Here is a 56514-nt window from a genome sequence, read left to right as displayed (position 1 = left end):
CGTCGAACGGCGAGTGCGGCGGGGCTCGCTTCGAGCTGACCCTGCCCTGCGCGGCACCTGTCCGCGGTTCTTAACCAAATCGGGCTCGATCTTCATCATTTCCTCATCCAGGCTCACGATCGTGGGCGGAGTGAGGACCACTTCGCCTCGGCCGGCGCGGATCAGCCCCATCGCGTGGACCGCGATCGGACTGTGGACGGCCGCGTTGGCCCTGGTGGGTGGGCTGACCGTCGGGTTCGCGCACCGCGTCGACCCGTTCCGCGACCCCGTCAGCGACTACGCGCTGCACCGCTGGGGCAGAGGCGTGTTCACGATCGCGGTGCTGCTCGTGCTCGCCGGCGGGATCGCCCTCGTCGTGGCAGCGCACCTGGCGGGGTTGCCGCGCGACCGTGCCGTGTCCGTCCTCTTCGGACTGTGGGTGGCCGGGCTGTTCCTCGTCCTGCTGTTCCAGGAAAACCCCAGCACCACCGTCGTCACGGTGCACGGCGAAATCCACCGCTTCGGCGGCGCCGTGCTGTTCGCGTGCCTTCCGCTGGCCTGCCGTGCGCTGGTACGGCTCCTGCGCGCCGACCCCCGTTGGTCCCGTCACGCACCGCGGATCCGCTCGTGCGGCCGGCTGGCCTTCGCCACCGCAGCGGCGTTCGGGATCGCGCAGTTCGTCTCCGAGCTGCCCCAGGGACTGCTCGAACGAGTCGCGCTCGCCGCCGAGCTCGGCACCCTGGTGACCATCGCGCTCGTGGTGCGGACGGCGGCCCGATGACCCTCCTCGCCGTCGCCTTCGCACTGCTCGGTGCCTGCTTCTTCGCGGGATCCGTTGCCCTGCAGCACAACGCCGTCCAGACCCGGAGCAGCGTCACGGGCCGGGTCAAGCTCGCGCGGCTGGCCCGGTCACGAACGTGGCAGGCGGGGGTCCTCCTCGGCGTCACCGGCACCGCCCTGCACCTGACCGCGTTGTCGCTCGCGCCCCTGGCCGTCGTCCAGCCGCTCGGGGTGCTCAGCCTCGTGCTGACCGTGCTTGCCGGCCGAGGCGCGGCGACCTCACGCCGGATCCGCGTCGCCGCCGCGGTCGTCTGCGTCGCTGTCGCCGGATTCGTGCTCACCTCGGCGTCCGCGCCGACCCCACACGCGCACATCACCACGAGCGCGGTCGTGCTCGCGGTGCTGGCCGGTCCGGTGGTGGCCGCGGCGGGGCTCGCTTGCCGGGGCCGTGCGCGCTGCCTCGGGCGCGCTGCCGCCGCAGCCGTGCTGTTCGGCCTCGGCGCCGCGGTGATGCGGGCGGCCGCGCTCAGCCTGCCCCACCTGCCGACCGCGGCCGGATTCGCGCTCGCGGGCGGAGCGCTGATCGGCGGTGGTGGCTGGCTGCTCCAGCAAGCCCACGCCGCCGGGCCCACCGCCGTCGTGGTCGCCGCCACGACAGTGCTCGACCCGCTCACCGCCGTCGTCGCTGACCAGGTGCTCTACGGCGAAGCACCTCACCTCTTGCCGGCACTCGCCGCAGCACGCCTCGTCCTGGCGCTGGCCGCCGTGCTCGGCGTGCTCGTGCTGGCGGGCTCCCTCAGCGGTCCCTCCGAACACGACAAGGAACCCCCCATGCCCGACTCGCGCCCCACCTCCGGCCTCCGGATCCTGCTCGGCGCCGACACGTTCCCGCCCGATATCAACGGAGCCGCCCACTTCACCGCCCGGCTCGCCCACGGCTTGGCCGACTTCGGACACGACGTGCACGTGCTGCGACCCCGGCCCCGCGGCGACGACACGGACCACGGCCGCCTCACCATCCACGACGCCCGCGCCTTCGGGACGCCCTTCCACCCGACGTTCCGGATCAGCACGCCCGGCGGCGCCCGCCAGGCCGCGGAGGACGTGCTGGACCGGGTCCGGCCCGACGTCGTGCACGTCCAATCCCACTTCTCCGTCGGGCGCGCCCTGCTCGCAGCCGCGCGAGGCCGGGGCATCCCGACCGTCGCGACCAACCACTTCATGCCCGAGAACCTCCTCGGCTACGTCCGGCTGCCTCAGTCCCTCCGGCGCGCGCTGATCCGCGTCGGCTGGCGCGACCTGGTTCGCGTGTACCGCACGGTCGGGACCGTCACGACGCCGACACCGCGGGCCGCCGAACTGCTGGCGCGCAACGGACTCGAACGTCCCGTCCGCGTCATCTCGTGCGGGATCGACCTTGCCCACTACGCCGAGCGCGCCACACCTGCCACGGGTGACGTCGCCGCCCTGTTCGTCGGCCGCCTCGACGCGGAGAAGAACGTCGACGAACTCGTCCGCGCCGTCGCCCGCCTGCCGCGCCTCCGGGCCGAAATCGTCGGCGACGGCTCATGCCGCCCCGCGCTCATGAGCCTCGCCGCCGAGCTCGGCGTGGCTGACCGCGTCTGCTTCCACGGCTTCGTCCCGGACGCCGACCTGGTCCGCATCTACGCCTGCTGCCAGATCTTCTGCATGCCCGGCACCGCCGAACTGCAGAGCATCGCCACCATGGAAGCGATGGCCGCAGGCCTGCCCGTCGTCGCGGCCGACGCGATGGCGCTGCCGCACCTCGTCCACCCCGGCGTCAACGGCCACCTCTACCCGCCGGGCGACATCGACGCGCTTGCCATCCGGCTGGACGAGCTGGCCCGCGACCCCGGCGCCCGCGCGTCGATGGGCGCGGCCGGCCGAGCGCTGGTGGCCCGCCACGACCTCGCCGACACACTCGAGAGCTTCGTTTCCGTGTACCGCCACGCATGCGGTGCGGCGCAACCGGCGGAGATCGAGGGGCGCCAACCGTCTGTTGCGCAAAGCTCGTGACCGGGCACAGTGGATGCTCCCGTGGATCATCGAATTCGGCCAGAGCACAGCAAAATCGCGGCCAAATCGGCGGACACCGGCTGCGGGACGGGGCACTCTCGAACCATGGCTGCTCCGGCTTCGGCCACGACTGACCCGAGACGTCAGCCGGCTGCGTGCTTTTTGTCCTTTGTGGACGGACGTGCGAGCAGGAGTGTGATGACCACGATGGACACCAGTGGGGCGGCTCCGGCGACCGCGAGGGCCATGATCACCGGTAGTCCGGCGTGGGGAGCCGGACCGCCGGGAGGCGCGGGCGGCGGAGTGAAGCGCAGGCGTGAGTCCAGATGGTGCCAGCGGGTCACTTCCAAGTGGATGATGCGCCAGCTGCCGGCCCAGGCGGCCAGGCCTGTCGCGAGCAGCCACCACAGGCCCCGGCGGTTCCGGCGGGTCACGACGTCACCAGGTGCGTTCGAGAAGCGCCGTCCGGAGTGCCGGCGCGGAGATACCGAGGGCGGTCAGGATCGGCGGCACCATCCCGCCGGACGTGCCGACCACGACAGCGCCGAGGTGACTGGCCCCGGCGGGGGACACGCCACGGCGCCCGGCCTCGGTGACCGCGGCCCGCAGACAGGACCGGGCCCGACCGGTGATCGGCAGGTGTCCTGGTAGCCGCGGACGCCGGGTCCGCGGCCAGGGTGGCGGGATGGGGCCGAAATTGGTCTCGAGCGCTTCCCGCACCGCGTCCAGGTCGATGCCGATCGCGGCGAGCGCCTCGGCGTCCACGTTGTCGAACGCCCGGCGTGGCCTGGCCAGGAGCCGGTCGGTCTGGGTGGCGACGCCGTCGGGAGTCAAGCCGTACTCCCGGGCCACCTCGCCTACTCGGGTGGGTGCGTCCGCGACCGCGAAGAGCAGGTGCTCGGAGCCGATCCCGGGGTGTCCGAGCGTGCGGGCGCGTTCCTGTGCCATTCGTACGAGAGCGCGGGCGTCCTCAGCGAACTGCCGGTTCCTCATTTCGGCCCCCGGATTCTGCGGCCGTGCTTGCGGTGCACCGTCTGCTTGCTCACGCCGAGCCGGGCCGCGATGTCCTGCCACGACCACCCCGACAGGCGCGCCCGGTCCACCTGCAGTGTCTCCAGTTCCTCCGCCAGCGCCCGCAGCGCCGCCACCGCCCGCAATCCGACGTCGGGGTCGGAACTGGCCGCGCTCTCGGCGATCTCCGCTCGTGTCTTCATCTCGTCAACATAAGCTGACGATGCCGAGGTGTCAACATAAGCTGACGATTGCGATGGGTTCTTTGCTCGATCGCCGGGCGGGGCCGGCCGGAAGAACGGATCCGGCCGGCCCCGGGGTCAGGCGCCGAGTCGGGCAGGGACAAACGTGCCGACTTGCCGCCCGCGATCTGGTTGAACAGCAACGGTTTGTCGCCGATCACGGTCCGGATTTCCGTGATGGCGCCGGCGGAGCGGACACCGTCGATGAGGACCACATCCGCGTCGGTCCTCCTGCGAAGACGCGCCCCCTCACTGCCAGAATGGTCCACACATACGCCCTGGCCTGCCGTTATCGAGAAAACCCTGGATGGCTCTTGCGGTTGACTGCAGCCGAGCGCAGTTCAGCGCTGATCCGGCAGACGCCACAGGATGGCAGTTCACAAAGCCTTGCTTCGGCCAGTTCGCAGGTCATCCGGGCCGCGTCCACCGTGACGGCTTCCAAGACCGTGGAGGCAGGAGTGCCAACGCGGCGGGGAGTAGCACTCCGCGGACGAGGGTAGCGTCGACAAGCACTGCGACGGCCATGCTCAAGCCCAGCATTTTGTACTCGATCGCGTTGAGCATGACGAAGACGCCGAAGACCGCGGTCATGATCACGGCCGCGCTCGTCACGACGCCGGCGCTGCGCCCGATCCCGCTCACGATCGCTTCGCGCAGGTCCATTCCGCTCTCGCGCCGTTCGCGGACCCGGCTCAGGATGAAGACGTGGTAGTCCATGCTCAGCCCGAACAGCATGACGAAGAGGAACATCGGCAGCCACGAGACCACACCGCCGTAACTGGTGAAACCGAAGACGGACGAGAGGTGACCGTCCTGGAAGATCCAGGTCAGTGCGCCGTAGGCGGCGCCGATGGACAGCAGGTTGAGCACGATCGAGATGATCGGGATCGCGATCGAGCGGAAGGACACGGCCAGCAGGACGAATGCCATCAGGAGCACGGCGGCGAAGACGATCGGAATCCGCCCGGACAGCACGGCCGTGAAGTCGTAGGCGATCGCCGTTTTGCCGGTGACGGCATACTGGATGCCACTCACCTTCCCGAAGGTGGCCGGCAGAATGTCGGTCCTCAGGTCCTCCAGCGCTCGATAGGATTCTGGGTCGGTCACGGAACCGGCCAGTGGCACCCGGACCACCAGGGCGCGGCCCACCGTGACGGTGGTGATTGGCTGGGAAAGCAAGCCGCCGCTCGTGGTTACGCGCCGGCCAAGGCCTGCCAGCGCTTGCGCAACTCCGGCTTTGTCGACGACGCCGCCGTCGTCGTCCCAGACAACGATCTTCGCGGGCGCGATCACGCCGGGAAACGCTTCGTTGACCCGGATCGCCGCGTCCATCGCGGGAACACTGCGGGGCACGCTGTGCAGGGCACCGGCGTCTTCCAACCGCATGTCAGACGCGGGCAGCGCGGCAATGATGAGCACCAGTGCGGCTGCGCCGCCCCAGGCCAGTGGGCGCCGGACCACGGTGCGGACCACCACCGACCAGGCCCGGGATTCGGCTGCGGCCGTTCGCCGGCGGCCGATCCACGGCAGGCGTCCGCGGTCGATTCTCGGACCCAGCAGCGAAATGAGCGCCGGCAGGAACGTCACCGCGCCGGCCATCGCGGCGGCCACCACGACGGCGGTACCCAGACCGGCACCCCGCAGGTTGTCCAGGCCGGTGAACAGCATGGCGGACAAACAGAGGATCACCGTCACCCCGGAAACAACGATGACGCGTCCGGACGTTCGGGCGGTGATCCTCAGTGCCTCGTCGTCAGTGTGTCCGGCAGCGCGTTCCTCGCGGACCCGACGGAGCGAGAAGAGGGTGTAATCGACTCCCACCGCCATCCCGATGAGCAGCACGATCGCGTTCACCGCGCTGTTGACGGGCACCGCCTTGTCGATCACCCCGAGCAGCCCGAACGCACCCGCCACGGCGGTCATGGCCAGCAGCACGGGCAGGACGGCGGCGACCAGCGCGCCGAACACGATCAGCAGAATCGCCAGGGTGAGCACCAACGAGATGAGCCCGGCGCGCTCGACGTCGTGGCCGAGGGAGTCGTTGACCACGTCGTTCAGGCTCACGTCACCTGCCTGGGCGAGCCGCGCCTGCGGATGGCGTGCGGCCACCTGCCCGACGGCCTCGGTGGCAGCCCGGTAATGAGCCGAGACCTGGTCGTCGGGGCCTGCGAGCACGAAGGTGACGAGGCCGGACCGGCCGTCGCCGGAAATCCGGCTCGAATCATCCAGCGGCGAAAGGACTTCGGCCACCGCTCCCGGTACGGCTCGAAGTGTCGCGACCAGATCACCGGTCGCGGCGCGGACTGCCGGGTTGGCCGAGAACGGCGCTCGTCCGTCGCTTTCTGGCTGCACCAGCACGTTCTCCCGCACGGGCTCGTGCTTTCCTTGCGCATCGAGGGCGACTTCGGCGCGACCCGACTCGCCCGGGTCCACGGCGCGTGCGCCCTCACCCGGGGCAACGGCGCTGATGAGCAGGGCAAGTGCGACCAGTGCGAGCCAACCGATGATCGCCGGCGCGCGGTGCTGCACGGACCACGCGGAGATCCGTTCGGCGAGTGTTTCTCTGCGTTGCTGTTGAGATGGTGACGGCGCGCCGGTGCGGCTGCTGTCGGTAGGCAGCATGAAATACTGTCCTTTCGTGAGGACGGTTCCGTTGAGTGCTCGCCCGCGGGCGAGTTCGGTGCGTCTTCGCTCACCTGGGCCGTCGAGTGGCAGCTCGGCGGCCCAGGACTTCTTGTGACTACTCGACCTGCTGCAGGATCCGTTCGACGGAGTTCATCTGGGTCCTCATCTCGGTGAGCTGTCGTTCGATGTTCCGCAGCGAGGCGAGGCCTTCCTCGGCGAGCTTGCGGTAGTCGTCATCGCGAACGCGCCGCGCCTTCTCCCGCCGGACCGCTCCGATCTGCGTGGCCGTGACCACGATGATCACGATGACCAGCGCGAACATCCCGATCACGCCGGCCAGTTCCTGCAAGTTGCGATCCATCACCGGGTTCCTTCCGATTCGCCGGGCGTGGTCAGCGTGCGGACCGCGACCACCACGGCTTCAGGTGTCAGGTCCAGCACGAATGGCCGCACCTCGTAGAACTTCATTGCTTTCCCGTCTTCCGAGAGCTCCATCCGCGCCGACACCAGGTTGGCCGCTTCCAGCTTCCGCAGGTGAACCTGCAGCAGCGCGCGACTGATGCCCAGCTCGCGCGCCAGCCTGCTGACGTAGTTGCGCTCACGGCTCAGTGCCGCGATCACCCGCAACCGGTGAGGGTTGGCCAGCGTCGCGAGGATCTGCACGAGCTCGTCCCCGGTCGGCACAGAGCTGCTCATAGTGAAACCCTGCACATGCAAAGAGAAGTTAGCAGGAGCTAGCGAAGATTGCTAGTACCGGTCTTGATCTCCCCGGCGGTCGTTTGGAAATCCGCACAAGAAGCTCGCCCCATTTCCTGTAACACAAGCGAATGACCTGGTCGTTCGACACTCCGCATACTCCGTCCGTTCAACCGTGAGTGGTTCGCCGGTGTCGAAAGGTCCAGAGAGTGAAGATCACAGACGTACGTCTGGTTGCCCTGAGCGCGCCTCTGCCGGAGCCGATTCCGTGGCTGGGAGGTGTGTTCCACGGGTTCGACCACGCCATCGTCGAGGTCGAGACCGAAGACGGCTTGGTCGGCCTCGGTGAGGTGACGCAGGCGACGGCCGCCGTGACGGCCGTGAGCAGCATCGTCGAAACGATGCGGCCGCTGGTGGTCGGCAAACGACTGAGCAGCGCGGCCGCGCTGCGGGACCTGCTTGTGCGGAGCACGAGGTTCTGGGCGCGCGGCGGCCTGCCGGTGGGCGTCATCTCCGCGCTCGAGGTGGCGGCGTGGGACCTGCTCGCGCAGGAGCAGCACGTGCCTTTGTGGCGACTGCTCGGAGGCCTGGCCCACGAGCGGGTTCGCGCCTACGCGAGCACCGGGCTGGGCCCGACCGTCGCCGCCGTCGTCGAGCAGGTGCGTGCTCAGCAGGAGGCCGGGTTCGACCTGGTCAAGGTCAGGGCGCGACCGACTGTGCCGGAGACCCTCGAGCTGCTCGATCGGGTCGCGGACGTTCTCCTGCCCGGAACGCGGTTCGCGCTCGACGGTGCGCAGGGCACAGTCGCGACGCCGTGGACGTTCCAGGAAGCGGTCCAGATCGGACGCCGTCTGTCGGCGTTGGACGCCGAGTGGTTCGAAGAGCCCCGTCCGGCCGATGACCACGCCGGTTATGCCGAGCTGCGCCGCAAAGTCGACGTTCCCCTCGCCGGCGTCGAGACGTATACCTCCCGAGCCGACTTCCGGGCGCTGGCCAACAGCCGCGGAGTGGACGTTCTGCAACCCGACGCGACGATTGTCGGCGGGATCGGTGAGCTCAACGCGGTCGTGACGCTGGCCGAGTCGCACGGCCTCCGAGTCGTACCGCACACCTGGGGATCAGCGATCGCGATCATGGCGAACTATCACGCGGCGTTCGCCAATCCGAGCATCGAGCTCGTGGAGTTCTGCACCTACGACAACCCGCTGATGACCAGGCTGCTCGACGGCGTTCTGCAGATCGAGGGGGGTTCCGTCGCGCCTCCGCGAGCACCGGGGCTCGGGGTGGGCCTGCCGGCCGAGATCAGGGCGGAGTTCGCGAACGTGCGGCCGGGAACCGGGATTTCGGTCGCGGTCTGACGACCGCCGGGACCCGATCAGCTCAAGGGGGGCTTCGATCCCGCGCGCACCACCGGCGCAGAACAGAGCCAGGAGAACAAGATGGGCGAAACAACCAAAGAATCCGGAGCCGGCCTGAAGCGCCGGCTCAACTCTCGGCAAGTCAGCATGATCTCGCTCGGCGGCGTGATCGGGGCCGGACTTTTCGTCGGGTCCGGGAGCGCCATCAAGACGGCCGGCCCCGGCGTTCTGGTCGCGTACGCCGCTGTCGGACTGCTGGTCGTGCTGATCATGCGCATGCTGACCGAAATGGCGGTCCACTCGCCGGACACGGGGTCCTTCTCGGCCTACGCCACTCGTGAATTCGGTGCGTGGGCGGGGATCGCGGTCGGGTACGTCTACGCCTACATCTGGATCGTGACCGCCGGCTTCGAGGCGACCGCGGCGGCGTCCATCCTCAGCAATCTGGTGCCGGCCGTTCCACCGTGGTTGTTCGCTCTGGTTTTCGTGGTGGCGATGACCGGCGTCAACCTCGTGGCGGTCGGCCTGTTCGGCGAGCTCGAGTTCTGGTTCGCTCTGGTCAAAGTGGTGACCATCGTCGCCTTCCTCGCCATCGGCGTGCTCGCCGTCTTCGGGATCCTGCCGGGGACATCCTCGCCCGGGTTGGAGAACCTGACCGGACACGGCGGATTCTTCCCCAGCGGGATCGGCAGCGTCGTCGTCGCCGCGCTCGTCGTGATGTTCTCCTACTTCGGCACGGAGGTCGTCACGGTCGCCGCCGGCGAAACGAAGAACGCCGCCTACACGCTGCGGAAAGCGATGCGCTCGGTCGTGCTGCGGATCCTGATTTTCTACATCGGATCGATCGCGATCATCGTGACCCTGTTGCCTTCCGACTCCCCGGCCGTCGCATCGGCGCCGTTCGTCGCGGTGCTGGAACACCTGCGGATACCCGGCGCGTCCGCGGTCATGGAGATCGCCATCATCACCGCCGTGCTCTCGAACCTCAACTCGGGCATCTACGCGAGTTCGCGAATGGTGTTCGGACTGGCGACGCACCAGCAGGCGCCGCGCGGCCTGATGCGGACCACGAAGCGCGGCGTACCGCATTTGGCGATCCTCACCGCGTCCTGCGGTGGTTTTGTCACCGTGGCGGCCGACTACTTCCTGCCGACCGAGACGGTTTTCACTTTCCTGCTGAGCTCGATCGGCGGGATGGCGCTCGTCGTCTATCTGGCGATCGCCCTGACGCAGATCAAGGCGCGTTTCCGCATGACCGCGTCGCAAACGGAAGCGCTCCAGGTCCGGATGTGGGGACACCCGGTGCTCGGCATCGTCGTGGTCGCCGCGTTGTTTGCCGTGCTGGTGGGCTTCCTGTTCGATCCCGGCAACCGCGGGTCGACGGTGATGAGCATCGGAGTGACGGTCCTCGCGTGCGCACTGGGCGCGGTGCACCAGTTGCGTCGCCGGAACTCGGTCCGATCCGCTCAGCCGGCTGTCCTCGACGAGCTCGAGGCGACACGGGACTGATGACGGGGCGCCGGAGCGAGCCCGGCGCCCCGCCGTTCCAGCACCGCGAGCTGGAGGTGCAGAACCAGCCGGTTGTCCGGATTGTCCAGGTCGACGTCGAGCATCTTCCGGATCACGCCGAGGCGGTATCGAATGGTGTTGGGATGTACCCCGAGCCCGCGCGCAGTCGCTTTGACGTCGCCGAAGTGCTCGAGATAACGGCGAAGAGTCAGGACGTAAGCGGTGCCGTGCTCCGCGTCGTGGCGCAACAGTGGCAGGGCACCGCCTGAACCCCAGGTGTCGTCCTCGGGGCGTGCGGCGAGAGTTCGCAGACACAGCGCTCCCCACACATGGCGCACCTCGTAGAGCCGTGGAAGTCGCGGCGCCTCCTCCAACACGGCACGCGCGCGTTCGAACAGTGCCCCGAGTTCTGCGGCCGGGCCTTCGACCACGGTTGCCGTCGCGCCGGTGTTGGTGATGGATGAACCTGTCCGGTCGCGGAGCTTGTCGTCGGCGCGATCGATGACCGCGAGGACGTCGTCGAGCACGACGACGATGCGGGAATCCCGGTCGGTCTCAAGCCGGGCGCGGAGCCGATCGAGCTCGTCCGGGCCGTCGGCGGGAGTGGGAAAGCGGGCAGCGAACACGACGACTTGCGAAGCCGGTGCCAACCCGATCCGGTTGAGAGTCGTGGCGTCGGGGTGCTCGAGCGCCGAACGCACCAGCGCGGTACGCCGCGCCGACTCCGCGCGCCGGCCGGTCCCGAGCAGGGACACTGCTCGCCCCATCTCGGCGGTCGCTCGGCGGATCGACTCCGCGAGCGCCTGGACCTCGTCCTCTGTCAGCTCCGGCCAGGGCAACGCAGCCCAGATGTAACCGCTCACCGCTCGATCTCCGGGAAGCTCGGCCACGAGCCGATCCCGCGCCCCGGGCATGGTGAACCGGATGGGCGTGCCTCCGGCCATCGCCCGCGGTTGCACTCCGTGCCGCCGGAGCAGAACCGACGTCGGCCACACCGACCGCTTCGCCAGGATCGCGTCGCGCCGCCAGTCGTCGATCTGCTCACCGCTTGCCGAATGCGCAAGCACGTGGCCCGCGATGTCTTCGACCAGGATGTTCGCGCCGACCTCACCCGCCAGGTCGTCCACGAGCTCCGACAACGAAGCACCAGCCGCTGCCGGACCGGCATTCGTCCCCACGGTGCTGGAGATCGCGGAAAGGAAATCCAGCCACGGGAGTTTCCGCTCGGCGACCAGCACAGCGGGGCCTTCGTCCGTTTGCCAGGCACGGTCGAGCTCGGTGCTCGCCTTGAGCACGAGCGCCGCGACGCCCGCACTGAGCAGTCGGATCCCCTCCGGTCCGGGCGGCTCGGACCCGTCCACACCGGTGAGGACCACGATGTGTCCGCTGCCGGCGCCGGCGCTCTGGACCGAGTCCGTGGGATCCGATACCACCACCGCGCGAACCCCACGTTCGAGCTGCCGTGCTGTCGCGCCCGGCGCCGAACACAGGCCGGTCAACCCGTCGACAACGCAGCCCAAGGGGATGTCTGTTGGGTGGATGTCCACAGCGGAGCCTCGCCTTCGCCGTCAGCTCGCCTCGCGGCGGCGGTATCCGCTGAGGGTAACCGGCGGCTCGAGCCCGGTCATCCTCCTGCGCACGCTCGGTTGTCCGGTCGATCAGGGAGAAGTGCTGCCACCGCCGTCAATTGCGGCGGTGACGCAACGAAGCGTGGCCGCACGGATGGCGCGGCTTCGTTCGCCCGACGGGAGAGCGCGTGCGATCGTGACGGCGCCGACGACCGAGGCGACCAGTGCCCACGCGCGTTCTGTCTGCTCGTCCGGGGAGCCGGGCATGGCCGGAGTGAGCAACTCGACCAGGGCCGCCATCCGACGCTCGTACGTCTCCCGAACCGCCTCACTCGCGCGCGCGACGTCTCCGCTGAGCGCCGGCATGAGACACCCGTCCGCGATTGCCGCGCAGTGCTCGTCGCTCAGGTAGAACTGGAGGAACTCCACGAGACGACGCCGGCGCTCGTCCGGGTCGGGGGCGTCGATCACGGTGAACTCGACGCCGAGCTGCTCCTCCACCACCTGCTGGAGGAACGCCTCCTTGCTGCCGAAGTTGGAGTAGATCGCCCCCGAGGTCACGTCGGCCGCTGCCGCGAGGCCGTCGACACCGACTCCGTGGAAGCCTTTCTCCTTCAGCGGGCGAGCGGCCGCGGTCAGGATCGCGGCGCGTGCCGTCTCCTTGTGGTCTTTCGGGTAACGCACGTCGAGTCCTCGTCTTCCCACTTGCCTTCACGCTGCCACCACCATACGATAGCGATCGTTATATAGCGACCGTTATTCCATGACGGGTCACTGCCCCGAACAACGAGAGGTACGAGGACCACCCATGTCTACAAGCCACAACGAGGCCCCCACCCGCACGGTGGACGTCGACGGAACGCCCTTCGCCTATCGGGAAATCGGCGCCGGATCGGGTGTTCCGGTCGTCCTGCTGCACCACTTCACGGCCAACCTCGACGACTGGGATCCCACCGTGGTCGACGGCCTGGCCGCCGAGCGCCATGTCATCCTGGTGGACCTGCGCGGAGTGGGCGCTTCGGGCGGCACCACGCCCGACAGCGTCGAGGCCATGGCCGCTGACGCCGTTGCCTTCGTGCAGGCGCTTGGCCTGACCAGCGTTGACCTGCTGGGCTTCTCTCTGGGTGGCATGGTCGCGCAGGCCTTCGTTCAGCAGGAGCCGGCTCTGGTCCGCCGCCTGATCCTGGCCGGCACGTCGCCGGCGGGCGATGCGGGACCGGCCAACGCGTTCGGCGTGCTGCAGACTTCGGTCGAAAAGGCCACCGCCACGGGCAGGCACCCGAAGCACGTCCTGTTCTTCTCGCAGACCGACGCCAGCCAGGCCGCGGCCGACGCGTTCCTCGCTCGGCTCGACGAGCGCACCACCGACCGGGACGCCGCGGTCACCAACGAGACCATCGGGGCCCAGGCCACCGCACTGGCCAAATGGGAGCAGAGCAGTTCGCCGACCGGCCTCGCGAACGTCTCGCAGCCCGCTCTGGTGATCAACGGTGACGACGACATCATGATTCCGACCATCAGCTCGGTCAACCTCGCGCACGTGCTGCCCCATGCCCAGCTGGGCATCTACCCGGACGCCGGTCACGGCGCGCTCTTCCAGTACCCCCAGCTGTTCGTCCAGCAGGTCCTGGACTTTCTCCGCGACTGACCGCCGCGGCGACGAGATCCGAGCACCGGGTCGCGTGACCGCGGCCCGGTGCTCCCCATGTCCGCAGCAGGCTTGCATTTTTCCTGCTCCGACCAAGCCGGAAAAGGGAACCATCATCGTGACGGATTACGACTACATCGTTGTGGGTGCGGGAACGGCCGGCTCCGTGCTGGCCGCGCGCCTGTCGGAGGACCGAACGTGCGCGTGCTCCTGGTGGAAGCAGGTTCCCGGCACGCGCCCGACCTCTCGGCCGTCCCTCCCGCGTGGCCCATGCTTTTCGGCACTGACGCGGACTGGGCGGACACGACCGAACCGCAGGGCGCGAACGGGATTTCGCTGCCGTTTCCGCACGGACGGGTGCTGGGCGGTTCCTCGTCGATCAACGCGATGTTCTTCGTGCGTGGCCACCACACGAGCTACGACGACTGGGCGCGAACCGGCGCGCGCGGCTGGGGTTTCCAGGATCTCCTCCCGTACTTCCGGCGCAGCGAAAACGTGCCGGGCCGGGACCCCTCTCTGCGCGGAACCGACGGTCCTCTGACTCCGGGGCCGGCCGAACCCCTCCACCCGATCATGGAGGCCGGCCTGGCAGCCGCGGCCGAAGTGGGACACCCACTGGCCACCGACGTCAGCGGTGGCGCGGAAGAAGGGTTTGGCCGCGCCGACCTCAACATCGTCAACGGGAGGCGGCAGAGCGCCGCGGACGCCTACCTGCTGCCCGCACTGGACCGGCCGAACCTGACCATCCTCACCGACACCCTTGTGCACCGGGTGATCGTCCGAAATGGCCGCGCGATGGGCGTCGAGTACCGCGCCGGGAACGACGTGGTCATCGCGTCGAGTGCGGGGGAGGTCGTCCTGAGTTCCGGCACGATCGGGTCCGCACAGCTCCTGCTGCTCTCGGGGATCGGACCCAAGTCCCACCTGACCGAGATGGGCATCGAACCGGTGCGCGAGCTTCCGGGTGTCGGGCTGAACCTGCACGACCATTCTCTGTCGCAGGTCACCTACCGGCCGACGCAGCCGTTGCCCCCGATGGAACACAACCACAGCGGGGTGATCGGTCTGCTGCGCAGCAGGTCCGGGCTCGAGGGGCCCGACCTGCAGTTCCTGTTCTCCGACATTCCCCTCTACGGGCCTGCCTTGCCCGGCCCGGACGGGCTGTACTCGGTCGTGTTCTCGGCGATGCTCCCGCGCAGCCGTGGAACGCTGCGACTGCGGTCCGGCGACCCGGCGGACCGGCCCCGGATCGATCCGCGGTACTACACGGACGACCACGACGTCGACGTCATGGTCGCCGGATTGCGTCTGGCGCGGGAAATGGGACGCGCGAACGCTTTCAAGGACTGGCGCGGCGAAGAAGTGTTCCCTGGGCCCGGACGTGAACAGCGACGAGGAAATCCGCAACTACATCCGGCTCAGCTTGCTGACCTACTTCCACCCGGTCGGTACCTGCCGCATCGGAGACGACGACACCGCGGTCGTGGACACGCAACTGCGCGTTCACCGGATCGAAGGTCTTCGCGTGGCCGATGCGTCGGTCATGCCCTCGGTTCCTTCGGCCAACACCAACGCCACGGTCTATGCCATCGCGGAACGCGCGGCGGATCTGCTGCGGGAGAATCGCTCCTGACAAGATCACGCTGTGGAGTAACTGCGTCGAGCTGAAAGGTCAGTATGAGCGAACGCGTTGATGCACTCGAACGGACGACACCGATGGACGAGCGGACTTCCCTGCCTCCGCTGTCACTGCTCGAACTGGCGCTCGTCGAAGAGGGCGCCACGACCGCCGAGGCACTGGCGGCTACCGTCGCGTCCGCACGGCGCGCGGAGGAGCTTGGTTTCCGACGGGTGTGGGTCGCAGAGCACCACGGTTACCGTTCGGTGGGAAGCGTCGCACCAGCCGTACTGACAGCTCGACTGGCGGCCGAGACGATGCGAGTCCGGGTCGGCTCCGGTGGAGTACTGCTGACGAATCACTCCGCACTTGCGGTGGCCGAGCAGTTCACCACCCTGGCCGCGCTGTATCAGGACCGTATCGATCTCGGCATCGGCCGGGGACCCGGCACGACCGATCCCCGGGTGGTTGGCGCGCTGCGGCGATCCGGCGAGTCCTACCGCGACCAGTTGACCGAACTGCTGTCGTACCTGGCCGGCACGAGCGCCCTCCGCGTGGTACCCGGCCTGACCGCCGTCCCGGCGCCGTGGTTGCTGGCATCGAGCGCGGAGAGCGCGGCGCTGGCCGGGGAGCTGGGCTTGCCACTCGCTTTCGCCTATCACATTCGCCCGGACAACGCGATCGAGGCGGTCACCCGCTATCGGGAGGCCTTCCGGCCGTCGCAGTGGTGCGCCGACCCGTACGTCCTGGCGAGTGTCGAGACGTGCTGTGCACCCAGCGATGCCGAAGCCGCAGAGCTCGGGCTTCCGGCCCGGCACACGATGGCGTTGGCACTGCAAGGCCAAGGGCCTGATGCGAGATTGCTGAGTCCGGCCCAGGCGTCCGAAGAGGTTTTGCCGGCCGCTCTCGGTGAACGGCTTGACCGGATGCGCGCCGCGCAGGCTCACGGATCGCCGGAGACCGTGCGCCGCCGGCTGCGAGCGGTCGCGGAACTGACCGGCGCGGACGAACTGATGTTGTCCACACCGATCTACGACCCGGTATTGCGGGCGAGGTCCCTCGAACTCGTCTGCTCGTAGTCCCGGGATCCGCAACAGACCCGTCCCCGTCTTGCGGTGTCCCGCACCAAGGAGAACGGCATGTCTTTCAACGATTCTCGTTCCGTTGAGTCATCTGTGCACGCGGTGCAACGGTTCGCTGTGCCCGTCAACGCGGCGTTCGCGGAGTTCGTCCAGCGCTACGAAGCCGCTGTGCCGGCGTTGGACCTGCCCACGTTCGCGCAAACTCGCGGAACTGCTCGAGCATCTGGGTCTGCCGGTACCAGCCGAGTTGTGATGGCCAATCCGCGGAGTCGCTTTGCCGGACCGCAATCCGTCCGAGGATCCCGGTAGGCGCCGGCGTCACTGGCGTCGGTTGCGCGGGGAACTCTCGGGCTGCCGCGGGTCGCTTGGGGCTGATCGAAGGCGGCCCGCAGTTGCTCCGGATTGAGGAGCTCGTTCACTGGCCGTCCTCTGCGGTGCTCGTCACGCCCGCTACCTGGATGGGGGAGACCGGGTTCGGTTATCGCGGAGATGGGCGAGACCCAAATTTCCAAGAGTTCCGAGGCAGTCACCGCTCTGCCTTCCTGATGTCCCCGCTGGGAAACCCGCGCTCCCGCTGTGCGGGCGCCGTGGAGCAGGTTCCCGCGGGCTTCGAGGTCATCGGGATCGGCGAGGACCGCGGCCAGCGCCCGGATCCCTTCTTCGGCGGCCGGCGACGAGATCGGGTTGCGCCGTGGCGCGGCGAAGGCCTCGACGCAGTGCGCCATCACGTTGAGCCCGCTCGCGGCGGACAGGTCCACGGGCAGCGTGCAAGTGAGCTCCGGGTCGTAGATGACCGTCCGCGGCAGCATCCGCGGATCGGTCCCCGTCGTTTTGCGGGCCGCGTCGGTGAGCCCCCACACCGGAGTGACTTCCGAGCCCACGTACTTCGTCGGGATCGCGATGATCGGCGGGCCGGTGCTCAGCGCGACGGCCTTCGCCGTGGCGGTCGTCGAGCAGCTGCCGACGCTCAGCAGCGAATCCGCGCCGGCCGAGCGCGCCAGCTCGCGGGCCTCATCCGCGACCGGGACCGGAACACCGGCTTTCCTGGCACCTGGCGCTGGCCGCTCGACTGCGGGCTGTCGCCGAGCGGCCAGCGCGACACCCGGCGCGATTGCGGCCTGGACGCTGCGCAACCCGGCCGTCAGCGGGGCACCGGTTTCGGTGAGCACTGGTACTCACCGCCGGCGCGGAAGCAACCCGTGCCTGGAGATCGGTGCATTCTTTCCCAGTCACTGCGAAATGGCGGAACGGTGGCCGTCCTCTGGGTCGAAAAGCTGGCCCTGTACCCGCCAGCGGACGGGTTCCATCCCTGGACGCCGCTCGCCTTCGCCAGCCTCCGGCTTTGCCTGCGAGCCCACCAGCGCCCATGGCGACGTGGGTGGGGTGTTCGCTTCAGCCCGGTGCTGCGCGTACAGCTTGGCGTACGGTCCGCCAAGGTCCAGCAGGTCTTGGTGCCGACCGGATTCGATCAGCCGGCCGTGGTCCAACATCAGGATGTGATCTGAAGCCGGAGCCAGGGACAGATCGTGGCTGATCAGGATCGTCGTCTTGCCACTGGCGAGCCGGCGCAGTGGTTCGATCACGCGCTGGACGGCACGCGCGTCGAGCCCGGCGGTGGGCTCGTCCAGGACCAGGATCGGGGTGTCGCGGACGATGGCCCTGGCGATCGCCAGCCGTTGCCGCTGCCCACCGGAGAGCCGCTGGCCGGCGCCGTCCAGCACGGTCTGATATCCCTCCGGCAGGGCGGAGATGAACTCGTGGGCGTCCGCCGCGACCGCCGCGGCCACGATCTGGGAATCCGTGGCCGAGGGCCGTCCGTAGGCGATGTTGTCACGCACGGTGCCATGGAAGACCTGGGTCTGCTGCAGCACGAGGGTCACCTGTTCGCGCAGCGATTCGGTGGTGATACCACGCAGGTCGAAGCCGTCGAGCCGAATACTGCCTGAAGACGGGTCGGCGAAGCGCAGCAGCAATTTTGTGATGGTCGACTTGCCGGCGCCGCTGGCCCCGGTGATCACCACCAACTGGCCACGGCGGACCGTGAACGACAGCTCAGTCAGCGCGGGCCGGTCGGCCTCAGGATAGCGGTAGCTGACCCGGTCCACGTTGATCTCGCCATGGGAGTGGGCCAGCACGTGGGCACCTGCGTGGTCGACGACCGTCGGTCTTGTGTTCAGCAATTCCGAGATGCGGTCGGAGCTCGCCGTGGCCGCGTTCACCATGATCGTCAGAGAGCCGAGCTGGCGCAGGGGAGGATAGAGATAGCCGACGTATGCGGTGAACGCCAGCACGCCCCCCGGGGTCAGGTGATGCTGGCTGATCTCCCAGATCCCTGCGCCGACCACCAGCAGCAACGCCGTGACCTCCGTGATGTCCACCAACGGTGCGTACGCTCCGGACACCCGTGCTTCGCGCACCTTGGTTCGCATCCAGGACGCGCCGTGTGCGTGCAGCCGCTGTTGTTCGGTCTGCTGTTGGTTGTAGGCCTGCACCAGGGGCAGGTTCGTCAGGCTTTCCTGGACCGCAGTGGTGATCATGCCGTTGTAGTCGCGCTCGTCGCGGGAGACTGTCTTGATTCTCTTCGAAAACGACCGTGCCGCCAGTCCGAATAGCGGGGCGAGAATAAATGATGCGAGTGCCAGGTGCCAGGATACGATCAGTGCCGCGCCGGCGTAGAAAATCGCGGTCACGATCGCACTGACGGTTTCGACCGTCCCGGACGCGGTCAACTGTTCGACCATCTCGATGTCACTGGTCACCCGTGCTACCAGGTCACCGGTGTCATGCCGGGCGAAGAAGTCGGCGGAAAGCTGTTGCAGGTGTGCGTATACGGCGTCGCGCAGGCGAAGCAGGAACCGCTCTGACACCCAGGAGGTCAGAAGGCCGCCTCCGAACGAGGCGAAGCCCCCGACTGCGGCCATGCCGACCCAGATCGCGGCGGGCCGCCAGAACCCGCGGAGGTCGCCCGTGGTCAAGGCATCGTCGATGATCACACCGAAGGTCCAGATCGACACGGTCTCCGCGGCGGCACTGATCACCAGCAATAGAATGGCCAGCAGCAGCAGACGGCGTTCGGCGCGGACATAGGGCCAGAACCTCCGGAATGCCTGACGTACCGACGCCGGCTTCGCGGGGCTGTCCGCGTCGCTCGTGTAGGTGCCGCCGTCGCTCGCCGCGGGAATAATGGCGGTCACGCGCACCTCGTTTCGAGTCGTTCCATGGACTGCGGGTTGGCCGGCCGGGTCGGGGAAAGAGTGAGGGCCGGCGCTTTCGATGCGCCGGCCCCTCCCCCTCTTTCGGGATCAGGACTTGCTTGTCCTGACCATCAGAACAGGATCAGCGACCGTAGCGACGGTTGCGGTTGTACCGTCGGGAGTGGTCGTGGTCGTTGCGTCGCGAGTCGTAACGGTCGCGGTGAACCGGCTTGAAAGAACCCATCGTGATCTCCTCCTCAATACAGTTTGAATCTGTTCCGTCGGCGCGCCCCGACATCAACGACGGTACCCCGGAAATCGACTTGCAGACTTGGCGAGAGAAGTGTCGTCGAACACGTCGCATAGGCCGTGAGAACTGCGTAAGGAAAGGCGGTTTCCTGCCATGGACCATATCTGCGCAGAGTGCGCAAACGTGACGCCAACCGATGAAAGCCACACACTGCGCGACCCATAGATCAACTCCTGCGCCCACGTCGGATTGGAGCCAAACTGCCGCCGAGCTTGACATCTTCATGGGCCGGCTTGGCTCGCGCATCCCGGACACATGGGAAATAGGTGGCGCAGTAACCAACGTTGCTCGAATCGCTGTCTGGCTTGAGTTTTGACGTCTGAACTGGGTGATCAGGAACTTGATGATCACGGATGAAGCCCTGGTTGATCATGCTTCCTGCGACAGAAAGACGACCACATCAAGGGCTTCAGTTGATCAGCGTGCACGATGTCGGCGTTGCGACATCCGGAGCCTCACCCGCTCGCGGCTGGAGTTCCACCGCTGGCGAGGGACCGGTCCGCTCGTTACCGGAGTCATCGATCAAGCGAACCGTGTCGTCAGGGCTCCACCGGGCGGGCGTTCGTCCGCGGCGGCGCGGTATTCGTGGCGAGAGGTGATGCCGAGCTTGCCGAAGATCCGGGTTGGTGAGACCGCTGGGCGAATTGAGCGATTTGACTCTCCTGTGCGGCGAGTTCAGCGCTGCTCTCTCTGCGGCGTGAGTGGTCGTCACTGGCTCCCGATGCTTTCGGCGGTCAGTCCGAGGCCGAAGCGGGCGTCGGCGGTGATGATGCCGCTGATCCGGCCATGGCTGTCGGCCAGTGCGCCGCCGGAGTTGCCCAGGTTGAGCGGCGTCGGTTTGGCCGTGTACGGCGATCGTCCGAACGTCACTGCGTGCCTGCCGGAGCATTCGGCGGTCGGTTTCTCCCGCGTCCCACGAAGAAGTCACCCAGCGCGACGGGCGGTGCACTCACTGGTATTCGCGAAGCCTGGTGGGACTCAATCGCCGCACATCCAGCCGTATTTGCCGAGTCGTGGCCGGAGTACGCGGTCGACGCTCCACATGGCGTTGCCCGGAGCGGCCAGCAGGGCCAGGGCGGCGATGATGTACCCGATCGACGGGCCGATGTCGGTGGCGCCGGCCGCGGACCACGGGAGGCCGAACGCCTCCGCCGCGGACCAGATCCCGAACGAGTACACGGCGCTCCCGACATACACCACATTGCACAGCGTGCCGGTGAGCAGGCCGACCGCGATGAGCGTTTCGACAATGGCCGTCGCGACGCCCATCCCGGTGGGCGCCAGCGCCGCGATGTACTGCCACAGGTCGATCCACTGGCGGATGACGGGAGTGGCGATCTGGTCGTGGATGCCGAACTGGTGGGCGAACACCTGGCCGCGCAGGAAATCGGGGCGCCACTTGAGCGAGGCGTCGATCGCCCACACCACCCCGAACAGGATCCGCAGCACGCAGGCCAGCCGGCGGCGGCCGGAGACCGGAGCCGCCGACTGATTCGGCTCCTGCACCTCCCGGGGCACCGGGTCCGTCCTGGTTTCTTCCGCGAACTCCTGCGGATTGGCCTCGACGTCGCCGTCGTGCGGTTCTCCGTGCCTCACTGCCGCTCACCTCCCAGTGAACCGCTCGTGGATTCCCAGTGCTCCCGCTGCAGCAGCTCGAGGACGTCCTCGTCGTTCTCCACCATGGAAACCTCCTTCTTGTCACCTGAAGGCTTCCCCGGAACACGAAGTTCATGCCTCGAACTTTTCTGCGACGGACAGCTCACCCTCGTCGGCGGACGAGCGGCGGGACCGGTGTCGGTGTGGGCGACCGCCCAGACGTCACCGGCCGCGCAGCGCAAGGGCCGGTACGTGCCGGAGTCGACCGCGCACCCGGCGAAGAAGCTTCCTGCTGTCGCGGCGCACGCTTTCGACGCCGTCGTCGACGGGACCCGGTCAGGGTCGAGGGGCAGGCCGCCAAGACGTACCGGCGGGTTCGTAGTGAAGTCGGCAAGCGGGGTTCTGTCCTCAGGAGCAGCGGCGGGTGACTGATCGGGATCAGGACTGCGCGAATGTCAAGAAGACCTTGCCTTGGCGGCCGTCGGTGCCGGTCTTCGCGGAGTGGGCGAGCGCTGTCGCGAATTCCTCGAGGGGGTAGGTGGCCGCGACCGGCGTCCGGACCGCCCCTTGGGCGACCAGGTCCGCGACAGCGCGGTAGGCGTTGTGCACCTCGGCACGGTCGGTGTCGCGGAGCCAGTTCAGCATCCAGAACCCGTGTACGTGCAGGTTGGCGAAGGCGAGCGGCGGGAGCGCGATGGGCTGCCGGTCAAGTGCCGCGTAGGCGACGACGGTGCCGTTGTATCCGAGGTAATGCATGGCGGTCGGCACCGCGGAACCGGTCGCGGCGAGTAGCAGCCGCATTTTCTCCTCGCCGAGCACGGCGGTGATGCCTTCGGCGAGGTGGTCGTCGTCGTCGACCAGGACAGCGTCGGCTCGTTCATCGACCAGTTGCACGGCCTCCGGTCGTCGGACGATGTTGAGCGTGCGCAGACTCCGCTGGTGGGCAAGGGCGATCACGGCGCCGCCGACCGCGGAGTTGGCCGCGGTCTGCGCGACCCAGTCGCCCTTCTCGAGAGTGCCGTGGTCGAGCAGCTGATAGGCGGTGATCAGGATGACGCCCACGGCCGAGAGCTGCACCGGGTCGACGTCCCCGTCAACGGCGACGACGTTCGCAACATCGACGTTGACCCGGTTCCTCCAGGAGAACTGCTCGCCGGTCGGGATGATCAAGACCCGGTCGCCTGCCCGGTGCCCGTAGGCGCCGGCGGCGACCTCCGGGCCGACGGCCGAGATGCGGCCGACACCGGACTGGCCCACCCCGGAGGGAAGTGCCGGCTGCAGGCCGTAGCGGCCGCGGACGAAGTTCAGATCCGCCGGGTCGACCGGGGCGGCCTCCAGATCGACGGTGACCTGGCCGGCCCCGGGAGCCGGCAGGTCGAGATCGACGAGGGAGAGCACGTCGGCGGGTTCGCCGAGGGAGTCGAACCGCAGGCCTCGCGTGGTGGTCATGGGGAGCTCCTGGCGTTGTTGGTGCTACTTTAGCACTGGCTAGTTTGAAGCTAGCACCATCAGGAGCGATTCTGGTAGTGTGCGTTTGTGACGGAGCGGAGCTACGACGATGCGTGCGCGATGGCTCGCGCACTGGACGTGGTCGGCGAGCGGTGGACGTTGCTGGTCGTCCGGGAGCTGCTACTGGGGCCGAAGCGGTTCGGCGACCTGCGCAGCGGATTGCCGACCATCAGCCAGAACGTGCTGACCCGCCGCATCCGCGAGATGGAGCAGGCGCGACTGGTCGAGCGGATTCTGCTCGACCCGCCGGCCAACACCCCGGCCTACCGCCTCACCACCCGTGGGCTTCAGCTGCGGCCCGTGCTCATCGAGCTGTCCCGGTGGGGTGTCCTCCAGCCCGCGCCGCCCGGGGCCGAACAGAGCCCTGCCGCGCTGCTGCTGGGTTTCAGCGCGCTCTACGAACCGGCGCGCATGGGCGCGACCACGACCGCCGTACTCACGATCGGCCGGGAGAACTTCACCCTCACCGCGTCCACCAATGGCCTTCAGGTCGAACAGGGCGCCGTCGGCGACGTCGACTTTCGCGCGACCGGCACGGTCGGCGCCCTCCGGGCCACTCTGGGCAGGGGCGGCGACCCCAAGTCATTCGAAGACACCGGCGAGCTGACCATCATCGGTGACCGCGCGGGCTTCGCCCGCCTCAGTCACTGCTTTCCCGCGCCGGCACTCTTGGGCAGTACCACCTGACCGCTGGCTTGGATCGCCGTGGTGGCGGGCTCACGGCGGAGGTTCTGGTTGCTGTGCACTGTCGACCGGCGATTCGTGCAATCAATGACGTTGATTCAGTTTGATTCAACGGAGGTACACATGACGCACCCCTCGCTGTGGGACGCCGTCCGCGAGGAAGAGAGAGCTGCGCGTTCGTCGCCGAGCCTCTTGTCGGCCGCGCTTGGACGTGCCGGAAACGATCGCGATCAACGTCGCGGTGGCCGGTCGGGCTGGTTCGGGTGAGAAGGAAGCAGGACCCGGTCGATGTCGAGGAGTACGTCGATTCGGCGTCGCGTGAGGAGGACGGCGAGGGTGGCACCTGGGCGCTGAGCAGAGCCGCACGGTTCAGCGTTGGTTGTCGCTCGGCATGTGCCGGATGGACTCGCCTCCTTTGTGGTGGCTGGTGCGGCCGAACAGGGTGGCGAGGACATGCTCGATCCTGGACACTGCGCCGTTGAACGCGTCGTCCACCGAGCCGGCGCGGTTCGTGACGACGACCGGCTCTCGCGCGATGGGGAAGGCTTCGATCACGCACCGCAGGTCTTCCCCATCGGTACCACCGCCCATTTCGTCGCTCAGGTGGACGTCCAGGCGGGTGAGGCGGTCGCTGAACCGTGCGAGCTTTGATTCGAGCGCGGTCTCGAAGCTCTGAATCAGCTCCGCGTCGCGGTGCAGGTTTCTGTCTGTGCTGATCTGGATCTGCATTCCCTGGTTCCTTTCTGCACACGCGAGCACAGCGGTGACAATGAGAAGGACATCGCACGACAGTGTAAGCCGCTGGTCCCGTGGTCGAGTTCTCCACTGAGGGGCCTAGCTGTCGGAGTCGTGGCTCGTCCACGGTATCCGACACGTTGTCGATGTCTTTGGTAAGTCTCATTTGGTGCGCGGTTGCGCGTCACGGGCCTCAACCGCCGTAACTAGACCGTCGCGTTGCCCGGCGTGCGGTCGGGCGGCGACTGGCAGTGTCTGCCGGTCGTGACCGAGGAGTGAGAATCCGGAGACGGTCATGAGGCGTCGAGCGCGAGTGGGCCGACGGTGTTATCCCACGCGAGGAGGAGCGCGTGGAGGGGGCTGTAGCTGATGATGGCGGAACCGAGTGCGACGGTTCTTGCTTCTTCGTGCCGGGCGAGTGTCCAGTGCCAGGTGTGTGGCTGTGGTGGCGAGTCAGGTGTGGAGCACATTGGCGGCGATCGCCATGACCGACCCGAACACGAAACCGATCCATGCCGCCGCACGAGAAAGTGCCGTGGTGCCGGCGCCACATGGGCTGGTGTCACCAGCCGTCGAGTTGGCGGAGGCCCGGGGCGTCAGTTGCCGCGTGACCGAACTCTGGTGACTGGCGAAGGGCTGGCCGCCAGTGCGCGGGGTCCTGGTCCATCCGTGGACGTCTGTGATGGCCGCTGTCGGTCCGCGGCGGTCACCAAGAGCGCCGTGGACGCTGAAGCGGCATCGGGTAGCCCACAACGTGGGTGTTCGTGTCGGCGCACAGCCGGATGGTGCGCTTGCGCCAGTTGACGTCGCGGAGCCGGAGCCGGGCGCGGCGTCAGGCGATGTTGAAGACCAGCAGTTGGCGATGGCGACTGCTGAGCAGCGGATGCGGACGTTCTACCTGGCGGAGCGGTCCGCTGGACGCATCCCGACGGGCGCAGACCTAGATCGACTCGCCGGTACGAGCAACTACGGTCGGAAAGTGCTCCAACGCCGGCGACTCGTTGGTGACTGCCCAGGTCTCACCATGCCTTCGGAGCGCAAAGCCTCGGGCTCGAGCCCTCCGTCGGAGAGTAAAGCACGGGTTCTTGAAACCGCTGGTTAAGAGTTCGCGGCCTGACCTGTCGGACGGTGCCGAGTGATGCCGGAGAGCGTCGTTTTCCTGGGCTGTCGGGTGCCTGCGGTGTTGGTGTGTGCCGGCGTCTGCCGTCGTGTTTCCGACCTCTCGGGCTCGCGGGTGCCGGGTGGTGTTGCCCGGTCCGGATCATTTTTGGTGGTCGGCGTGGCGTCGCTCGCGCACCTGGACGAAGCTGGCCTGCTCAAGACCTTGCTCTGTCGATTCAGTGCGTCTGCACCGGCTTGGTTGCGCTCGGCGCGGCGTATGCGTCGTATCGGCACGGACGCGGGTTCGCGCTCCGGTTCGGTGCGGACGGGGTTACGGCGTCGATCTGGCCGCTGCTCGTTGACGGCTTGCTGACGATCGCAACGGTTGAGCTGTGGAAGAGCCACCATGGTGCTCGGCCGGAGGGTCGTCGGGTGGCGTGGCTGGCGTTCGTGTTCGGCATCTGTTTGTCGCTGGTGGCGAACATCGGCTCGGCGCCGATGCTGCGCGCGCTTCAGGTGACGGTGGCTGCTTGTCCTCCGTTGGTGTTGCTGTTGGCGGTCGAACTGCTCAACGGCGCACTGAAGCGCCGGACAGCGGTCGAGACTGGCTCCGAGACGGCTTCCGCACGCCGAGAGCGGAGCGAACGCTGTCTCGACGACGAGTCGGGTCACGAGACCGCCGAGATTGTCGGCTTGCACTCGGTCTCGCATCCGTCCACAGCGGGCGGGATGACGGCCGAGCAGCGGATGTGGGAGCACTACCTGCGTGAAGCAGCCGGCGGTCGGACTCCGAATGGTGCCGAGTTGGATCGGGTGGCCGGTACGCACAACTACGGCGGGTCTTGCGCCAGTGGCGAGCGGCCAAGAAGATCCCTCGAAGTCCGCGGTCCGAAGTCAGCGTTGCCAGCGTCGACTGATTAGCTCCACAGATGGACGGACCAGCTAGAAGTCGCGTGAGTTGCACCCAGGCGCCTGCGCCGGTAGGCCGATGAACGGTGGGCCTGCGCGGTGCCGCGCGGGGTACACCGAAGGTGAGTAGCGCGGACTACCGGTTCATCCTGGCCAACGAGCGCACCTTCCCTGCGTAGCTGCGCACCGTACTTGCGTTGAGCGCCCGGCGCGGCGGCGGATCACGGTGTCTCCACAGGTGAGTCGGCGTCGGCGAGGAGGCGGGCGATGTTGTGTCGGCGCTGTTCTAGTCGGTGGGCCGGCAGCGGCGGGAGCGCTGCTGGGTTGGTCAGGGTGTGGTCGAGCCGGCAGTGTTCATGGCGCGGAGTTTGAGGCTCACTTCTTGATGGTGCACCTGACTGACCGGAGGTCGATCTCCACACCGATCAGCAGGGCGAAGTGGCCCACCCATAGCCACGCGAGAAAGATCACCACAGTGCCGAGCGCGCCGTAGCCACCAGTGGCGAAGTTCGCGTTGTACCAGGAGAACGCGCCGGAGCCGGCGAGCCAGAGCAGCACGCCGACAACGCCGCCCCGGCTCACCCATTTAGCTCGCCCGCGCGGGGCTCCCGGGGTGGCCGGCAGCCCCCGCTGCAGCAGCCCGAAGAAGATCAGGAGCACTGCGAACAACAGCGGCCAGCGCAGTACGTGCCAAAGGCGCGCGACCAGGTCGGGCAGCCCGACCGCCCGCTCGAGGGCGGCGCCGAGCGGACCGCTGGCCAGCAGCGCGAGAGTGATCCCGGCCAGCAGGGCGAGCATCAGGAGAGTCAGCGGAAGCCGCGAGAACTTGGCGACCCAGGGCAGTCGGGTGTCTGGCACGCCGCGGATCCCGCCGATCGCGCGTTGGCAGGCGGCGACGTAGCCCGAGACCGCCCACACGCTCGCGACCAGTCCGACCCCCACGACAGTTCCGGCCGCGGTGCGGTCGCGCAGGGCGTCGCGCAGAACCGGGCCTACCCCGGCGGCGCCGGCCGGCAGCAGCTCGACAAAACCATCAACGACGACGTCGGTGTCGGGAGTGGAGCGCAGGGTCAGCTCGAGAATTGCGACCAGCACGATGAGCGCCGGGAAGATCGCCAGCAGGCCGAAGTAGGTCAGTGCTGCGGCTCGGTCGGGTAGCTGGTCCTCGGCTGTGACCCGCAGGGCGGCCTCGACTCGGCTGCGCAGCGCGCGAACCAGCGGAGCCGACTTTGTCACGCGCTCATGCACCTCCTTTCGCCAAGTCTGCGCCGGCTTCGTCGGCGTGACCTCGTCCGGGAGGGTGGAGACCTCGAACTGCGTCCCTCCATCCCCATCGTCTTGTGCGACACCCGTTGCCGCAGCGACGCGCCAAGACCCCGGGCCCGGGCGCGTAGCGAGGCGTTTCTCACCCTGGAAGGGTGATGTGTCAGCGGTGGTCTCGGTGGTGGTCGTGCGAGGTTGCGAACACGAACGACACGAAGGTTAATGATCTTGGAATGAGGACCACCCGGGGTTTGGTGTCAAGCGGCGGTTGGTTTGGCGCAACGTGTTCGGGCGTGTGGGCGTGTCGTTGGTGAGCTGCTGGTAGACGACATCGGCGAGGTATCGAGATGGGAAACCTGGCGGCTCGCGACGCGCCCGTTCACCGGCTGTACTCGGTGCTGCGGGTGGTCAACCGGCACGATAGTCACCGCAGGTGGCGAGCGGTCCGCGGTCACGCCGTCGGCGCGTATCTCAAGGTCGCGGCGACGTCGCCGCCGCCGGGGACGTCCTCGTGGCGGACTGCGAGCAGGTAGGCGCCCGACAGCCAGGCGCGGCGCGCGATCTCGTCGACGAGCTCGACGGCGCCGGAAGCTCCGAAGGTCACCTCGCCCAAGTCGTCGACCTCGCCGCGGGGACGGCACCACCACCTACACCTGGGACGCGCGCGGTCAGCTGGCTTCGTCGGCCAAATCCGGCCAGACCACCGGCTACGGCTACGACGGGTCGGTCTCCTGGAGTGTTTTGGTAAGCCCTGGGTCCGGATGTCCATTGAGGACACCCGAACCCAGGGCAACACTCACGCGTTCTTACCCCTCATTCATCGGGGAAGATGCCCGCGGCCTGCATTGCGGGGAATGCTCCGAACCGGATAAAGTCGATAGTGCTCTTCGTTATGAACGCCGTTCCGCTGTGAGTCGAATCGGTGAAAGTCTTGATGGTGTCTTCAACCTTTTCCACGATTTGGGGGTCCACGCCCGCCTTTTCGAGCGCTGGCGGGCCCCCATCCATCACCTTGAGGATCCGGTCCATCTTGGACCCGAAATCGTCAAGCTGCTGACTTGTGATGTTCTTTTCTGGGTGCTCGTCAGCGTATTTCCTTGCGCCGTCCATGAACAGGTCGCGGGTCTTTTCCGTATTTTTGTCAGAGAGCCAGGACTTGTCCTTGCTATCGGCGTTCTGGGCATCGCCAGGGTTTCCGTCGGTGTTGCCGGTATCGTGGCCGCCGCCGGTGCCGCTGCTTTCGGGGGTGTTGGGCCCGCCGTCGAGCCTGCCCGAGATCGATCCGCCTGACGAGTCGGGACTGTTGCCGCCGCCGCTGTTTTCGGGGGTGTTGGGGCTGTCTTTGGGCGGGACGGGTGGTGGGACGTCGTGGCTGCTGTCGGTGTTGTTGTCTGCCCACGGGTTGTATGTGGGGTCATCGTCTGCTCGCGTATTGCCGCCGCCACTGCTTTCGGGGGTGTCGTGGCCGTCTTTGGGTGGGACGGGCGGCGGAACGTCGTTGCTGTCTTTGGGCGGGACGGGTGGTGGGACGTCGTGGCTGCTGTTGGTGTTGTTGTCTGCCCACGGGTTGTATGTGGGGTCATCGTCAGCCCGCGTATTGCCGCCGCCGCTTGCGGGAGCGTCGTGGTCGCCGCTGGTGGATGTGGGCACGGTGTCATCCGCGGCCTTGGCAGCGTCGTCCCCCAAGCCTTGGGTGCCCTTTCCGAGGTCTTTGATCCCCTTCGCTGCGGAGGAGAGCTGCTTGGTCAGCTTCGCGATTTGGGTGGCGATCTTGCCCATCGCGATGGCGACCGTCGCGACTACGGTGCCCAGGAAGATGCCGATCGAGCTTCCGAACGTGAATGGCATGGCCGCAACCGCGGCGATCGCGCCCGCGAGAATGCCGCCGAGTACGCTGGCGATGAAGTCACGGATGATCCCTCGGATGGCGCCGATGACAGCGCCGCAGATCGACATGGTCTTTTTCGCAGATTCGAGGGAATTACCCAGCGCCGTGAGTCCCTCGGCGAGACCGTCCGTGTTCTCCTTGAACTTGTCCGCGGCATCACCCGACCACGAGTCCATGAGAGCGCCGAGGTCGTTCTTGAGGTCCTGGGACCACCCGTCGACCTTGTCCTTCTCGTTGCCGATGGCGTTCGTCGCGACCGTGATGCCGTCTGGGTCACCCATCAACATGTCGAGCGGCACACGGAACGGCGTGACGTGCTCGATGAGCCAGCCGATCCCGGCGGCGAACACGGTGCCGAGCGGATCGATCGCCAGCCCGAGAACGTCGAGCGCGAGGCCGGCGCCCGCGATGCCCTCTGTCACCTTGTCGTTATTGTGGACGGCCGCCTGCAGGACATCGATCGTGTTGACGATTCCCGCGCCGTTGGTCCGGGTGTTGTCGGCGGTGATCGTATCTTTCGGATTGTGCCAGAAGTCGTTGGGCTTGTAGGATTCCTTATCCTCGATGGCGCTCACAGCTGGTACCTCGAGATCGAGTCGCTCGCGCCATCCTCCTGGGCTTCGTAGGCCTTCTTGGCCTGGTCGAGCTTCTCCTTGTGCTTCTCGAGAGCCTCGCCGTATTTGGCGAAGGCTTGACTCGCGCCGCTGCAGTAGATGCTCGCAGCCATGCCGATGATCTGGCCACCGAGAATGCCGAACAGGCCAGGATCGGCGATCATGTGGCCCACAAGATCGCCGGTGCCGCGCACGTTGTCCGAAAGCTCGTTCAGCTTGCCGCCGAAGGTGTCAAACGCGGCGGGATCTTTGATTTCGTATCCACCGCTCACCACGGGTCCACCTCATCGTCATCTGTGTCGTCGCGGGCAGGGCGGCGTCGCGGTGCGGGCCTCGACGCCGGCGGCGGGTTCGTGGGCGGCTTCGGCGGCGGGGGAGCTTGGTCCGGCTCGGGGTTCTCGACGAACTTGTTCTGGTCTACCTCGTCGTAGGCCGCCGGTTCCGGCGGGAGGAAACTCTTCATCATCTCGACCGCTTGGCCGCCACCGAGGATGGACTCCACCGAGTTCGTGACTGCGCGCGCGGTCTGGCTCTGCGCCTGGCGCACGGTCTCCATGATCGCCGCCGTCAACCGGGCCTCCCCGAGCTCGCACGCGCGCCTGCCGAGTCGGATGTTGCGCAGCGCACCGTTCGGCGCCAGTGTCACCGTGACCGCGCCGTCCCGTGAAGTCACGGTCGCGGCGGCCGCAGCGAAAGCTTCATGTAACGCGGATGCCCGTTCCTGCATTTGACTGGCTTGTCGTTCGAGATAGTACTGGAGATCCTCGCCGGACCTCAGATTCGGCTCCACCTTGCTCCTTCAAATACACCGCGCTGTCGACAGCACGCAACCGGACGCTGTCACGAAAGCGGAGAAGTTCTCCGCTCACGTGCCCAACTACCGTCCGCGTTGCCGCCGGGAGTGATGAAATGCCCGCGCCAGCAACGAGTCAAGGCCGACGCGGAGGCGGCCGAGGTCCTTAACGTCCTTTTGTCGTCGTGCAGTGGTCCAGATGACTCAGCCGCCTCGAAAGTGCCCCAGATGACAACCGAAGTCTGGGCAGCCCTGTCGAGGCCCTCCTCAGTCGTCTGCTGCGCGCGTACAGCGCCGTGGTGAGGGCACCTGTACGCCGTGGTGTTCGAGTGCCGCCGCCGTCGGGAATGCGGCCGGTCTTCTTGACCTCCATGCGGGGCCGGCTCGCCAGGTCGGTCCCGTTCGTAGCGCACCGCTGTGGTCTTGCCGGCCCGGATCACCTCGCCGATCAGGGGGCTGAGTGTCGCCAGTGGCGGGATACTGTTGCGGGCCAGCACATACGGTCTATTGTGGAGTGTGTAGTTCGAGGGCGGACATGGTTGCTGCCACGCCAGGTTCGGCAGATCGTTTGATCAGTGGGTGGCTGATCGTGCCGGGACCGCGGCCGTAGCCGTCGAGTTTGTGCTCGTGGGCCCACCTCGAGCCGACGGGGAGCCGGCCGCCATCGGGCTTGGCGAGCATCGGCTCAACCCAGGTAGGTGTGCGGGGGGTGGGGTGGGTGTGCGTGGTGCTCGATATTCGTGGTCAGGGCAGTGTCGGCGCGTGTGGTCTGTCGGCGGCCGAGGGAACGCTGAACAGCCTGTTCTGGACTTGCTGATGTTCACCGTCGCGCCCTCGATGCGGCTCTGACCTGCGAAGAAACATAAAGTCAGTACCGATCATTGAGCGGCGACAAGCCGGGCACGGCTGTCGAAGTGGTTGCCGACCCGAGGGGCGGCGGTGGACCTGCATCGACCCGATGAGATCGACTTCGGTGTGTGCACCGGCACCGCACTTGTCGACCTCTCGATGATCTTTGGGTGGGTCTGGAGCCCATGCCCGTCACCCCGGAATTACGCGCCCGTACGAGCGGGCTGGCCGTAGTGTCCTATGTGGTCTTCTTCCTGATCTCTCTCGCCCCTTCCCACTCTGCTGGGGCAAAAACGGCGCGGCGTCCGTCGTGACGCCGCGCGCTGATCGCCCGCCGGTAGCTTCTGCCTCACCTTTTTTTGTGATCTGGTACCGAGTCGGGAAACATTCTCTCGTCTCCTCGGATGGTGCGAGCGCTACCGTCGGACGGTCTGCCAGAACGGGCAGTGGTGTTCGGTTGAGAAGTCGATCTGCTGGGTGCCGGCGGCGGTGAAGGACGGCATGGTGGTCGGCTGGTAGCGCGGCCACCGCGGGGCGCCGTCGGCGTTGGGGTCGCCGGTTCTGGCGAAGGCGGCCCAGTACCCGATCAGCTGGTGGGACAAGGAGATTTGCCCGGCGTCCGGCGGGGCCGCGGGCGGTCCGGCGAAAGTTCCGTCGAACAGGTAGGGCAGTTCGGCGCTGTGCGCGGCGCCCATGGGGAAGTCGAGGATGTGCTGGCCGTCGTCCTGTGCGAATTCGTAGGCGTAGACGTGCGCGTACCGGGCGGCTGCCTGATCGGCGAGGGCCGCGGGGCACGCGCCGAGTTTTGCTCCGCGGCCGGTCAGCGCGGTGGCCAGTGCGATTCCGGGCGTCGAGAACCGGTCAGCCGGGTACTCCGCGAGCACCCGGTCGGTGTCGGGGCCGAAGAGCTCCCCCAGCGCGGCCGCATAGCCCGCAGCGGTCACGGGTTTTCCGCGGGCGTCGTTGTCGAGCGCGACGAACGGGCGCATTTCGTCGCGGTTGGTGCCTTGGATGATCGGAATGCCCGCGGCAAAGCCGTCGCGGAGTGCGTCGAGCGGCTGCCGGGGGAGTGCCGGGCTGCCGGCTACGGGGCTCCAGGGCATGTCGCGGAGCCGGTTGGTCGCACGGAAGGCGTCGTCGGTGTCCAGCCCGATCAGGTCGGCTGCGGGAATGGCGCGCAGGCAGGCCGCGACGTCGGCGGGTGCGGCACAGCCGAGGCGCGCCGCGGTGCGCCCGCCGCGTCGTTGTGCGTCCGGCTGCGACACGAAGCTGTTGCCGCACGGTCCACTCTGCACGATCGCCTTGTCGAACAGCCCTTGTGCTGCGGGCGCGGCGAGCTGGGCACAGACGCTGAACGCACCCGCGGACTGGCCGGCGAGCGTGACGTTGTGGGCGTCACCGCCGAAGGCCTGGATGTTCTCCCGGACCCAGCGCAATGCGGCTTGCTGGTCGGCGAGCCCGTAATTGCCTGCCCAGGTGTCGTGGAGCGCGGGTTCGTCGAGGAATCCCAGCGCTCCGAGCCGGTAGTTCACGGTGACGACCACAACGTCGCCGGTGACGGCCAGCCGGGACGGGTCGTAGTCGCTGCCCGCGCCGTTGACGAATCCGCCGCCGGGAAGCCAGACGAGGACGGGCAGGCGCGGGTTCCCGGACATGACGGGCGTCGTGACGTTCAGATACAGGCAGTCCTCGTAGCCGATGACTGTCGGCCCGCCTGCCGGATCGGAGCCGGGTTGCGGGCAGCGGTTGCCCGGGGCGGTGGCCGCCCGGACCCCGTGCCAGTGCGGGACCGGTGCGGGCACACGCCATCGCCGGTCGCCCACCGGGGGCGCGGCGTACGGAATCCCGGCGAACGTCCGATGCTCGCCGGCGACGACGCCGCGCAGCTGTCCGTCGTGGACCTGCACCAGATCGGGCCCGGCCGCCTCGCCCGAGGCCGAGCCGGGCAGGCAGGCGAGCAGCGCTGCTGCCGCGGTTACCCCGAGCCCTGCGCGGAACATCCTTCGAAAAGTGGTCATGGCGGGCATCATGCGGTGATCCGCGGCTGGTCCGCGTCGCGTCACAGGCGTATCTCCGGCTGCTCCCCCGGGAGTACGTCCAGGGGCGTAGCGGGAAATGCGCTTCCAGGCGGACGCGTCAGCGCGGCGACGCGCGGACGATGGCCGGGTGGCACCTCGCCGTGGAATCGCCGGGCACCGCCGTCTGCCGGGCGGCGGTAACCCGCTGCTCGGCTTGGCTTTCGCCGCGGCTGCGGCGGGAGTGGCGGCCGCGTTTCAAAGCGGGCCGTGGGCCGTGGGGTGCGTGACGGCCGCGGCGGCCGGTGCGGCCGTGGCGTGGTGGCGGGTGCGGCCGACGCTCGCCGTGGTGATCGGATTCGCTGCGTATGCGGCGGATCTGGCGTCGGGCGTGGCCCCCGCACCGGTGTTCCTGCCGCTGATCGTCACGTTCGCCGCCGCGGTGGTGCTCGGCAGCAGGCCGGTCGCGTACGCGGTTCTCGTCGCCGGGTATGTGCTGGCCGTGTTCGTTCCGGTGCCGGGCTGGGACCCGCCGAGCGTGGCGTCGGGGGGCGGTTTGGCGGCGTGGTTCCTCGTGCTGGCCGTTGCCGCGGAACTCGTCCGGGTGCGACGGCAGGCGCGCCGCGCCCGGGAGGCCGAACTGGCGGGTGCGGCGCGGACCCGCCAGGAGCAGGAATTGCGTCGCGCCGGGGACGAACGCCTGCGGATCGCGCGCGATCTGCACGACGTTCTCGCTCACCAGCTGGCCCTGATCACGGTTCAGGCCAACGCCGGGCTCACTCTGCTCCCGCGGGATTCGCGAGCCGTCGAGCAGGCGCTGACGGCGATCAAGGACGCAGGCAACTCCGCGCTCGGGGAGCTGCGTGCAGCATTGGACGCACTCCGCTCGCCCGGTGCCGGGGCCGCTCCGTACCGTCCGAGCCCTCGGCTTTCCCAGCCCGGCGACCTCGCCGAACTGCTCGACGGAGCGCGCGCGGCGGGGCTGCGCGTCACGACTGACACCGCGGGCCCGCTGCCGGTCCTGCCTGCTCCGGTTGACCAGGCCGCATACCGGATCGCGCAAGAAGCGGTCACCAACGCGATCCGGCACGCCGGCGCGGGCGCGACTGTCGGGCTTCGCGTGGCCTGCACCGAAGGACGGCTGGAGCTGACTGTCACCGACGACGGCGGCGGACGTCCCGGCAGCCGGACGGCCGGAGGCGGCAACGGGCTGCCCGGGATGCGGGAACGCGCCACAGCGTTCGGCGGGATGCTCACGACTGGGCCGGTACCCGGAGGCGGTTACCGGGTGGCCGCCGTCCTGCCGATCGGCGGCGCCCCGTGACCGCGCCGGGCGCGATCCGGGTCGTCCTCGCCGATGACCAGGCACTGGTGCGCGCGGGTATCCGAGTGCTTCTGGAGACCCGCCCGGACCTCGTCGTGGTGGGCGAAGCCGACGACGGCGAAACCGCTCTCGCCCTCGTGCGGGAGTTGCGGCCCGACGTCGTCCTGATGGACATCCGCATGCCCGGCCTCGACGGACTGGCCGCGACCGCGCGGATCGCCGCCGACCCGACGTGCGGCGGGACCCGCGTCGTCATGCTCACCACGTTCGACCTCGACGAGTACGTGTTCGAAGCGCTGCGGCGGGGCGCGGCCGGATTCCTGGTGAAGAACAGCGAACCGGACGAGCTCGTGCGGGGCGTCCGCGCCGCCGCGGCCGGGGACGCCCTGCTCGCCCCCGGCGTCACCCGCCGGCTGATCGCCGAGTACGCCGCGCGGACGAAGCCGGCTCCGGTGGCCGCAGCGGAGATCGCCGCGCTGACCGAGCGGGAACGCCAAGTCCTGGCCCTTGCCGGAGCGGGACTGTCCAATGCGGACATCGGCGCCCGGCTGTTCGTCAGCCCGCTGACCGCGAAAACCCACGTCTCTCACATCATGGGCAAACTCTCGGTGCGAGACCGGGCGGGACTGGTCGTGCTCGCGTACGAGACCGGGCTGGTCCGCCCCGGCTGGATCGGCGAGTGATCGGTACTCCCGGGGGAGTGCCGGGAAACGCTCCTCCGCGCCGACGCGCTGGGACCCACCGGTTCCGCACGCTGGCGGCATGACCCCGACACTCAGCCGGAGAACCCGGCGGATCGCGCTCCTGGCTCACCTCGTGTCCTCGATGAGCTGGCTGGGACTGGACCTCGTGCTGCTGGCTCTCGGCGTGCACGCGGCAGCCGACCCTGCCGAACGGCACGCGTCATACCTCGTGATGGTGCTGCTGCTCGACACCCTCCTGGTGCCCGTGAGCCTCGCCTCGATCGGCTCCGGCCTGCTCCTGATGCGTGCGGGCCCGTGGCGTTTCCGGCGTGATCGCTGGGCCACGGTGAAACTGGTGGTCAGCGTCGTCGCTCTCCCCTTGGCCTGGTTCGCCTTGCGCCCTCGCGCGGCCCAGGCTGCGGCGGCGACCGCGCCCGGCGCCGATCCCGGGCCCTTGTTCGCGACGCTGTACGCGCCGGGCCCGACACTCGTCATCGCTCCGGCCGTCGCTTGCGCGCTGTACCTCGCCGCAGCGGCGCTCGGCGTGTACAAGCCATGGCGCGCCCGGGCATCCGGTCGGCACGCGCCGGGGAGCTTCCGCTCGAATGCCGTCGACTCACGATCCGGATAGCCGATGAGAGCGGGTCAGGAAGCGATGCTGCACCGACGTTCACCTTCCATGAGGGCCGGCACACGCACAGCACGTGGCCGACCGAGGACGGGGATCCCTGAGGTCGCGCGACGGGCGCGGTTGGGGCGGAAGATCCCAGCGCTGGCCCTATTTTGCCGCGCCTTGTCGTGAAGCATCGAATCCAGGCAAGGGCGGGCTCGGGGAAACTCACGGGTTTCGAGCCGAAATCGCCGGACGGACCCACCGGCGACCGTACAATCCGGACTGAGATTCGGACGGGTGAGTGGGGGCACGGTGAGCGGTGTCAAGGTGTTGGTGGCGGGGGCGAGCATCGCGGGGCCGGCGCTGGCCCATTGGCTGCGCCGGCGGGGCGCGGAGGTGACCGTGGTGGAGCGGGCCCCCGGGCTGCGTCCCGGCGGGCAGGCGGTGGACGCGCGCGGGGTGACCAGGGAGGTCATCCGGCGGATGGGGCTGGACGCGACGGTGCGAGCGGCCCGCACGGAGACGGCCGGCGCGTACACGGTGGACGTCGACGGGACCGTGCTGCAGACCCACAGCGCGGACGACGACGGCGGCGACGGGTACATCTCGGAGATCGAGATCCTGCGCGGGGACCTGTCCCGGGTGCTGTACGACGACACTCGCGACGGCGTCGAGTACGTCTTCGGCGACCGGATCGTCGAGCTAAACCAGGACGCGGACGGCGTCGACGTGGTCTTCGCGGGCGGCGAACGGCGGCGCTTCGACCTGGTGGTCGGGGCGGACGGGCTGCACTCGGCGCTGCGAGACATGGTCTTCGGGCCGCGCGAGCGGTTCGTCCGCCACCTCGGGCAGGTGCTGGCTTTCTACAGCGTGCCCAACGAGTTCGGGGTGGATCGCTGGGTGATCGACTACCAGGAGCCCGGGCGCTCCGCCGGCCTGCGGCCCCTCCCGGACGACACCCGGGCGATGGCCATGCTCTTCTTTTCCATGGCCGACTTCGACGTCGACTACCGTGACATCGAAGCGCAGAAGCGCCTGCTGCGCGAGCGGATGGCCGGCTTCGGCTGGTTGACCCCGCGCATCCTCGCGCATCTGGACGACACTCCGGACTTCTACCTCGACCAGGTCGCCCAGGTGGTGATGGACCGCTGGTCCAGCGGCCGGGTGGGGCTTCTCGGAGACGCGGCGTTCAGCTCGTCGCCGCTGTCCGGGCAGGGCACCGGGATGGCCTTGGTCGGGGCCTACCTCCTGGCCGGAGAGCTGGCCGCGGCCGGGTGGGACCCGAAGGCCGGGTTCGCCGCCTACGAGGGGCGGATGCGCTCGTTCGTCGAGGCCAACCAGGAGATCGGCCGGTTGCACGCGCTCAGCCGCGACGTCCCCGGGCCGGACGCCGAGCCGGCCCCGGAGCCCGACATGGAGGCACTCATGGCGCTGGTGGAGCGCGCGCTCAACGGCATCGAGCTGCCCGACTACGCCGGGGTGCCGGACGCCCGGGATTCGGTCTGACGCTGCCCGGTCTGCCTGGCGCGTCAGGTGGCGACGTCGTGCAGTGTCACCTTGGTGGTCTGCGACGATTCGACGAGCAGTCGAAAGGCCTGGACTGCGTCGATGTCGTGGCGCTGCATGAGGATTCCCTTGGCCATACCGATGACGTCGCGGCTTTCGATGGCGACGTGCAGCTGCGCTTCGGTCTGGGCGCCGACGAGCGCGACGGCGGCGTGGGTGGCGAACACGCGCCGGTACTGCTCGGTCCGGTCGCTGAACGCGTCTACCTGAGCGGCGCAGAGGTTCTGGGCGCCGAGGGTGTTGTCGAGCCGCTCGAAGAGTTTGCCACGACGGTGGTCGCCCTCGAGGCTTTGCGGAAGGAGGGTGAACTCGTCAGACAGGCGGCCGCGAATATCACGGAAATCTTGCGAGGTTGAAGTCCTGCTCGGTCGTTGGGCATCGCCTGTGGTGCAGTGCATGAGCTCAAGCACTCGGGTGTCGGTGGCTGGTGGTGTCCACGTCGGCGAACAGGTCGCTGAGGTCGTCGATGCGGTCGAGGACGTCGTCGGCGGTGAATGCCAGTTGGTCGGCGCGCCGGCAGGTGCCGACTTCGTCCCCGGTGATCGGCGTGGACGCGGTGGGGTGGGCGCGGCCGCGTAGCGAGTAGGGCGCGATCGTGATCTTGGCTGGGTTGTTTGGGACCAGTCGATGAACACCTTGCCGTTGCGCTGGGCCTTCGCCATCACCGCGGTCACCTCGCCGGACGTTTCCTTCGCGAGCCGCCGCGCCAGGCGTTTGGCGTACACGGCGGGCGCGCTGGAGTCGCGTGTGCGGATTCCGCAGTACACCTGCAGGTTTAACCGGACCGCGAGCTCGCCGGTGAGGGTGACGCGCGCCCCGATCTGCTGGCCGAGCCGCGGCTCCAGGGGCAGGGACAGCCCGATCTGCTGCCACGCGCCACCGGTGTCGCGGCGAGCGACCACGACCTCGCTCGGCTCTTCGGGATTGCCGGCCACGCCGACGACGACGGCGTCGACGACGGTCACCTGCCGCACTTTCACCCACGCATCGGTCCGGCCGGGGCGGTAGCGGGCGTCGAGCAGCTTGGCCACGACCCCCTCGATCCCGACATCGCTGGCCTCCGGCCGCATCCACGCCATCGCAGCGTCGCGGTCAGTCGTGCTCGGCACCAGCTGCAGCGGCGGCGCGACACCGGCGAGCAGCTGCCCCAGTCGAGCCCGCCGATCCCGGTACGGGTTGGACCGCGCGTGGTCCTCAGGTCCGGTGGTGAGCACGTCGAACACCGCGAAGTAGATGCTCACCCTCGCCTTCGCGCGCGCCGCGGGGCGCGAGGTGAGCGCACCGAAATCCAGCCGGCCGTCCCGCAGCGCGACGAGCTCGCCGTCGAGCACGACGCCACCCAACTGGGCGCCCGCGCACACGATCTCGGGGAAGCGGTCGGCCAGGTTGTTCTCCTGACGCGACTGCAGCACCCCGAGCTCGGCGAACAGGACCGCGCGCCACCCATCCAGCTTCGTCTCGTACGCCCACGTCCAGCCCGGGCGCGACACCGGCACCTCCCGTGCGGACTGCGCCAGCGGCAACCGCACCGGCGGCCGGACCGCGGCCATGGCTACCCGGTCTCCACGCCCGGTTCGCCGGCCCGCCGCGGCTCGCATAACGTCGCCATCCTGGCCTCCCGGGTCCGGCAGCCGGGACCTGTAACACCGGCGCGCCTGGGCGCGAGCGTAACTCCGGCAGCCTGCTTGCGCGCGGGAAAAGTGCAGGTCACACCATCCATCAGGTGGAGGCCGAGCTGCCCTGCGACCTATCGCGCGCGTCGTGGCACGCGACCTGCCCGCGCGCGGCGGCGCATCGCCGCAATGTCCAGGGACACCGAGAGGGGCTGGGCGTCGACGTCACAGCGCCACGCGGCGAGCAGCCGCATCAGCCTGTCTTCTGTCGAGTCCTCATGGCGCACACCACCAGGTCGCCGCCGGCCGCGCGCCCGGTCCCGCCGCACGGTCACAGGCAGCGCGGACGGCTGCTTTGTGATGATCGCGAGAGCGCTGGCGACGATGTCGGGCAACGTGCGCGGACGACACCCGGGTCCCTCATTACGGTGGGCACTCGGTCAAAGTCGCGGCGCAACCGCATAGCGGTACTTTGATGGTCATGAGCGAGCGCGACGACGACTTGGCGACGGTTATCGATCCGACCGTGCCGAGCACCGCCCGGATCTACGACGCGGGCTTGGGCGGCAAAGACAACTACGAGGTCGACCGGGAAATGCTGCGCAAGGTCCAAGCCGTGGCGCCCGAGGTGACCGAACTGGCCATCGTCGCTCGAGAATTTCTGATCCGCGCCGTGCGCTTCTTGGCCCGCGACGTGGGCATCGACCAGTTCCTCGACTGCGGTTCCGGGCTACCCACCGCCGAGAACGTCCACGAGGTCGCACAGCGGTCCAACCCCGACGCGCGCGTGGTCTACGTCGACAACGATCCGGTGGTGCTCGCCCACGGCCGGGCGCTGCTGGCCGACAACATGCAAACCCACTTCGTCAGCGGCGATATCTTCCAGCCCACGAGGCTGCTGGCCGATCAGACCGTGCGCGGCGAGCTCGACTGGGACAAACCCATCGCACTGATCCACTCGATGAGCCTGCACTTCTGCGCCGACGACCCGGCCGCCGTGCTGCGTGATTATCTCGACGCCCTGCCGTCAGGATCGTATGTGGTGTTCAGCCACGCCTTCGATCCCGAAGACGACGAGTACAGCGTCGTCGCCCGTAACATCGAGCGCGTGTATCAAGGCGCCTCCTCAGGGCGGATCCACTTCCGTACCCGCGCCGAGATCAACACCATGCTCGCCGGACTCGAGCTGCTCAAACCTGGCCTGGTACAGCCAGCCGACTGGTGGCCCGGGGGCCCCCGCGTGCAGCCACTCAAACTCTCCGATCACTGCCTGCTCGCAGCCGTGGGCCGCAAACCCTAACCGAGCCGCTGACGCGGCGGCAGATACGTGACCGCGCTGCCCCTTTTGGGTTTCGCCGAGCCAAGGGTCCCTCCTCGAGCACGGCCTGGGCGCGGGCGGCGTCATGGAAGTCGGGCAGGAGGATCCAGCGGCTGTTTCGGCGACGTCGCTGCGGTGGTGGGCGTGTTCACCTGGCTCGGCTGGAACCCCTGCGCCAGCTGATCACTTCTTCGGCGGCAGCAGCTCCGGCAGCTCAGGGCCGGGTTGCCCACTTCAGCTTGTCCGTGTCCGGCTCCCGGTGCATGCGCGGCATGCGCTCCCACACGGCTGGCAGGCGCGGCACGCCCACCAGCGTCGGCTGGCCGTCCGGATCACCGGGATATGCGGGCGCGCCATCCTGGTTCAGGCCGTCGAGCCCAACGTACAGCCCAAGGCCGAAATTGGGCGGCGATGGTGGGCTCGGTTGGGCCAGAACGTAGTCGACAATGTCCCCGACGTCGTCAGGCCCGGCCCGGTGAGCCCCATCCAACTGTCGTCGGGGGCTCAGGCGTTTGGTGCACGAAGTGGTGACAGATCTGAGAGTGTGTCTGAGATCTTGGTCGGAGTGGGCGGCCCACCGAACTCGCCGCCTTCGACCCACGGGGTGGATGACCCAGCAAGGTAACAGGTTCCGTGCTTCTCGTTCGGAAGTGTCGGAAACCTGTGTGCTCCCAACTGGTCTGAGGCTGTGTCCAGGAGCAGGTTCACGTCTTCGCGGTGGTCGAGTCTCGAAGCAGTCCGGCGCGGTCGCGGATCGCTTCGAGGGCTGCCGCGGCGTGTGACGAGAACGGGTCCGCATGATCGCCGGCGTTGATCCATTCGCGGAGGCCGGCGCTGAATGCCAGGATCAGCATCTCGGCGGCGAGACGCGCGGTCAGCTCATCGACGCCGCGGCCTGTGAGCGCGTCGGCTGCCGCGGTCGTGGTCCGTGCGATCTTCAGCAGCCCACGCTCCTGCACGTCCATGTTCGCGTCGGCAATCCGGCGCCGCTGAAGGGCTCTGGGGCGCTGATCAGCTGTCATCCTCGCGTCCGCCGCGTGCAAGGCGGACAGGAGACAGGCGGGCACGTCGGCATCCGTCGGTGCGGAGCGGATCGCGTCGGAGAACAGGATGGCGAGCTCGTCCTCTCGACCGAAGAGGATCTCGCGCTTGTCGGCGAAGTGCCGGAAGAAGGTCGCGCGATTCAGGCCGGCACGTTCGGCGATCTGAGCCACCGTCGTGTTCTCGTACCCCTGAGCGGAGAACAGCTCGAGCGCGGCATCCTCCAGTCGCTCACGCGCATCCGGCGCCCATCTGCTCATGCTCACACGATAACCGATGCGACAGCATCGCATCACTCCCTTGACGCGACTGAGTCGCATCATCTAGCTTCAATGCGACACAGTCGCATCACTTGCAGGGAGCATCACATGCGCATCTTCGTCACCGGCGCCTCCGGCTGGATCGGATCCTCAGTTGTCCCCGAACTCATCCACGCCGGCCACGAGGTCATCGGCCTCGCCCGTTCCGACACCGCCACCGCCACGATCGAGCAGTTGGGCGCCGAAGCCCGCCGTGGCGGCCTGGACAACCTCAACACCCTCCGAGACGCGGCGGAAGAGAGTGACGGCGTCATCCACCTCGCCTACGCCCACGAACTCGGGCAGATCGGCGGCGCCCCGGCCGATGCCGCCGCCATCGACACGTTCACGAGCGCGCTGGAAGGCACCGACAAGCCGCTGCTCGTCACCGGCGCGACCATCACCGTGCCGGGTCGAGCCGCCACCGAGCACGACGAGCTGGTGCCAGAGGGGCCCATCGCTGCGCGCATCAAGAACATGCAGGCCGCCCTCGCCGCCGCCGATCGCGGAGTCCGCGTGAGCCTTGTCATGATCCCGCGATCCGCACATGGCAAGGGCGAGCAGCACGGCTTCATCCCCCAGCTCGCCGCCCGGGCAAGGACAACCGGAGTCTCCGCGTACGTGGGCGACGGGACGAACCGTTGGCCGGCCGTGCACGTCAAGGACGCCGCGGCCCTCTATCGGCTCGCGATCGAGAAGGCGCCTGCAGGATCGGTCCTGCACGCCGTGGGCGACGAGGGAGTCGCCTTCCGCGACATCGCCGAGGCGATCGCGCGAGGCGTCGGCGTGCCCGCGCAGTCCCGCCCCGCCGAGGAGTTCGGCATGCCCCTCGGAGCACTCCTGGGCACCGACATGCCCGCCTCGAGCACGATCACCCAGCAACTGCTCGGGTGGACACCGATACACCCCGGCCTCATCGACGACATCGAAGAAGGGCACTACTTCGCCTGACGACCCGCAACCGGAGCAGCCAACAGTCTGACACCCCTCCGCACCAGCGCCACGACTTGCGCCTCAGGCACGCTTTGCGCCGCGTCACTGCCCTAAACGCGCCATTTCGGGATTCGGGGGGCAAGGAAACTACTGCTGGAACTCCGTCACCGCCAACTGCTGTCCCATGTCCGGCGACGAGCGCGGCACGTGTTCGCCGCCGCCCTTCTCGGCTGGGCCCCAGTCCGAGAAGGTTCGGCTTCCGACGGCGTGCTGGGTTTGGTTCACGGTGATGCCTTGGTTGCCGAAGGTGACAGTGCTGGTGGGGCGGTGGTGCCGTTAGGAAACCCGAACATCCCGGGTGACTCTTGCCGGTGCGGCTGTGGCGAAGGGCGCGCCAACGAGGACGAGCTCGGCGGCGACCACGCTCGCAGCCGCGGCCATCGCCGCCCGGTGGTGCCGCGAGCGCGGAGACCGGCTGCGCACCTTCTCCGTCGGCACTGCCGAATCCGCCGACCTCGCCGCCGCGCGACGGGTCGCTGCCCACTTGGGCACCGAGCACTTCGAACGGACCCGGCGCTGTGCCTACCCGCGGCGCGGGACTGTCCGTTCGTGACCAGGCCGGCGCGCCGTCATCGCGACTCGACGGGATGCCCGGCACCGAGGAGGGCGGCACCGGGCACCCCCGGCTACGAGTTCAGCAACCGCACGGTGAGCGGCCGCGTGACCGGCTGCGCCGGCGTCCGCACCGTCACGGTCTTCGTCGCCGGGTCCCAGGTCCACGTGTTCTCCGGGCTGCGGTGACCATTGATGAGCACCGCCGACGGTGCCTTGGCGTCGGTGAACCGCACGGTCCAGGTGCGCTGCGTCGGCCGCCCACGGTACGACCCGTGTGGGGCGTCGATCGCGAGTGTCGCCGAGTGGGCGTCCTCGGTGTAGGTCATGCCGGTGGTGGCGCCCTTCGCCGAGGCCGACTGCCCGTCGTCCTCGTAGAGGGTGAACGCGCCCCGGTGGCCGCCGGCCACGGTGACCGTCGCGGCGGTCAGCGGGTGGCCCGCGTCGCCGGGGACGTCGCCGCTGCGGGTGACCATGATGCCGCCCGAGCGCAGAAACACCGGCATCGTGTCCCAGCCCGTGGTGATCTGCGCCGTGGTCCCGCCCCGGTAGGTCTTGCCCGTGAAGTAGTCCGTCCAGTCGCTGCCGGGCGGGAACCACACACTTGTGGTGGCGGTTGTGCCCGGGCTCGTCGCGGGAGCCACCAGCACGTCCGGCCCGTACAGGTACTCCGCGCCCGCCTGGGCGTAGGCCTCCTGGCGCCCGGGGTACTGCAGGTACAGCGGCCGCACGATGGGCAGTCCCGTCGCGGTGGCCTGCTGCGCGAGCGTGTACGTGTACGGCACGAGGTCCTCGCGCAGGTTCAGGAACTTCGTCGCCGACGCGTCCGCGGCGGCCCCGTACTGCCACGGCAACCGGTCGCTGTGGTTGGAGTGCAGGCGATCGACCGGCTGGAACGTGCCGAACTGCACCCAGCGCGCGTACAGGTCGTCCGGCAGCTTCGTGCTACCCGGCTCGCTCCCGGGTTCCTGCAGGCCCCCGGTGTGGCCGCCGATGTCGTGGCTCACCGAAGCCAGGCCGGTCGCCGCGGACTCGCCAGGCGTGTAGCCGACCTCGAAGCCCAGCGTGGCCCAGTCGGAAACGGTGTCACCGGTGAAGTGCAGAGTGCTGCGCTTGTCGGCCCACGGCCCCGTGGGCACCGCGGTGGGCGAGCTGTAACCACCGGCCTGCAGCGAACCGTACGCGCGGGAGAACGCGAACCCGCGGCCGACGGTCTTCGCCGCGTCGTCGGCGTACTGCTGGTTGATCCACGAGTCAGGGGTGACGCCGGCGAGGGTGGAGCTCGATCCGTCGCAGCACCAGTCGAGCCACCAGAGGTCGTTGCCCTGCTGCTCCATCGGCCGGTGCAGGTCGAAGTAGGCCCGCAGCTGGTCCGGATCGCCGAAGTCGAACACGTAACAGTCGGTGCCCCCACCGCCGCAGCTGCCGGGCTTGAGCTTGCCCTTCGCCGTTGCCTGGGCGGCGGGGAACTGGGGGTCGGAGGCGAGGATGCTCGGGTGGACGTTCAGCGCGGTGTGCAGGCCCTGGTCGTGCGCCCACTGGAAGAACGCCGCCGGGTCGGGGAAGCGGGTCGGGTCGATCTCCCAGCCGTTCCACTTGTTCGGCGACTTGAAGTCGGTGTCGACCACGAGCATGTCCAGCGGCACGTTCTGCGACCGGAACTTCGGCAGGATCGTCTGCTCGAAGTCCCCGGCCGTGCGGTCGTAGTACTCGGAGTACCAGACGCCGTACGACCAGCGCGGCAGCAGCAGGGACGGACCGGTCAGCTGGGACAGCTCGCGCAGCCCGCGGGCGTAGTCCTGACCGTAGGCGAACACGTACCCGTCCTGGTAGGCCTTGCCACCGTGCGCGGGGCGCTGCGTGACGACCTTGGTACGCGGGTCGTACAGCGCCGAGGCGGTGTCGTCGAGCAGCGACCAGCCGTCCTGGTAGAGGATTCCCGGGCTGGTGACGGCGGTGCCGTCCACGCCGTCGAGCCCGCGCCGGTAGCCGCCCAACGCCGCGTGCGGCGCGAGCAGCGCCGAGTGGGGCCGGGTGACCGCGACGGTGTCGATGTTGAGGTGGCAGTTCGTCGAGTCGGGGCAGCCGAGCGTCACGGTGTTGGTGCCGGCCGCGAGCTTGACCGGGACGGCCGTGGTCCGCCACGAGTTCCAGCTGCTCGTCGCGGGCAGCGTGAGGCTGGTCGGTGCGGCGTCGCCCACCTGGAGGGACAAACTGGTGGGTTGGGTCTGGCCGGAGACAGCGATCGCGTCGGCGTAGCGCAGTTGCAGGTCATACGAGCCGTTCGCGGGCACGCCGGTCACCGCGAGCGCGCCGGCCGCGCCCGCGCGCTCCATCCCGGCGAGGAAGCCCTTGCCGGAGTAGCCGTCGTGGTCGCTCGCCGCGTGCGCGCCGCCGACCAGGGCGCCCTGCTCGGCTTCGCACAGGGCGCCGAAGGCACAGGGTGTGGGTGCGGACGGGACGGGCTGCGGGTATGGCGCGCCCGTCGTGACCACGGCGAGGCTGTCGATGTTGACGTTGCCCGAGTCGGTGGCGCCGCGCTCGACGGTCACCTGGTGCTCGCCCGCGGGCAGCGTCACGGGCACGGTGGCGAGCGTCCAGGTGTCCCAGTCGGTGGTGGGCGGCAGCGACGCCGGGTGCGGATCGCCGCCGTCCACGAGGATCGTGAGCGTGCGGGTGGTGTGCTGCCCGTCGCCGCCGGATCCGTTGGCGTACCGCAGATCCAGCTGGTAGGCGCCGGCCGCCGGGGCGGTCGTGCGGAACGCCAGGTCGTCGCCGGCGTTGGCGAAGCCCGCGGCGAAGCCGTCGCCGGTGTAGCCGCGGTGGTCGCCGGCGACGCCCGGCCCGGACAGCTGCAGGTTCTCGGCCTCGCACAGGGTGCCGAACGCGCAGGCCGGGGTCAGTTTGCCCGCCCAGGGGCGGGCCGTGACGTCCTGGCCGCCGGTGCGCAGCCCGACGGTGAGGTTGTCGTCGGAGAACGCGCCTGAGCCGAGCTTGTAGCGCAGCTGGACGGCGCTGGTCCGGATGGTCAGCCAACCGTCGCGCTTCGTCGCGGTGTAAGGGGTTCTGGCGAAACTGCCGCGGCCGACCGCGTTGAAGGTACCGGCGTCGACGAAGGCGGAGTCACCCGCGTACTCCGTCCGGATGAGCGTCGGCGACAGGACCTCGAACCTCGCCTGCCCGGCGGTGACGGTTTGCCCGGCCGGTGCGGAAACCGGTGTCGCACCGGCGGAAACCCCCGTCGACACGAGGGTGCCCGCGAGGCACACGGCGGCCAGCAGCCGCACCAGAAGTCGTCGTCGGACCGATTTCGCCACCGCATGCCTCCCCTGGACAGACCCTCGGCGACGCTACTTCGTGAACGATCAAGGATGAAGACGCGGGCACAAGACTGTCCGGTGATCTGTCCTGCACCCAGGTGATGTCGGTCGCCGACGCGTTATGGGCCTGGCCGCAGCCGGTTGCGAGGAGTCGAGAAAGTCGGCCGCAACTTGTCTCCAAGCGAGCGGATTGCCGGAGTCAGAGGTGTCAAAGAAGACGTGTTCGATGCTGAAACGCTACCAGTGGAGGACGATGATGACTCGTCTGTCTCGTGCTGTTTTGCGTGAATTATCGACGCACCTCTCTTCTTCAGTTTCAATCGTGAACTTCTTAGCCATCTGTATCGCCCTTCATTGTGTCGATGTGTCATGTGGTCGATCTGCCGAATAGTAGCGTCCTGAAATCGCGGCCAGTTGGACGGCATGTGCGTTGACGAGGCTCTTTGGTCTTCTTGCGAGAGACTATTGACTGCTCGGTGGATCGTCAGCATGGATAGTAATGTGCTCCGGCGAACACTTCCCTGAATCTGTCTCGATGGTCGACGAGAAATGCATAGGAGTCCGTCATGGAAACCGAACCCGACCACTGTGCTGTTGCTGCTGCGATCCGGGAGGTTGCAGGAGTGGTGAATGCTGCTGTGCCGGGGCCGCCGGCGGATCCGGACGCGCTGCTGACCGCGGAACAGGTGGGGGAGTTGCTGCAGCTGTCGCCGAGGACGTTGAAGGACCAAGCTGCCGCGAGAATGCTGCCGCATCACCGCTTCGGCAAGCACTACCGGTTCACCCGTGGCGATGTCGCCGAGATGGTGCGGCTCAGCGCTGCCCCGGGGCGGAGTAACAGAGAAGAGGCGTCAAGGATGGCCTTCGGCCAGGAAGAGCCCGGCATGGGTGAGTGGCGTGCCCGGTACAAGCGTCCGGATGGGACGTGGGGGAGCAGGTCTGGGTTTCCCACTAAGAAGGCTGCTGAGGACTGGGGGCTGGAGCGGTGTGGTGCGACGGTGTGCTTGCCGAGATGTCGTCTCTGCGCAGGTCAGGCGGCGTGGTGGTTCTCGTTGCGGATGCCGCCCAACCGCTGACGTCGGCGGATTTCGAGCTGGGTGACGGCTGCTTGATCGATAACCGGTTGAGCACGCGGAATCCCGACCCGCTGAGGAGAACCTGGATTCCCGCACCCAGGCATCAATCGGTGGATCCAGGTTTAGGCAACGTTCGCGATCCGGTCCGTCGATCTTTACGAACCGGCCAGACGCTTCCGGCAGCGTCGACCCATGAGAATCCTCCCCGCCAGGTCCACTGCCGAGCGCTCGAGCTCGCGCCACCGCACGCGCCTCGCTGTGATCGCGGGCGCCGCCCTTGCCGTGGCCGGCATCGCCTCCACCGCTGTCGCCGCGACCCTGAGCGACCCGGCTCCGATCCAGATCCAGGCCGGCCCGGCCGCGCAGCCCCCGAAGGACAATGTCAAGGCCCCGGGCGCCGACCACCGCGACGCTCCGCTGGTGGCAGCCTTCGAGCAGGTCAACCAGAACACCGTCTGGACCAAGTCCGGCTCCATCCCGCAGACCTGGCAGCCTGCCGGCGTCGACTTCGAGCAGGAGGGCTTCAAGTACTACAACGGCCGCTACTACATTTCGGTCTACGACCACACCGCCAACGACGGTCACCTCGTCATCCTCGACAAGGCCGGCGCTCTCATCAAGGACATCGCCTTCGTCGACGGCGCCCGCACCCACGCCGGCGGCTTCGAGGTCTATGGCGACTACGCCTATGTCCCGCTCGCGGTCGACTCGGCGCACAGCTCGGCCGACATCCTGCAGATCAACATCAAGACCTACCAGGTCAAGACCCTGTTCACGGTCGACTACGACCACGTCGGCGGCGTCATCTACGACCCGGTGAAGAAGACCCTGGTGGGCCAGAGCTGGGATTCGCGGACCTTCTATGAGTGGACCCTGAAGGGCAAGCTCGTCGACACCTGGCAGAACCCCTCGGACTACGTCGGCTACCAGGACTGCCAGTACGTGCCGTACGAGAAGATGCTCTGCTCCGGCGCCTCTGAGGGCATCCAGGCCCACGGCGGGTTCGACCTGATCGACCTCAAGGACCCGGACCACGCGATCCTCAACGGCTACCCGACGAAGATCGGCGGCGGCAACGCCAACGAGATCCTCGCCACGCCCACCACGGACGGTGTGGTGTTGACGCAGTATGACGCGGGCGGTTCCATCGACACCTACACCACCACGATCCACGACGCGGACTAGCGCCGTCACCGAGTCCCAGTTTGCGAAATATCTCCACGTCCCCGACCTGCCCGACGTTGACCTTCTGCTGCGAACCGGTGCCGGCCGGCGCATCTCGAATTTCTTGCCCTGGCAAGCCGCATATGCCGAATTGGTCTTCATTGACAAGTCGTGGCCGGAATTCACCCACCACGACCTGCGGTTTGCCATCGATTCCTACTCTCGGACTGGAACGGAGTTCCGTTCACCCGGCCGTTCCAGCGGACCCGGGACACCGTTCGCTTCCTCCGGGAAGCCTTGGCCGGCGGCCGGGTCGAGCAGGATTACGAGACGTTCAGCGTACGGGGATTCCGCCTCGACCGGGCGTCGGCGGTGGCGCCGCGGATCCTCGTCGCCGCACTGCGACCGGGATGCTGCGCCTGGCCGGCCGGGAAGCCGACGGTGCGGTCCTGAGCTGGCCGGCCGCCACCGACGTGCCCACCGTGACCACGCACATCGGCTCCGGGGCACAGGTCGCGGCGCGGATCTTCGCCGCTCCCTCGGAAGACACCGACGAAGTGCGGAAGACGGTGCGGCGCATCATGGCCGGGTTACCTCACCGCGCCGGTGTACCGCGCGTTCCAGGAATCGCTCGGACGCGGTGAGCAGTTTGCCGAGCTGTGGCAGCGGTGGGATCACGGCGATCGCAGGGGGTGCTGTCGCCGCGATCCCCGACGAGGCCGTCGACGCTCTCGTCGTCCACGGCAGCCCGGCCGATTGCGTTGCGCACATCAATTCCTATGTGGACAACGGCGTCACCGTGCCCGTCATCCTCCCGATTCCCGTGGGGATGACCACTCACGAGGCGGCGCTCCGTCTGGCGCCGTGATGATTCGCTACGTCGCGGCGCCGGTGTTGAACGGCGCGTTGGACCGACGGCCGCCCCGGTCGATGACGGAGGCGGCCGTCCGAAGCACTGGTGTTGGGGCGGCTCGCGGATCAGGCTGCCGTGATGTCGGTCAGCGGCGCGCTCTCCTTGTTCTCGTCCAGGGTCGCACGCAGCGCGTCGACCTTGGCCGTGGCGTAGGTGTGGGCGTCCGAACCGAGCAGCTGGCGAAGCGGCCCGTTCCCGGCGACCACGTTGTCGATGATCCGCGCGACGCCGCGGACCGGGTCGCCGAGCTGGGTGCCCTGCAAACCGAGGTGGTTGCTGACCATTTCGCGGATCGCCGGGTAGGCCTCGGTTGTCGTGGCCGGCAGGGCGAGGGAGTCGGTGGTGAGGAAGTCGGTGCGGAAGTACCCGGGCTCGACGACGGTGACCTTGACCCCGAACCCGGCGACCTCGGCGGCGAGGGCTTCGCTGAGGCCTTCGAGCGCGAACTTGCCCGCGCAGTAGAGGGCCCACCCGGGCATGGTGGTCAGGCCGAGGACCGAGGACACGTTCACGACGTGGCCGCTGCCCTGCGTGCGCAGGATCGGCAGGGTCGAGCGCAGGACGTTCCACGCACCGACGACCTGGACGTCGAGCATGTCGCGGACGTCGGCGGCACTGGTTTCCTCGACGGCGGCAAGGAAACCGTAGCCCGCGTTGTTCACAACGACGTCCAGCGCGCCGAACCGGGCCGTGGTCTCCCGTACCGCACGGTTGACGTCGCCGCTGTCGCGCAGGTCGACCTCCAGTGCGAGCAGGCGCGTGGTGTCGGCACGGCCCTGCAGGGCACCGGAGAGCCGCTCGGTGGAGCGCGTCGTCGCGGCGACGTTGTCCCCGCGCTCGAGAAGCTGGGCGACGAGTTCGAGGCCGAGACCCCGGGAAGCGCCGGTGACGAACCAGGTCGCGGGCCGGTCGGCGGGATAGCTCATGGTGTTTTCTCCTTGTGCGGTGGCACGGTCCTGAAACCGTTGCCGGCTGTCCGGTGCGATTCCCAGCCTGGCAACTGAAAGGGCGTTGTGGACCGTCATCTCGCGCCCTGCAAGGGCCCGGACGCTGTTGCCTAGGACTCAGAGGACCAGGCGGGCCGGCGATCGCCGTGCACAATGGACACATGCCCGAGAAGAACCAGGAACTCGCCGATTTCCTGCGCCGCGCCCGCAGCCAGTGCGACCCGGCCCGATCCGGGTTGCCGACCGATTCCCGGATCCGGCGCGTGCCTGGCCTTCGCCGCGAGGAAGTGGCACTGCTGGCCGGTGTTTCCACCGATTACTACGCCCGCCTCGAACAAGGACGCCGCATCGTGCCCTCGCCGGCTGTGCTCGAGGCGCTCGGCCGTGCGCTGAACCTCGACGCGGCGGGGCGGGCCCACCTCGAGGACCTCGTCGGCTTGGTCGGCGCGGGCAACCGCGCCCGGCCGACCGCGGTGCAGCGCGTGCGCCCTGGCCTTTACCAGCTTCTCGGCGCCTTCGACAGCCAGCCGACCCTCGTCCTGGGCCGGCGCACCGACGTGCTGGCCGCCAACCGGATGGCGCGGGCGCTGTTCGCCGACTTCGACGCCATGCGCCCGAGCGAACGCAACTACGCGCGGTGGATGTTCCTCGACGACGACGCGCGTTCGCTGTTCGTCGACTGGGACGTTCAGGCGCGCGCGGTGGTGGAGAACCTGCGGCTGGAGATCGGCGCCGACCGCCACGACCGGGGCACGGCCGCGCTGATCACCGATCTGCGGGAGCGGAGCACCGAGTTCGGGCAGTGGTGGGACGAACACCGCGTCTACCAACGCACCCACGGCGCGAAACGCCTGCGCCACCGCGTTGTCGGCGATCTGACCGTCGACTACGAAACGCTCACGCCGGTCGGGGACCCGGACACCACGCTCTACGTCTACACCGCGGAACCCGATTCGCCGTCACAGCGTGCGCTGAACCTGCTGGGCAGCTGGGCGCTCTCGGAAGGGTCCTTGATGCCACCGCCGGCGAAGTGAAGCCCGGAATCGCGCTCGCGAGTGTGGTGTCTCACGAGGACACCGGCGACGAGCGTGACCGCAGCCAGAACCATAGCGAAGGTCGTGGCGCCGCCGGTGAGGCCCACGGCGACGCTCAGGTAACCGGCCGCCACGGGGAGAAGCGCTGCGGGAGTGTAGCCGCCGAAGTCGAGCAGGGCGTTGGCCTCGGCTCGCCGGTGGGCGGGCGCGTGGGTGCTGATCATCGTCAGCCCGCCGAGCTGGCCGAGGCCTTGAGCGGCGCCGGCGAGGATCGCGGTCACGACGATGGCGGGAAGCCGCCGCGCGTGCACGGCAAGCACCAGCGAACCCAAGCAAGCCAGGGCGGCGCCGAGCACGTCCGTCAGCAGCGCCGGGCCGAGCGAGAGCACGAACGACGTCGAGGTGATCCCGGGCGCGAAGACTGCGACGCCGAGAGCGACGTGCTTGCGGTGGGCGCGCGGCACGGCGGGTACGCGGACCCGGCCGCCACCGGTGTCGGTGCTCACCCCGCCCTCGCGGCTGGGCAGTGGCCCGGCCTCCTCGGCGGGGAACACAATCCGGAAACTCGAAATCGACTTCGTAGAACGCGAAAGGTGAACGGATGACTGCGGGCAAGCCCAAGCTGCTGATCCTCGATGACTGGGAGGGGGAGATCGGGCGCTCGGCGGCACTGGACACCATGCGCACGCTGGCCGAGGTCCACGTGCTCCAGCAGCCGCTCAGCGAGACTCCGGACGAGCTCGTTCGTGACGCGCGGTTCATCATGGCCGTGCGCGAGCGCACCCGCATCGATGTCGGCGTGCTCGATCGGATGCCCGGTCTGGAGATGATTCTCCAGACCGGCGGGCACGCCTACCACATCGATCTGGAGGAAGCCGCCAAGCGAGACATCGTGGTTCCTCTGTGGCGGGAAAATGCAGCCTGTGAGGCTGCGGTGCGTGAGCTGACGATCGGGCTCATGATCGCCGCGCTGCGTCGGGTGCCCGAGGCGGTCCGCGATGCCGACGCCGGGGGCTGGATTCAGACCATGGGCGGCACGCTGCGTGGGCGGCGGCTCGGGATCCTCGGTCTCGGCCTGCAGGGTCGCGCGGTCGCCCGGCTGGCCAAGGCCTTCGAAATGGATGTCGTCGCCTCGGCCAGCGAAAGCGGGAACACGAAGAGTGTCGACGGAATCCCGCGGATCCCCCTGGACGAGTTGCTGGCGACCTCAGACGTGGTCAGCGTTCACCTGCGGCTTTCGGAGCGCTCGCGTGGCTACCTCAGCCGGGAACGGCTGCGGGCGATGAAGCCCGGATCGGTGCTCGTCAACACCGCCCGCGGCGCGATCGTGGACCAGGACGCGCTCGCCGAGGCCCTCGCGGACGGCCCGCTCCGGGCCGCCGGCCTGGACGTGTACGTGCACGAGCCGCTCCCGGCAGACTCGCCGCTGCGGACTCTGCCCAACGTCGTCCTCACTCCTCATGTCGGATGGGTGGTGGCAGAGGCATTCGCTGAATTCGCCCAGGGCGCCACCGATCAGTTGGCCGACTACCTGCTGGGCAAGCTGCCCGAGCACGAGCTCGCCTTCGCACCGCGCAAACGGCAGGTGCCGGGGCACCTGGGAGGTGTGGTCGGGTGAGCCCGTCGCGTACCAACCACTGGATCCGGGGCCACGACACCGCCCCGACAAGCAGCCGTGGTGGGAGATCGCTGCTGGGGACGAGAACGACGTGCACGCGGCTGTCTCCGCCGCCGAGGCCTTCCGCTCGGGGCGCCGGGGGGCCATCACAGCGCGCCAACATCCTGTGGAAGCTGGGTGACCTCATCGCCGAGCACGCGTGAGGGCCGGCCTATCTCGAGTCGCGCGACGCGAGCAAGGTGATCCGCGACGTCCTCGCCCAGCAGAACGTGCTGTCGAACTAGTACCACTGCTACGCGTCCTTGGCCTGCCGACTCGACGGCCGCCAGATCCCGCATATCAAGGCCTTCCTGCTCGCGGTGACACTCAGGGAGCCGTACGGAGTGATCCGGGTGAGGTGATCCCGGCCTTCAACTCGCCGATGCTCCTTGGCTCGATGAGCCTGGCGCCCGCGACCGCAGCAGGGAACACGGTCGTCGTCAAGTCACCGGAGGTGAACCCCCAAGCCCCTGTGCCTGCTGGCCAAGCTCGCCACGCAGGCAGGGGTTCCCGATGGTGTCCTCAACGTCGTCCACGGTGAGGGGCGGCGGCGACGCGCTCGTGGGAGACCCGCGCGTGAGGAAGGTGTTCTTCACCAGAGGTGTGGACTCGGCGCGACTGGTCGCGGCCCGCGCCGCCCAGGGTCTCAAGCAGAGCGTCTTCGAGCTCGGTGGCAAGGCCGCCGGCATCTTCTTTCGCGACGACACCGTCGACCAGGCGGTCGACGGTGTCGTGACGGGGATCTTCGCCGCCTGCCAACCAGCATCGCCGACGAACTGGTCAGCCGTGTAGCCGCGCGAGCCAAGACGATCAGGTTCGGCGATCCTCGTGACCCGCAGACCGAAATAGGCCCGATGTCGCAGGCCGATGCGAACGGCTCGCGGAGCAGAACCCGGCGACTACGGCCTTTCGGCGAGCGCGCCTGCGACCTGCCCATCATCGCCCCGGTGTCGCCGGTACAGCGCTGATCGAGCTGTTCCCGGCCCGGATCCGCGTCTCCGGGCCGGCGTTCCCCTTCGCGCTGGCTCTAGCCCTCGTCGGCGGCACGGTCTCGATGATCGGCACCGCCCTCACCGACGCGGGTGTCGGGGGCCTGTTCGGCAGGTACATGGCGGCTACCGCCCTGATCACGCTCGTGGCGACCCCGGTCCTGCGGCCAAGCCGGGACGCCGACGAGCGCGGTGCGCAGGCTGTCGGGAACGAGGGCGAGCTGATGCCCCGTGGCTGATCCCGCTGACCACGCCGCCGGCCCTCGCCCCTTCGCCGACGACGACCGGCTGACCTGCGCGAGCTGGCCCGCGACTTCGCCCGGCAAAAGGTACTGCCCGTCGCGAACGCCTTCGATCCGGCGCCGGGTGAGATCCCGATGAAGCTGCGGAACCAGACGGCCGAGCTCGGTTTCTTCGGGATCCTGGTCCCCGAGGGACACGGTGGCCTCGGCCTGAGCCTGTCCGAGTACGCGATCACCGTCGAGGAGCTCGCCCGGGCCTGGATGAGCGTGGCCAGCCTGATAGCCCGGGGCCAGCCGTTCACCGCCGGTTCGACGCCGAGCAGCGCGCGGTACCTGCCCCGGATCGCGGCGGGGGGAGTACCTGAGCGCGGTTGGCCTGAGTCGCAAGGCGCCCAAGGCCGCGGGGCGCCCACTCACTTGGAGCGGCGCCCCGTCGCCGTTCATGTAGCAGCCGGCCTCCACGCCAGAACCAGGTCGATGAGTCCGGGAAACCGCATATTCAAATCTTCGAGTCGTACGCGGCTCCGCCGTTCCAGGCCGTACTGCCGCTGGGTGATGACGCCGGCCTCGCGAAGGGCCTTGAAGTGGTGGGTGAGCGTCGATTTGGGTCGGTCGAACTCGAACCAGCCGCAAGTGTGGTCAAACTCCTCCGATCTGGTCAGCAGTCGCTGCACGATCGTCAGCCGGAGCGGCTCAGACAGCACTGCGAAGACGCGGTCGAGCTGCATCCCCTCGATGCTCGGCTCTGGAAGACGAGGCGGCAGTCCTGCCTCGTCGGACGGGTTGGCGTAAGTCGATGCGAGCTCGGTCACGGGTCCAACATCCTTGTTTGACTTTTCTCGTACTGCTACCTACTGTTCGAATTTATGCGAACTAGTACGAGTATAGTCGAACAGGTGAGGGCTGGCCAACCCGACGATGGCTCGCCACAGCAGCACCCTGTTGTGTCCGGTGGCCTGGGCAGGTCGATCGGCGCCGCAGGCACCGTCACCGCGGTCTTTCTGCTGTCCAACTCCGCCACGCCGCTCTACGCCCACTGGCAGGCCGAATGGGGCGTGGGCTCGGGCATGCTGACCGTCATCTTCGCCACCTACATGGTCGGGCTCATCGCCGCTCTCGTCGTGGCCGGGCGGTTGGCCGATCGGTTCGGCCGCAAAGCCGTGCTGGTCCCCGGGCTTGCCTCGGCAGCGCTGGCCTCGCTGTTGTTTTTGAGCGCCCAGAGTGTGATCTGGCTGCTGGTCGCTCGGCTCCTGGCGGGTGTCGCGGTCGGGGCCGCCGTTACTGCAGGCATGGCAGCAACCGTCGACCTTGCCCCCGGCCACCACAAGCGCACCGGCTCGCTCGTCGCCTCTGTCGCAATGGTCTTCGGCGCGGGACTGGGACCGCTACTGGCCGGTGGTGTGGCCTCGGCGGGATCCCGCTCACCCCAATACCTGGTCTTCGGCATCGTGCTCGGCATCGAACTCCTCGCGCTGATTGTCGCTATCCTGCTGCCTCTCAAGCGCCCGGCCCAGCCGGGCGCCAGTCGGCTGCTGGCTTGGCCAGCGGCTCCGCGGG

At 68.4% G+C, this 56514-nt stretch carries 51 protein-coding genes and 9 pseudogenes (2 of these 60 only partly in view); 31 read left to right on the top strand and 29 right to left on the bottom strand.

The window, feature by feature from the left end; all coding sequences use genetic code 11:
• The 3 genes in view from AB0H62_RS17155 to AB0H62_RS17145 are tightly spaced (at most 56 nt apart) and all read left to right on the top strand, a layout consistent with a single transcriptional unit that may run on beyond the window.
• On the top strand, positions 1 to 74 hold the 3' portion of the coding sequence (locus AB0H62_RS17155) for an ATP-binding protein (RefSeq protein WP_360586804.1). 1333 nt of this gene lie to the left of the window's left edge; the window shows 74 of its 1407 coding nt (coding positions 1334-1407); its start codon lies off the left edge, out of view; its stop codon occupies positions 72 to 74.
• Between the two features lie 56 nt (positions 75 to 130).
• The gene (locus tag AB0H62_RS17150) at positions 131 to 760 is read left to right on the top strand and encodes a DUF998 domain-containing protein (protein ID WP_360586802.1); all 630 of its coding nucleotides are present in this window, start codon (positions 131 to 133) and stop codon (positions 758 to 760) included.
• A complete protein-coding gene (locus tag AB0H62_RS17145; RefSeq protein ID WP_360586800.1) occupies positions 757 to 2796 on the top strand; it encodes a glycosyltransferase in 2040 nt (679 codons plus the stop codon). The genes AB0H62_RS17150 and AB0H62_RS17145 overlap by 4 nt, the downstream gene beginning before the upstream one ends.
• Positions 2797 to 2939: 143 nt before the next feature.
• Here the strand turns inward: AB0H62_RS17145 and AB0H62_RS17140 are convergent, their stop codons facing one another.
• The 7 genes from AB0H62_RS17140 to AB0H62_RS17110 form a co-directional block, all read right to left on the bottom strand.
• A complete protein-coding gene (locus tag AB0H62_RS17140; RefSeq protein WP_360586798.1) occupies positions 2940 to 3230 on the bottom strand; it encodes a hypothetical protein in 291 nt (96 codons plus the stop codon).
• 4 nt (positions 3231 to 3234) lie between these two features.
• Complete coding sequence (locus AB0H62_RS17135; protein ID WP_360586796.1) at positions 3235 to 3744, bottom strand: Clp protease N-terminal domain-containing protein; 510 nt, start codon at positions 3742 to 3744, stop codon at positions 3235 to 3237.
• A gap of 41 nt (positions 3745 to 3785) precedes the next feature.
• A complete protein-coding gene (locus AB0H62_RS17130) occupies positions 3786 to 4010 on the bottom strand; it encodes a helix-turn-helix domain-containing protein (RefSeq protein WP_220240030.1) in 225 nt (74 codons plus the stop codon).
• Positions 4007 to 4264, bottom strand: a complete 258-nt coding sequence (locus AB0H62_RS17125; protein ID WP_255638145.1) for a hypothetical protein — start codon at positions 4262 to 4264, stop codon at positions 4007 to 4009. The genes AB0H62_RS17130 and AB0H62_RS17125 overlap by 4 nt, the downstream gene beginning before the upstream one ends.
• 193 nt (positions 4265 to 4457) lie before the next feature.
• Positions 4458 to 6578, bottom strand: a complete 2121-nt coding sequence (locus AB0H62_RS17120) for an MMPL family transporter (protein WP_255638144.1) — start codon at positions 6576 to 6578, stop codon at positions 4458 to 4460.
• A gap of 211 nt (positions 6579 to 6789) precedes the next feature.
• Positions 6790 to 7035 carry a hypothetical protein gene (locus AB0H62_RS17115; RefSeq protein WP_266118072.1) on the bottom strand — a complete coding sequence of 82 codons (246 nt, stop codon included), beginning with the start codon at positions 7033 to 7035 and terminating at the stop codon, positions 6790 to 6792.
• Positions 7035 to 7370, bottom strand: a complete 336-nt coding sequence (locus AB0H62_RS17110; protein WP_220241663.1) for an ArsR family transcriptional regulator — start codon at positions 7368 to 7370, stop codon at positions 7035 to 7037. Before AB0H62_RS17110 ends, AB0H62_RS17115 begins: the two co-directional genes overlap by 1 nt.
• 209 nt (positions 7371 to 7579) lie before the next feature.
• Between AB0H62_RS17110 and AB0H62_RS17105 the strand changes: the two genes are divergently transcribed.
• Together AB0H62_RS17105 and AB0H62_RS17100 are read left to right on the top strand one after the other, a co-directional pair.
• A complete protein-coding gene (locus AB0H62_RS17105) occupies positions 7580 to 8728 on the top strand; it encodes a mandelate racemase/muconate lactonizing enzyme family protein (protein ID WP_220241662.1) in 1149 nt (382 codons plus the stop codon).
• Between the two features lie 81 nt (positions 8729 to 8809).
• On the top strand, positions 8810 to 10237 hold the full coding sequence (locus AB0H62_RS17100) for an amino acid permease (protein ID WP_220241661.1): 1428 nt from the start codon (positions 8810 to 8812) through the stop codon (positions 10235 to 10237).
• Here the strand turns inward: AB0H62_RS17100 and AB0H62_RS17095 are convergent.
• Positions 10195 to 11673, bottom strand: coding sequence for a helix-turn-helix domain-containing protein (locus tag AB0H62_RS17095; RefSeq protein ID WP_220241660.1), 1479 nt, complete (start codon positions 11671 to 11673; stop codon positions 10195 to 10197). The genes AB0H62_RS17100 and AB0H62_RS17095 overlap by 43 nt on opposite strands.
• Before the next feature lie 222 nt (positions 11674 to 11895).
• A complete protein-coding gene (locus tag AB0H62_RS17090; protein ID WP_220241659.1) occupies positions 11896 to 12489 on the bottom strand; it encodes a TetR/AcrR family transcriptional regulator in 594 nt (197 codons plus the stop codon).
• A 124-nt stretch (positions 12490 to 12613) separates the two neighbouring features.
• Between AB0H62_RS17090 and AB0H62_RS17085 the strand changes: the two genes are divergently transcribed.
• The 3 genes and pseudogenes from AB0H62_RS17085 (at position 12614) to AB0H62_RS17075 (ending at position 16150) form a co-directional block, all read left to right on the top strand.
• Positions 12614 to 13453, top strand: coding sequence for an alpha/beta hydrolase (locus AB0H62_RS17085; RefSeq protein ID WP_220241658.1), 840 nt, complete (start codon positions 12614 to 12616; stop codon positions 13451 to 13453).
• A 57-nt stretch (positions 13454 to 13510) separates the two neighbouring features.
• Positions 13511 to 15086 (top strand): annotated as a pseudogene (locus AB0H62_RS17080) (GMC oxidoreductase).
• 44 nt (positions 15087 to 15130) lie between these two features.
• Complete coding sequence (locus tag AB0H62_RS17075) at positions 15131 to 16150, top strand: MsnO8 family LLM class oxidoreductase (RefSeq protein WP_255638143.1); 1020 nt, start codon at positions 15131 to 15133, stop codon at positions 16148 to 16150.
• 158 nt (positions 16151 to 16308) lie between these two features.
• On the opposite strand, the gene AB0H62_RS17070 is transcribed toward AB0H62_RS17075, so the two are convergent.
• The 4 genes and pseudogenes from AB0H62_RS17070 to AB0H62_RS17055 all read right to left on the bottom strand — a co-directional run bounded on the left by AB0H62_RS17070 (position 16309) and on the right by AB0H62_RS17055 (position 21253).
• Positions 16309 to 17322, bottom strand: a complete 1014-nt coding sequence (locus AB0H62_RS17070) for an iron-containing alcohol dehydrogenase (protein ID WP_220241656.1) — start codon at positions 17320 to 17322, stop codon at positions 16309 to 16311.
• A 60-nt stretch (positions 17323 to 17382) separates the two neighbouring features.
• Complete coding sequence (locus AB0H62_RS17065; protein ID WP_220241655.1) at positions 17383 to 19347, bottom strand: ABC transporter ATP-binding protein; 1965 nt, start codon at positions 19345 to 19347, stop codon at positions 17383 to 17385.
• A gap of 1045 nt (positions 19348 to 20392) precedes the next feature.
• Positions 20393 to 20498 (bottom strand): annotated as a pseudogene (locus tag AB0H62_RS17060) (peptidase S1); the annotation flags it as partial.
• Between the two features lie 137 nt (positions 20499 to 20635).
• On the bottom strand, positions 20636 to 21253 hold the full coding sequence (locus AB0H62_RS17055) for a hypothetical protein (protein ID WP_220241654.1): 618 nt from the start codon (positions 21251 to 21253) through the stop codon (positions 20636 to 20638).
• 195 nt (positions 21254 to 21448) lie between these two features.
• Here AB0H62_RS17055 and AB0H62_RS17050 point away from each other — a divergent pair.
• A pseudogene (locus AB0H62_RS17050) lies at positions 21449 to 21562 on the top strand (site-specific DNA-methyltransferase); the annotation flags it as partial.
• 129 nt (positions 21563 to 21691) lie between these two features.
• Here AB0H62_RS17050 and AB0H62_RS17045 read toward each other — a convergent pair.
• Complete coding sequence (locus AB0H62_RS17045; protein ID WP_220241653.1) at positions 21692 to 22702, bottom strand: zinc-binding dehydrogenase; 1011 nt, start codon at positions 22700 to 22702, stop codon at positions 21692 to 21694.
• An 87-nt stretch (positions 22703 to 22789) separates the two neighbouring features.
• Here AB0H62_RS17045 and AB0H62_RS17040 point away from each other — a divergent pair, with 87 nt between their 5' ends.
• Positions 22790 to 23449, top strand: coding sequence for a helix-turn-helix domain-containing protein (locus AB0H62_RS17040; protein ID WP_255638142.1), 660 nt, complete (start codon positions 22790 to 22792; stop codon positions 23447 to 23449).
• Between the two features lie 366 nt (positions 23450 to 23815).
• On the opposite strand, the gene AB0H62_RS17035 is transcribed toward AB0H62_RS17040, so the two are convergent.
• Positions 23816 to 24175: an HPF/RaiA family ribosome-associated protein gene (locus AB0H62_RS17035; protein ID WP_220241652.1), complete on the bottom strand. Its 360-nt coding sequence runs from the start codon at positions 24173 to 24175 to the stop codon at positions 23816 to 23818.
• Between the two features lie 1362 nt (positions 24176 to 25537).
• Here AB0H62_RS17035 and AB0H62_RS17030 point away from each other — a divergent pair.
• Entirely contained in the window at positions 25538 to 26203 is a 666-nt protein-coding gene (locus AB0H62_RS17030) for a DUF2637 domain-containing protein (protein WP_360586789.1), read from the top strand.
• 363 nt (positions 26204 to 26566) lie between these two features.
• On the opposite strand, the gene AB0H62_RS17025 is transcribed toward AB0H62_RS17030, so the two are convergent.
• The 7 genes and pseudogenes from AB0H62_RS17025 to AB0H62_RS16995 form a co-directional block, all read right to left on the bottom strand.
• Entirely contained in the window at positions 26567 to 27427 is an 861-nt protein-coding gene (locus AB0H62_RS17025; protein ID WP_220241650.1) for a YihY/virulence factor BrkB family protein, read from the bottom strand.
• Positions 27428 to 27905: 478 nt separating this feature from the next.
• Complete coding sequence (locus AB0H62_RS17020; protein WP_220241649.1) at positions 27906 to 28067, bottom strand: hypothetical protein; 162 nt, start codon at positions 28065 to 28067, stop codon at positions 27906 to 27908.
• 200 nt (positions 28068 to 28267) lie between these two features.
• Complete coding sequence (locus AB0H62_RS17015; protein WP_360586786.1) at positions 28268 to 29917, bottom strand: WXG100 family type VII secretion target; 1650 nt, start codon at positions 29915 to 29917, stop codon at positions 28268 to 28270.
• A complete protein-coding gene (locus AB0H62_RS17010) occupies positions 29914 to 30228 on the bottom strand; it encodes a hypothetical protein (protein WP_220241647.1) in 315 nt (104 codons plus the stop codon). The genes AB0H62_RS17015 and AB0H62_RS17010 overlap by 4 nt, the downstream gene beginning before the upstream one ends.
• Positions 30225 to 30746, bottom strand: coding sequence for a YbaB/EbfC family nucleoid-associated protein (locus AB0H62_RS17005; protein WP_220241646.1), 522 nt, complete (start codon positions 30744 to 30746; stop codon positions 30225 to 30227). The genes AB0H62_RS17010 and AB0H62_RS17005 overlap by 4 nt, the downstream gene beginning before the upstream one ends.
• Before the next feature lie 328 nt (positions 30747 to 31074).
• Positions 31075 to 31204: pseudogene (locus AB0H62_RS17000) on the bottom strand (IS481 family transposase); the annotation flags it as partial.
• An 810-nt stretch (positions 31205 to 32014) separates the two neighbouring features.
• The gene (locus AB0H62_RS16995; RefSeq protein ID WP_255638141.1) at positions 32015 to 33616 is read right to left on the bottom strand and encodes a carboxylesterase family protein; all 1602 of its coding nucleotides are present in this window, start codon (positions 33614 to 33616) and stop codon (positions 32015 to 32017) included.
• Between the two features lie 148 nt (positions 33617 to 33764).
• On the opposite strand from AB0H62_RS16995, the gene AB0H62_RS16990 reads away from it, so the two are divergent.
• From AB0H62_RS16990 to AB0H62_RS16970, 5 genes and pseudogenes are all read left to right on the top strand, one after another.
• Positions 33765 to 34937, top strand: coding sequence for a sensor histidine kinase (locus AB0H62_RS16990; RefSeq protein ID WP_266118071.1), 1173 nt, complete (start codon positions 33765 to 33767; stop codon positions 34935 to 34937).
• The gene (locus AB0H62_RS16985; RefSeq protein ID WP_220241643.1) at positions 34934 to 35620 is read left to right on the top strand and encodes a response regulator transcription factor; all 687 of its coding nucleotides are present in this window, start codon (positions 34934 to 34936) and stop codon (positions 35618 to 35620) included. Before AB0H62_RS16990 ends, AB0H62_RS16985 begins: the two co-directional genes overlap by 4 nt.
• A 79-nt stretch (positions 35621 to 35699) precedes the next feature.
• Entirely contained in the window at positions 35700 to 36251 is a 552-nt protein-coding gene (locus AB0H62_RS16980) for a hypothetical protein (RefSeq protein ID WP_220241642.1), read from the top strand.
• Positions 36252 to 36283: 32 nt separating this feature from the next.
• Positions 36284 to 36398, top strand: a pseudogene (locus AB0H62_RS16975) (integrase); the annotation flags it as partial.
• A 147-nt stretch (positions 36399 to 36545) separates the two neighbouring features.
• Entirely contained in the window at positions 36546 to 37739 is a 1194-nt protein-coding gene (locus AB0H62_RS16970; protein ID WP_255638140.1) for an FAD-dependent monooxygenase, read from the top strand.
• Positions 37740 to 37762: 23 nt separating this feature from the next.
• Here the strand turns inward: AB0H62_RS16970 and AB0H62_RS16965 are convergent, their stop codons facing one another.
• On the bottom strand, positions 37763 to 38197 hold the full coding sequence (locus AB0H62_RS16965; protein WP_220247815.1) for an ANTAR domain-containing protein: 435 nt from the start codon (positions 38195 to 38197) through the stop codon (positions 37763 to 37765).
• Between the two features lie 4 nt (positions 38198 to 38201).
• Positions 38202 to 39349: pseudogene (locus tag AB0H62_RS16960) on the bottom strand (hypothetical protein).
• Between the two features lie 544 nt (positions 39350 to 39893).
• Between AB0H62_RS16960 and AB0H62_RS16955 the strand changes: the two are divergent.
• Positions 39894 to 40712: an SAM-dependent methyltransferase gene (locus AB0H62_RS16955; RefSeq protein ID WP_255638138.1), complete on the top strand. Its 819-nt coding sequence runs from the start codon at positions 39894 to 39896 to the stop codon at positions 40710 to 40712.
• Positions 40713 to 41434: 722 nt separating this feature from the next.
• Here the strand turns inward: AB0H62_RS16955 and AB0H62_RS16950 are convergent.
• Positions 41435 to 42031: a TetR/AcrR family transcriptional regulator gene (locus AB0H62_RS16950; protein ID WP_220241640.1), complete on the bottom strand. Its 597-nt coding sequence runs from the start codon at positions 42029 to 42031 to the stop codon at positions 41435 to 41437.
• A 108-nt stretch (positions 42032 to 42139) separates the two neighbouring features.
• Here AB0H62_RS16950 and AB0H62_RS16945 point away from each other — a divergent pair, with 108 nt between their 5' ends.
• Together AB0H62_RS16945 and AB0H62_RS16940 are read left to right on the top strand one after the other, a co-directional pair.
• Positions 42140 to 43021 (top strand): SDR family oxidoreductase, encoded by an 882-nt coding sequence (locus AB0H62_RS16945; RefSeq protein ID WP_220241639.1) that lies wholly within the window; start codon positions 42140 to 42142, stop codon positions 43019 to 43021.
• A 340-nt stretch (positions 43022 to 43361) separates the two neighbouring features.
• Positions 43362 to 43616, top strand: a complete 255-nt coding sequence (locus tag AB0H62_RS16940) for an asparagine synthase-related protein (protein WP_220241638.1) — start codon at positions 43362 to 43364, stop codon at positions 43614 to 43616.
• Positions 43617 to 43689: 73 nt separating this feature from the next.
• Here AB0H62_RS16940 and AB0H62_RS16935 read toward each other — a convergent pair whose 3' ends face one another.
• Positions 43690 to 46932, bottom strand: coding sequence for a TIM-barrel domain-containing protein (locus tag AB0H62_RS16935; protein ID WP_220241637.1), 3243 nt, complete (start codon positions 46930 to 46932; stop codon positions 43690 to 43692).
• Positions 46933 to 47501: 569 nt separating this feature from the next.
• Between AB0H62_RS16935 and AB0H62_RS16930 the strand changes: the two genes are divergently transcribed.
• From AB0H62_RS16930 to AB0H62_RS16910, 5 genes and pseudogenes are all read left to right on the top strand, one after another.
• Positions 47502 to 48011: a helix-turn-helix domain-containing protein gene (locus AB0H62_RS16930; protein ID WP_255638136.1), complete on the top strand. Its 510-nt coding sequence runs from the start codon at positions 47502 to 47504 to the stop codon at positions 48009 to 48011.
• A gap of 192 nt (positions 48012 to 48203) precedes the next feature.
• Positions 48204 to 49196, top strand: a complete 993-nt coding sequence (locus tag AB0H62_RS16925) for a DUF6454 family protein (RefSeq protein WP_220241636.1) — start codon at positions 48204 to 48206, stop codon at positions 49194 to 49196.
• Positions 49141 to 49347: pseudogene (locus tag AB0H62_RS16920) on the top strand (undecaprenyl diphosphate synthase family protein); the annotation flags it as partial. The gene AB0H62_RS16925 and the pseudogene AB0H62_RS16920, both read left to right, overlap by 56 nt.
• Before the next feature lie 238 nt (positions 49348 to 49585).
• On the top strand, positions 49586 to 49819 hold the full coding sequence (locus AB0H62_RS16915; RefSeq protein ID WP_255638135.1) for a hypothetical protein: 234 nt from the start codon (positions 49586 to 49588) through the stop codon (positions 49817 to 49819).
• Entirely contained in the window at positions 49816 to 50043 is a 228-nt protein-coding gene (locus AB0H62_RS16910) for a hypothetical protein (RefSeq protein WP_255638134.1), read from the top strand. The genes AB0H62_RS16915 and AB0H62_RS16910 overlap by 4 nt, the downstream gene beginning before the upstream one ends.
• A 110-nt stretch (positions 50044 to 50153) precedes the next feature.
• On the opposite strand, the gene AB0H62_RS16905 is transcribed toward AB0H62_RS16910, so the two are convergent.
• Positions 50154 to 51014, bottom strand: a complete 861-nt coding sequence (locus AB0H62_RS16905; protein WP_220241634.1) for an SDR family oxidoreductase — start codon at positions 51012 to 51014, stop codon at positions 50154 to 50156.
• A 182-nt stretch (positions 51015 to 51196) separates the two neighbouring features.
• Here AB0H62_RS16905 and AB0H62_RS16900 point away from each other — a divergent pair, with 182 nt between their 5' ends.
• Entirely contained in the window at positions 51197 to 52069 is an 873-nt protein-coding gene (locus AB0H62_RS16900; protein ID WP_220241633.1) for a helix-turn-helix transcriptional regulator, read from the top strand.
• Here the strand turns inward: AB0H62_RS16900 and AB0H62_RS16895 are convergent.
• Positions 51970 to 52623, bottom strand: coding sequence for a hypothetical protein (locus AB0H62_RS16895; protein ID WP_220241632.1), 654 nt, complete (start codon positions 52621 to 52623; stop codon positions 51970 to 51972). The two genes, AB0H62_RS16900 and AB0H62_RS16895, sit on opposite strands and share 100 nt — an antisense overlap.
• 47 nt (positions 52624 to 52670) lie before the next feature.
• Here AB0H62_RS16895 and AB0H62_RS16890 point away from each other — a divergent pair, with 47 nt between their 5' ends.
• The 5 genes and pseudogenes from AB0H62_RS16890 to AB0H62_RS16870 all read left to right on the top strand — a co-directional run.
• Positions 52671 to 53687: an NAD(P)-dependent oxidoreductase gene (locus AB0H62_RS16890; RefSeq protein ID WP_220241631.1), complete on the top strand. Its 1017-nt coding sequence runs from the start codon at positions 52671 to 52673 to the stop codon at positions 53685 to 53687.
• A 199-nt stretch (positions 53688 to 53886) separates the two neighbouring features.
• Positions 53887 to 54267, top strand: coding sequence for an aldehyde dehydrogenase family protein (locus tag AB0H62_RS16885; RefSeq protein WP_360586778.1), 381 nt, complete (start codon positions 53887 to 53889; stop codon positions 54265 to 54267).
• Positions 54240 to 54694, top strand: a pseudogene (locus AB0H62_RS16880) (aldehyde dehydrogenase family protein). Before AB0H62_RS16885 ends, AB0H62_RS16880 begins: the two are co-directional and overlap by 28 nt.
• 86 nt (positions 54695 to 54780) lie before the next feature.
• Positions 54781 to 54954 carry a hypothetical protein gene (locus AB0H62_RS16875; RefSeq protein WP_220241629.1) on the top strand — a complete coding sequence of 58 codons (174 nt, stop codon included), beginning with the start codon at positions 54781 to 54783 and terminating at the stop codon, positions 54952 to 54954.
• A gap of 54 nt (positions 54955 to 55008) precedes the next feature.
• Positions 55009 to 55299: pseudogene (locus AB0H62_RS16870) on the top strand (acyl-CoA dehydrogenase family protein); the annotation flags it as partial.
• Between the two features lie 98 nt (positions 55300 to 55397).
• Here AB0H62_RS16870 and AB0H62_RS16865 read toward each other — a convergent pair.
• A complete protein-coding gene (locus AB0H62_RS16865) occupies positions 55398 to 55769 on the bottom strand; it encodes a helix-turn-helix domain-containing protein (RefSeq protein ID WP_255638132.1) in 372 nt (123 codons plus the stop codon).
• Between the two features lie 132 nt (positions 55770 to 55901).
• On the opposite strand from AB0H62_RS16865, the gene AB0H62_RS16860 reads away from it, so the two are divergent.
• Positions 55902 to 56514, top strand: partial view of an MFS transporter gene (locus tag AB0H62_RS16860; RefSeq protein ID WP_255638131.1) — the 5' portion only. It continues 563 nt past the right edge of the window; 613 of the gene's 1176 nt are visible here — the first part of the coding sequence; it begins with the start codon at positions 55902 to 55904; its stop codon lies off the right edge, out of view.

The organism is Amycolatopsis sp. NPDC050768 (assembly GCF_040654155.1).
Taxonomy (GTDB): domain Bacteria; phylum Actinomycetota; class Actinomycetes; order Mycobacteriales; family Pseudonocardiaceae; genus Amycolatopsis.
Note: the sequence above shows the minus strand (reverse complement) of the source record. Positions and strands in the feature narration are given on the sequence as shown.

What these genes read in the sequence shown, in the direction of transcription:
- AB0H62_RS17035 (WP_220241652.1), bottom strand. Translation starts at nt 24,175, where the DNA reads ATGCAGATCCAGATCAGCACAGACAGAAACCTGCACCGCGACGCGGAG.
- AB0H62_RS17110 (WP_220241663.1), bottom strand. Translation starts at nt 7,370, where the DNA reads ATGAGCAGCTCTGTGCCGACCGGGGACGAGCTCGTGCAGATCCTCGCG.
- AB0H62_RS17135 (WP_360586796.1), bottom strand. Translation starts at nt 3,744, where the DNA reads ATGGCACAGGAACGCGCCCGCACGCTCGGACACCCCGGGATCGGCTCC.
- AB0H62_RS17100 (WP_220241661.1), top strand. Translation starts at nt 8,810, where the DNA reads ATGGGCGAAACAACCAAAGAATCCGGAGCCGGCCTGAAGCGCCGGCTC.
- AB0H62_RS17045 (WP_220241653.1), bottom strand. Translation starts at nt 22,702, where the DNA reads ATGACCACCACGCGAGGCCTGCGGTTCGACTCCCTCGGCGAACCCGCC.
- AB0H62_RS16945 (WP_220241639.1), top strand. Translation starts at nt 42,140, where the DNA reads ATGCGCATCTTCGTCACCGGCGCCTCCGGCTGGATCGGATCCTCAGTT.
- AB0H62_RS16965 (WP_220247815.1), bottom strand. Translation starts at nt 38,197, where the DNA reads ATGCACTGCACCACAGGCGATGCCCAACGACCGAGCAGGACTTCAACC.
- AB0H62_RS16915 (WP_255638135.1), top strand. Translation starts at nt 49,586, where the DNA reads ATGCTGCGCCTGGCCGGCCGGGAAGCCGACGGTGCGGTCCTGAGCTGG.
- AB0H62_RS16890 (WP_220241631.1), top strand. Translation starts at nt 52,671, where the DNA reads ATGACTGCGGGCAAGCCCAAGCTGCTGATCCTCGATGACTGGGAGGGG.
- AB0H62_RS16955 (WP_255638138.1), top strand. Translation starts at nt 39,894, where the DNA reads ATGAGCGAGCGCGACGACGACTTGGCGACGGTTATCGATCCGACCGTG.
- AB0H62_RS17075 (WP_255638143.1), top strand. Translation starts at nt 15,131, where the DNA reads ATGAGCGAACGCGTTGATGCACTCGAACGGACGACACCGATGGACGAG.
- AB0H62_RS16905 (WP_220241634.1), bottom strand. Translation starts at nt 51,014, where the DNA reads ATGAGCTATCCCGCCGACCGGCCCGCGACCTGGTTCGTCACCGGCGCT.
- AB0H62_RS17130 (WP_220240030.1), bottom strand. Translation starts at nt 4,010, where the DNA reads ATGAAGACACGAGCGGAGATCGCCGAGAGCGCGGCCAGTTCCGACCCC.
- AB0H62_RS16950 (WP_220241640.1), bottom strand. Translation starts at nt 42,031, where the DNA reads ATGAGCAGATGGGCGCCGGATGCGCGTGAGCGACTGGAGGATGCCGCG.
- AB0H62_RS16980 (WP_220241642.1), top strand. Translation starts at nt 35,700, where the DNA reads ATGACCCCGACACTCAGCCGGAGAACCCGGCGGATCGCGCTCCTGGCT.
- AB0H62_RS16995 (WP_255638141.1), bottom strand. Translation starts at nt 33,616, where the DNA reads ATGACCACTTTTCGAAGGATGTTCCGCGCAGGGCTCGGGGTAACCGCG.
- AB0H62_RS17145 (WP_360586800.1), top strand. Translation starts at nt 757, where the DNA reads ATGACCCTCCTCGCCGTCGCCTTCGCACTGCTCGGTGCCTGCTTCTTC.
- AB0H62_RS16900 (WP_220241633.1), top strand. Translation starts at nt 51,197, where the DNA reads ATGCCCGAGAAGAACCAGGAACTCGCCGATTTCCTGCGCCGCGCCCGC.
- AB0H62_RS17085 (WP_220241658.1), top strand. Translation starts at nt 12,614, where the DNA reads ATGTCTACAAGCCACAACGAGGCCCCCACCCGCACGGTGGACGTCGAC.
- AB0H62_RS16925 (WP_220241636.1), top strand. Translation starts at nt 48,204, where the DNA reads ATGAGAATCCTCCCCGCCAGGTCCACTGCCGAGCGCTCGAGCTCGCGC.
- AB0H62_RS17115 (WP_266118072.1), bottom strand. Translation starts at nt 7,035, where the DNA reads ATGGATCGCAACTTGCAGGAACTGGCCGGCGTGATCGGGATGTTCGCG.
- AB0H62_RS16930 (WP_255638136.1), top strand. Translation starts at nt 47,502, where the DNA reads ATGGAAACCGAACCCGACCACTGTGCTGTTGCTGCTGCGATCCGGGAG.
- AB0H62_RS16875 (WP_220241629.1), top strand. Translation starts at nt 54,781, where the DNA reads ATGATCGGCACCGCCCTCACCGACGCGGGTGTCGGGGGCCTGTTCGGC.